The following is a 49,972-nucleotide window of genomic DNA, read 5'->3' as shown; positions in this document are numbered from 1 at the left end:
ATCGCGATACCGGGGCGGACCATATCGAAGGCCAGATCCGGGCGGGTGAGCGTGGCGGCCGAGTTCGCGAGGTGGACCAGTTCCGGCTCGAGGCCGTGTTCCTTGGCGGCGGCTACGGCCTCGACGAAGCGATCGCGCTGGACGTCGAGAAAGGGGTGTTCCGGCTCGTCGGCGTGTGCGAGGTGGGAGAAGATCGCGCGGAACCGCACCACCTGTTCGTCCACCAGCGTGCGCAGGGCCGCGAGCACCGCCGGGTACTCGAGCGGCGCAATGCCGTTGCGGTTGAGGCCGGAGTCGACCTTGAGCGAGACGATCGCAGTCCGGCCGGTGGCGCGCGCCGCGGCATCGATCGACCGCAGGTGCTCCAGTGAGGAGACGCCGATCTCGATTTCGTGCTCGACCGCAGCGCCGAAGTCGGCATCGGAATTATTGAGCCAACACAGGATCGGGGCGGTAATTCCGGCGGTGCGCAACTGCACCGCCTCGGCGACCGTGGTGACCCCGAGTTCCGCCGCACCGGCCGCCAGTGCGGCCCGCCCGACCTCGACGGCGCCGTGGTTGTAGCCGTCGGCCTTGACCACCGCCATCACCGCCGCATCCCCCGCATATTCACGCAGGATCCGCACGTTGTGGGCAATGGCATCCAGATCGATAACCGTCTCCACTTGCGCCTCCACGCTTATTGATCCTGCCATTCGGTGTCTGGCTCGCGCGAGGGCGTCGGTTCATGGCCCAGCGGCGAGGGCCGGGATGGCGGGGCGGCCAGGGCGCTTGGAGGCGAGCGCAGGTACGACTCGGATGCCCCGGACTGCCATCGGTTGCCGAGCCCAGCGCGTCTCGCGGGGTCGTCGATGCGGCAATAAGGGCGGTCCGGGGCAGCGCACGTCACTTCGCCGCAAGCGTGCGCAAAGTGCGGATTGCCGGCCGCACATGGTCGAGGAGAGGTGATGCGGAGGTGGGAGCGGCGGATGGGTGGTTTTCGTGGGCGGCGAGGTTGGCGGCGAGTGCGTGGACGCGGGCGGCAGCGGCGGCGGACCAGCCGGGATCGTAGCCCGCAGCGAGGAGGGCGCCGATGACGCCGGAGAGGACGTCGCCCGCACCGGCGGTGGCGGCCCAGGAACCCCCTGCTTCGTTGACGAGTACCGGGCGCCCCGGCGTGGCGACGAGGGTGGCTCGGCCTTTGAGCAGGACGGTGAGGTGCCAGGATTCGGCGAGGTCGCGGACGGCGGCTACCCGGTCCTGGCCGACCTCGTGCCCGGTCAGGCGGGCGAATTCGCCTGCGTGCGGAGTCAATACGGTCGGGGCGGTGCGGCCGCGGACCAGGTCGGGATCGGCGGCGAGCAAGGTGAGGCCGTCGGCGTCGATGACGACGGGAAGGTCGGTGGCGAGGATTTCGGCGAGCCGTTTGTGGGCGTCGGTGTCGGTGCCCGCGCCGGGGCCGAATACCCAGGACTGCACTCGCCCGGTTGACGAGATGGTCTGGGCGGCAATGACTTCGGGGAAATGATCGAGGACCTCGGCCGCGCCGGTTCCGGCGTAGCGGACCATACCGGAGGTGGCCGCGACGGCGGCGCCGGTGCACAGCACGGCGGCGCCGGGATAGGTCGCGCTGCCCGCGCAGATGCCGGTGACGCCCTGGGTGTATTTGTCGTCGGCGGGTCCCGGAATCGGCCATCGCGCACCGATCTCCGCAGGTTCCAGCGCTGCGAGATTCGGTTGGGGTAGCCGTAAACCGATGGGCACCAATTCGATTCGGCCGCAGTAGGGCGCGGCCAAGGCATGTACCGGCTTGTAAGCGCCGAATGCGACCGTGACCTCGGCTTGGACAGCGGGGCCGGTCACCGCGCCGGTGTCCGGATCGACTCCGCTGGGCAAGTCGGCGGCGATGATCGGAACATTCAGAGCGGCAACAATTTCCGCGGCCATCGGGCGCAGGGGGCTGCGGCCGGAGATGCCGACGATGCCATCGATAACCAGATCGGGTGTACCCAAACTGGTTTCGTCCAGAACTACTGTGCTGCGGCTCGATTCTGTACTGCTCGATCCGGTGGAGCCCGATCCGGCAGTGATCAACCCGGCCGAGCTCGCGTCAGCGGCCCGCGACACGTCCGACACAGTTCGGATCCGACCGCCTGTCTTTCGCAGTGCGGCAAGGCCTTTCGCGTGGGCGCGTTCCGGATTCAGCAGCAGGGCGGTCACGGCGACGCCGCGGCGGCGCAGCATTGATCCGGCCCAGAGCACGTCGCCGCCGTTATCGCCGGAGCCCACGAGCAACAGCACCGACCTGCCCGCGATACCGCCGGTGCGCGCACGCAACTCGCTCGCGACCACCGTCGCCAATCCGTAGGCTGCCCGATGCATGGGCATGCCCTCGGGGACGCGGGTGAACAGCTCGGCCTCGGCCGCGCGCACTTCATCGGCGGTGAAATAGCCTCGCTGGCTGGACATGAACGCTCGCCTCCACTGCGTCGATCGGGCACTGCGGTTCCGCTCGTACGGGATACGCCGAAGCGACAACGCCATGGCGCCGCGCGGGCCCGTACCGTCAGCAGACTACGCTTGGCCGTCATGCCGATGGTGCGCCGCGCGATGTCCACCCGGATCGCAGCCGGGTTCGTCCTGGCCGCGACACTACTGCTGGCAGGCTGCGGCTCCAGCGATACGAACTCGACCGCCGCGTCGACCACTGCGAAGGCCGGCCAGACGACGACCAAGTCCGGCGATTCGAAACCCGCCGCCGTCACCGTCGACGTCACGGATATGAAGTTCTCCCCCGCCGACGTCACCGTCAAGGTCGGCGAGACCGTGACCTGGAAATTCAAGGACTCCGTTCCGCACACGGTCCAGGGCATCGGCGATAAGGCCATGGGCATCAACAGCCCGATCTTCGACAAGGGCGCATGGAGCTACACCTTCTTCGCCCCCGGCACCTACCGCTACCTGTGCTCCCTGCACCCCCAGATGCGCGGCACCGTCACCGTCGAATAGCCGGGCCCGCCCGAGCGCTCTTCGCCACGATCACGGCCCGACCGAATCGGCCTCGCCCCGCCTGTCGACACACTCCGACCTGAGCGCGGCAGGTACATCGCGCTGATCAATCGGTGCGCTGAACCCGCTATGCCTGCGGGATTCGGGTGCCGCGGGCTGCTTTGGTGTTCATCGCTTCGACGGCGGCGACCAATGGGGCCAGCTCGGGGTCGGCGTCGGCTTGGCCCAGGGCGCTGGACAGGGCGGTGTCGTGGGTGGGGCGGGCGCGGGTCAGTAGTTCAAGGCCCGCGGGTGTTACGTCGGTGTAGATGCCGCGGCGGTCGTCGGGGCAGAGGTACCGCTGCAGCAGTCCGCGGTCTTCGAGACGGGTGACCAGGCGGGTTGTCGCACTCTGGCTGAGCACCACGGCTTCGGCGACCTGGTTCATGCGCAGGTGCCCGCCGGGTCCGTCGTGCTGGCGACTGAGCACGACGAGCAGCGAAAATTCGCGCACGCTCAGCTCGTGACCGGATTGCAGGGCGCGTTCGATATGCGCCTCGATCCGATCGTGCAGCAGCGACAGTGCGTACCAACCATCGGCCAGGCCGGTCAGGGCGGCATCCGCGGTCATGGCATTCCTTCTGCGTCGGGGCTCGTACCTCCAGGATAGATGAACGCTGCAATAGCCAGCGTTTGCAATTAAGAGGCGTGTGCAATTATTGTTGACGCCTGTAAAGCTCAGGCGCAACATCACGTGGAGGCTCATGCTCATGCCGCTCGGACTACTCGCCCTGACACTCGGGGCCTTCGGAATCGGCACCACCGAATTCGTCGTCGTCGGGCTGCTGCCCGACATCGCCGACACCTACACCGTGTCGATCCCCACCGCAGGCCTGCTGGTCACCGGTTATGCACTCGGCGTGCTGGTCGGCGCACCGATCATGACCGGATTCGGCACCCGGGTATCCCGCAAGCGCATGCTGCTCATCAGCCTGTTGTTGCTGATCGCGGGCAACGTATTGTCTGCGCTCGCACCGACTTTCGGCCTCATGCTGACCGGACGCATCGTCGCCTCGCTCGCGCACGGCGCCTTCTTCGGCATCGGATCGGTGGTCGCCGGAAGTCTGGTCGACCCGGATCGCAAGGCCGGCGCAATCGCCATGATGTTCACCGGACTGACCGTCGCGACCATCGTCGGCGTGCCGCTGGGCACTCTGCTCGGCCAGCAGTTCGGTTGGCGGCTCACCTTCCTGCTCGTCGCATTGGTAGGCCTGGCCGGTCTCGTCGGCGTCGCCGCGCTGGTGCCCGAACAGCCCGCACCCCACGACGCGCGCCTGCGGCACGAACTCGCCGTCCTCACCAACCCGCAGGTACTGCTCGCAATGGCCATGACGGTGCTCGGCTTCGGCGGTGTCTTCGCGGCGATCACCTACCTCGCACCGATGATGACCGAGGTCACCGGCTATGCGGAGAGTTCGGTCACCTGGCTGCTCGTCCTGTTCGGCATCGGCTTCTTCCTCGGCAATCTGATCGGCGGCAAGTTCGCCGACCGGCATCTGATGCCGATGCTCTACACCACCCTCAGCGGCCTCGCGCTGGTGCTCGCACTGTTCACACTCACCGCGCACAACAAGGTCGCGGCCGCAATCACGGTCGTCCTCATCGGCGCACTCGGCTTCGCGACCGTTCCGCCGCTGCAGAAGCGCGTCCTCGACCAGGCAGGTAGCGCACCGACGCTGGCCTCGGCCCTCAATATCGGCGCATTCAACCTCGGCAACGCGATCTCCGCCTGGCTCGGCGGCGTCGTCATCGCCGCGGGATACGGATACACCTCACCCAACTGGGTCGGGGTCGTCCTGGTCGTGAGTGCGCTCGGTCTGGCGGTCCTGTCGGGCAATCTCGAACGTCACGGTGCCGAAACATCAAGCGAGAAAACCGAATCCCTGGTTCCGGCCGGGCGGCCCTCGTAATCGGCGGCGCTCGCCGGTAACGGCTGTCCCGCCGAACCCAGGTCGCAATCAGCACAGCACCGGCTCTCCGGTGTAAGAAACGGCAGCGGATGCCGTGGTCGCCGAGCGAACCGGCCCTGGCGTTACTCGACGGTGACGGACTTCGCCAGGTTGCGAGGCTTGTCGATGTCGTAGCCGCGCGCCTGAGCTACCTCGGCGGCAAAGATCTGCAGCGGAACAGTTGACAGCAACGGCTGGAAAAGCGTTGGTGCCGAAGGGATCTCGATGAGATCATCGGCGAACGGACGCACCGTGTCGTCGCCCTCCTCGGCGATCACGATGGTGCGGGCGCCGCGGGCCTGGATCTCACGGATATTGCTGAGCAGCTTCGAGTGCAGTACCGCGCGTCCCTTGGGTGAGGGCATGACGACGATCACCGGTAGCCCCTCCTCGATCAGCGCGATCGGGCCGTGCTTGAGCTCACCCGCCGCGAATCCCTCGGCGTGCATGTACGCGAGTTCCTTGAGCTTGAGCGCACCTTCCAGCGCCACCGGATAACCGACGTGGCGGCCGAGGAACAGCACGGTCGGCACATGCGCCAGTTCCCTGGCGATCGCGCGCACCTGCGGCGCGGTCTCCAGCACCTGCTGCACCAGGTGCGGCATCGCCTCGAGTTCGGCGAACTCGCGGGCCACCTCATCGGGATACTTGGTGCCACGCGCCTGCGCCAGGGCCAGCCCCACCAGGTAGTTCGCGGCCACCTGCGCCAGGAACGCCTTGGTGGACGCGACACCGATCTCCGGTCCGGTCCTGGTGTAGAGCACCGCATCGGACTCACGCGGAATCTGTGCGCCATTGGTATTGCAGATGGCGAGTACGCGCGCCTTCTGCTCCTTCGCGTGCCGCACCGCCTCGAGGGTGTCGGCGGTCTCACCCGACTGCGAGATCGCCACCACCAGCGTGGACCGGTCCAAAACCGGGTCGCGATAACGGAATTCGCTGGCCAGCTCGACCTCGACGGGCAGCCGGGTCCAGTGCTCGATCGCGTACTTGGCCAACAGTCCGGCGTGATAGGAACTGCCGCAGGCGACGACGAATACTTTGTCGAAGTCGCGCAGTTCCTGATCGGCGAGGCGCTGCTCGTCCAGCACGATCCGGCCACCGGCCTCGTCGTGGGTGAAGTGGCCGATCAGCGTGTCGGCGACACCGGCGGGCTGTTCCTCGATCTCCTTCAGCATGAAGAAGTCGTGCCCGCCCTTCTCGGCGGCGGCCAGATCCCAGTCGATGGTGAACGGGCGAGTACGCGCCGATCCGTCATTGCCCGCGAAGTCGGTGACCGTGTAGGTGTCGGCGGTGATCACAACGGCCTGATCCTGGCCGAGTTCGACGGCCTCACGGGTGTGCTCGATGAAGGCGGTGACGTCGGAGGCGATGAACATCTCGCCCTTGCCGACACCGACGACCAGCGGCGTCGAGCGACGCGCGGCGACAATGCTGTCCGGGTGGTCGGCATGGGTGAAGACCAGCGTGAACGCACCCTCCAGCCGACGCAGCACGGCCAGCGCGCTCGCCGCGAAATCACCCGCGGTCGGGCCTTCGGCATATGCGCGCGCCACCAGATGCACGGCGACCTCGGTGTCGGTATCACTGCTCAGCTCGATGCCGGCGTCTTCGAGCTCCCGACGCAGCGGGGCGAAGTTCTCGATGATGCCGTTGTGCACGACGGCCACCTTGTTGGTGGTGTCGCGGTGCGGGTGGGCGTTGCGGTCGGTCGGCGCGCCGTGGGTGGCCCAGCGGGTGTGTCCCATGCCGGTGGTGCCCGCGAAGTGCTCGGTCCCGATTTCGGTGAGTTCGGCCTCGAGATTGGCCAGTTTGCCCGCCTTGCGTTCCACCGCCAACACGCCCACGCCATCCAGGATCGCGACGCCCGCCGAGTCGTATCCTCGATATTCCATGCGGCGCAAAGCGTCAACGACAACGCCCAGGGCGTCCCGGTACCCGACGTACCCCACGATTCCGCACATGGCTCACCAGAGTACTTATCGGATAACGTTCACGTCGTGTCGGCGTCTGTGAAATCACTTCTGAGCACCCTGACCAGCCGGGGGCCCCACCGCGTACTGCGCGGCAACCTCGCCATCGCCGGTCAGCCCGGCGTGGTGTTCACCCCGGAGTCCGGACTGAATCTACCCGCGGTCGCCTTCGGCCACGGCTGGCTGACCAGCGCCGCCAACTATCGCGCCACGCTCGAACACCTGGCGTCCTGGGGCTTTGTGGCCGCGGCCCCGGATACCGAGCGCGGGCCGATTCCGTCACATCTCGGATTGGCTACCGATCTGCTCACCACACTCGATATCTGCACCAGCGTCCGGCTCGGCGACGGTGCGATCAGCGTGCATCCGGACCGGCTGGCGCTGGTCGGGCACGGCATGGGCGCGGGCGCCGCGGTGATCGCCGCCGGACAGCGTCGCGTCGCCGCGGTTGCCGCCCTCTATCCAGCGCCGACCGCGCCGTCCGCCGAGACCATCGCACCGGATATCGACACGCCCGCGTTGGTGTTGGCGGGGGCGACCGATATCGAATCGGTCAGTTCGAATGCGATCCCGCTGACCGCCGCGTGGGCCGGGCCGGTGGTACTGCGGGCGATCGACGGGGCGTCGCACAACGGCATTGTCGAAGGGCGTCGCGCGCTGGCGGCGTTGGGGGTAGGCAAGCACGAGGCCAAGACCGCGCGGACGACGCGGGCACTGCTCACCGGGTTTCTGCTGCACAAACTGTTGCGCGATAAGACATATGCGGCGTTTTCCGATCCGGAAGCGGTAATCCCGCACGCCACGGTTGTCGATCCGGAAGCGCCGCGCGACGAGGAGAAGCCGAAGCTCTCGGTCATGCAACTCGCGCAGTTGTTGCGCAAGTGATCATGGCCGGAGGCCGTCGAGCGCGAGTTCGATGAACCGCCGCCAGTCACCGAATCTGTCGCGGCTGATCGTGGCGACCGCGCCGACGATCATATAGAGGTCGGCGACGGTCGCATCCGCGCGAATATTGCCATCGGCTCGGCCCCTGGCCAGCAGTTCCGCGCCGAGTTCGGCCAGGTCGTCGCGTACCGTACCGCGCGGTTCGGTATCGCCGAGCATCGATTCGATGGTCCCGGACAGTGCACGCCCCTGCTCGTGCACTTCGGCGACATGACCGAGGAAACCGGCCAGCGCCTGCCGCGTATCCGGATTCGGCAGGCAGGTGCGGCGCACATGCTCGAGAATCCCGGCGAAACGCTGTTCGGCAGCCGCCTCGTCCCCGCAACTCCCCCCGCGAGCGCTACCAACGCCTCCTGAACCGTCCGGCCGACGGCTGCGGCTCAGCCCTCCTCCACACCGGCCCCGCCAACAAACTCACGAACCCCCTGACCACCGTCCAATGGCACGACCTAACCGACGACGGCCGCTACACCGAACTCCGCGGCTCCCACATATCCGTCCGCCCCACCATCCCCACCGACCTGACCACCCACTTCACCACGTGGATCGACCACGCATCCCAACGCCTCCGCGAAGCCGAAGAAGACCGCTGGTAGGCCGGACAGCCCTCAGACCAGCCAGCTCTTGCGGCGGTAGTACTCGGACTCCGGATCGTCATCCTCGTCGATGGGTGTGACCACATCGTGCGCTTTGCGAGCGGCAATCGACCGCGCGATCGCCTCACGCTGCTCACGAGCCTCCGCCTCCAGACGCTCTCGTTCGGCGCGCGCCTCGACCTCGAGCCGCTCCTTCTCATCCGCCTCGGCCTTTGCCGTCGCTAGCTCTTCAGCGTGGTCTTCCCAGAACTGCCGCATTTCCACGGCGGACTGCTCGGCAAGTTCACGGTCCTTGTCCACGGTGCGCTTGCTGATCTCCTCGAACTCGTCCAGCAGCATCGTCGACCGTCGACGGATCTCCTCGACGATTTGTTCCATCTCGTCCGAATAGTTCACGATCAGACCCCTCCTCGACAGTCACCAATCACGTTGGCGCATTGGGCCGATTTCACAGCGGCCCTGCCTCGGCTAGTCTGGCACCGCTGTCGGCAGGCTCCTCCGGTTGCGGATCCGCGTCCGGTACCAGCTGCGGAGTATGCTCGCCGTCCTCTGCCCGCTTGCCGGTCGACGGGGCTCCCGGAACAGTTCCCGGATTACTGCCATCGTTGTCTTCGGTGGACGGATTTCGTGTACCAGATTCGTCACCGGACGTCGTGGATTTGTCGTCGTCACCCTTCGACTCGTCAGTGGTGATAACCGGATTGCCCTTGTCATCCAGCGTCACGCCGTACTCATGCGATTTGCCGTCACTGTCGGTCATCACGAGCTTGGGCTGACCATCCGCGCCGATCTCGACCTTCACATGCTTTCCACCCAAGTCGAACTCAGCCGCGGTCTTGTTCTTCTCCCCGTCCGGCTTACCGTCGCCGTCCTTGTCCTCGGTTTCCGTTGACTCGGAGGTCTTTGTCAGCTGCTCGATCGCGTTGTCGACGCTGTCCTTGATCGAGGTGCCCAATGAGGTGAGTCCTTGACTCACAGACTCACCGAGCGAAGTCAATTGCGAAGCTGCCGAAGTCAGCGATGACAACCCGGACAGGAGGCTGCTCGCTGTTGTGGTGTTCGTCGAGGCCGGGTTCGTTGCGCCCGGCGTACCGGGGGTCCCTGGAGTTCCAGGGGTGCCTGGTGTACCAGGCGTCCCCGGCGTACCGGGAGTGCCCGGCGTACCGGGAGTGCCCGGCGTACCGGGAGTGCTCGGCGTCTCGGTAGGCACACCGGCCGGGCGGTCGTACCGAGCGTCTGAGACCTTGTCCAGATCCTGGATTATCTTGTCGTATACCTGCTTGACACCGCGGTCGGCTGAGTCACACGCATCAGTGAAGATCTTGACCTTGGCCGCATAATCAGGTTTGAAGACGTTGTCGAGCCAGTGCCTGCAGCGCGATTGGATGTGCTGCTGATATTCAGATCCCGGCAGGATGCCGAGGATATTATCGGCCGTCCAGGCATCGAATCCACCCTGAAGATCAGGAAAGATCCTGCGCAGCTTGCTTAGCAAGCTATTACTCTGCCAACCGTTACTAACGGCAATACTCGTACCGGAGATAATGTCATCAATATCCTCCGGAGTTTTCTCTGCGATACGAATACCGTCGCCGTTCTCGAGGATGTATCGGACGGCCTCGGCCTTGATCTTCGCCGCCGCCCGCAGACCGTCGAAAGAGCCTGCGATGGACTTCCACGCGTCGCCCGCCGCTTTCCAATTCGCGTCCGCTCGAGTTATCTGCTTGTTCAGCATGTCGAGTGCTGCAGTCCCTGCCTCCCCGGACCAGAGTGTCGGCATTGTCTGCGCATATCCACGCTGCGCAGACAACTGGGTGCCACACTCCTGGAGCACCCCCTGCAATTTCGCCGAGGTGTTCAGCAGCTTGTCTTCGTTCAAGCCGTTCTGTTCATAATAACGTTTATGAAGCTGCGAATAGTCGGGAAAATCGGCCGGGAGGTTTCCCCCGAACGCGCGTTTATAGCGCGGCTGAAAGTATTCGAAATACAGCAGACCACGGGAGCCGATCTCCAGGTATTGCTTTACAGATCCGTTCGCGGGTACCTCAAATGCCATATCAACGACCCCCTCGGGCTACTTCTCGACCGCTCGAGCGCCAGCTACGATTTCTTTTCATTGCCGATCTTTGCGATATCGCGAGAATTTTCGTCGTCAGTGTTCGAATACTTGACAACCGACGCCCCGATAGCGTCCGAAGTTGCCAACGTCGCCTCGGACCAATTACCCAACCATGTGTAGATCTTCTCCAGTCCGTCCTGGATCTTCTTTCCGCGGTCGTGGTAATTTTCGCCGGCATCAACGGGTCCGAACAAATTGTCGGCCACATCCTTGGCACGATTTCGCACCACTTGACCCGAAGCCCCGAGGTCGTTTGCGAATCGTCCGAGCTCCCCCGTCTTGACGCCGAGCATGCTCGAATCACCCATTTTCCAATCCCCTCCTTCTCCGGACTGCCGACTCAACCGACCTCAGCTCGGAACACTGATGCCGCCATACTTCCTTCGACGCACGCGGCTCGCGTTCGGTTCCATCGGATCCGTCGCCTGGTTCTGTCCGCAAAAATCTACTGGGTGGGTCTACCAGCTACAACCAGCCGCCAACGCGACAAGGACGGCCCGTGAGGCTCGAACATGGGGCGGCACCTGAGCCGTTCCGCAGGTTCCAATGATCCGCACATGAACCGCGCGGATCATTGCAGCCTGCGGCCGGGTGGACCCACGGAGGGACTGGGTTGCGGGGGCCGTTGTCGGACAGTGTAATTGGGTTTCGGCCGGCGAACGAAGTGTTGCGGCTCGGTCCGATGTCACTGCTGGATGTGACCGGACGGATTCGGGGGCGGCCCGGCCCCGATAACGAGGCCGAGCCGAGAATTCTCAGCGGCTAGTGCCCGATCTTTCCCTGATCGGTCCGCACCCACTCGGACGTCCCGTCCGGATGCCGATGGAACTCCCATGCGGAGTAGTCGCCGTCCTTCTCGACCACGGTGACCTGGTCGGCGATGCCGTCGTGGTCCCAGTCGGTCCACACCTGCATGGCCTCGGGTCCGGTGGTGGTGACGGTGTCGAGGGTGCCGTCGCCGTCGATGTCCTGGGTGGGGTGGTGCAGTTCGACTTCGCCGAGACCGTCGAGGGAGGAGGATGCGTCGATGCCGGGTAGATCCATGCCCGGGAATTCACCTGAGGTGATCATGACTCCTCCTGGTCGGGACTCGCGTGGGTGACACTGCGGTCGATCGGTGGGTACCGGTCCATAGTGTCATCCGCGAGTCCCGGGCGCAGCTGCTGGCCCTAATTCTTGGGGACGGTCACTTTTTCGGAATGATCAGCCACAGCACCAGATACACGACGAACTGCGGTCCCGGGAGTAAGCAGGACAGGACGAAGAGCAATCGGACGACGTTGGCGTTCCAGCCGAAGTATTCGGCGATGCCGCCGCAGACGCCGGCGATCCACTTGTCGTGGGTGGAGCGGGTGAGTCGGCGGGTGGGCGCGGGGGCGGTCATTGTGTTCCCTCTCTGGTGATGTTCGGTACGACATCAACTCTGCCCAGGAAAACAGCGCATTACATCGGTCGCATGACCTATCCCGACCCTGATTTCCGCAGGCCGCGGACTCAGGGTGCAACCCTGAGCACCGACCGGACCCCGCGGTGCCGACGCGTGGCACGGACACGGCAGACTCATGCTGGTGAGCACCACTCTGCACGCACGCGGACTCTCCGCGGGCCACGGCGAACGCACCCTGTTCGACGACCTCGATTTCACCCTCGCACCGGGTGATGTGATCGGTTTGGTCGGCATGAACGGTGCGGGCAAGTCGACGCTGCTGCGCATGCTCGCGAACCGATCGACACCCACCGGCAGCATCACGCTGTCCCCACCCGACGCCACCGTCGGGTACCTGGCACAGGAGCCCGAGCGGATCCCCGGGGAGACGGTGCTCGAATTCCTCGGCCGCCGAACAGGTGTCGCCGAAGCACAGCGAATCATGGATGCCGCGGCTGAGCGTTTGGCCGACGGCGGTGCGGACGAATATTCGCCTGCCCTGGAGCGCTGGCTCGCGCTCGGCGGCGCCGATCTGGACCAGCGGGCCGAGGAGGTCGCGGCGGATCTCGGTCTCGCGAAAAGCCTGCCGAACGGCCTCGATACCGCGATGACCGGATTGTCCGGCGGCCAGGCGGCGCGAGCCGGACTCGCCTCGGTTCTCTTGTCCCGCTTCGACATTCTGCTGCTCGACGAGCCGACCAACGATCTGGATCTAGACGGCCTCGCCCGGCTGGAACAGTTCGTGACCGGCGTGCGGGTGCCGCTGATGGTGATCAGTCACGACCGAGAGTTTTTGGCGCGCACCGTGAATCGCATTGTCGAACTCGATCTGGCGCAACAGCAGGTCGGGATCTTCGACGGCGGCTACGAGGCGTACCTGATGGAGCGCGAGATCGCCCGCCAGCACGCCCGCGAGGCCTACGAGGAGTTCGCCGACACCAAGGCCGGGCTCGAAGCCCGCGCCCAGATGCAGCGCAACTGGCTCGAACACGGCGTCCGCAACGCCCGCCGAAAAGCCCGCGACCCCAAGAAGGTCGACTCCGACAAGGCGGGCCGCAAGATGCGCGCCGAATCCACCGAGAAGCAGGCCGCCAAGGCCCGCCAGACCCAACGGCGCATCGAGCGTCTGGATGTGGTCGAGGAGCCGCGCAAGGAATGGGAGCTGCGCATGTCCATCGCGGCGGCCCCGCGCAGCGGCTCGGTGGTCGCCACCTTGTCGAATGCGACTGTCACCCTAGGGGATTTCGAGCTCGGCCCGATAACCACCCAGCTCGACTGGGCCGACCGCATCGTGCTGACCGGAGCCAATGGTTCGGGTAAATCCACGCTGCTGGCGCTGCTGCTCGGAAAGATCCGGCCGGACAACGGAACCGCCATACTCGGTTCCGGCGTCGAAATCGGCGAGGTGGACCAGGCGCGCGGGCTTTTCCGCGGAAGCACCGCCCTCGCAGACACTTTCAGCGCCGAAATGCCCGACTGGCCCGACGCCGATGTCCGCACTCTCCTGGCCAAATTCGGCCTGCGTGGCTCGCATGTACTGCGCCCCTGCGAAACCCTCTCCCCCGGCGAACGCACTCGCGCCGCTCTCGCGCTGCTGCAAGCCCGCGGCGTCAACCTGCTGGTCCTCGACGAGCCGACCAACCACCTGGATCTACCCGCCATCGAACAGCTCGAGCAGGCCATCGAATCATTCGAGGGCACAATGCTTCTGGTCACCCACGACCGTCGCATGCTCGACTCGGTCACGGCGACTCGGCGCTGGCATATGGATAATGGCCGACTCACCGAAAGCTAGGTGATTTCCGTCAGCTTGCGCTTGCCCGGCCGCAGCCTGCACGGCATCGGTGATGAACCGACCGGGCGTCGATCGTTTGAACCGCCTCTGGCTCCACATGAACCTCCAGCCGCACACCGGCAGCTTTGCTCGTCACGCGGGCCACAAGGAACTCCGAGATCAGCAGGCTGAGCCGGGGTTGGCTTAGAGGCTCGTAGGCGGGTGCCTGCGCGGTGTCCAGCCCAGGCGGGAACGACGCGGAACACGGAGATCGAGCCGGCCTATTGCTCGGGGACGGGGAGAGTTGTGTTCGGGCAGTGGAGGCGTGCGGTGGATTGAGGGCGTGCGCGGGCAAGTTCCAGGAGTTCGGCGGCTTGGCTGTGGCCGCGGCGTCTGTGGTGGCGTTGGAGTTCGAGGGTCAGCGCGGAACGTGGAACGCCCCGGCGCAGAGCAGCGTTCAGGGTTGCCAAGGCGTCCGGTCGGCTGAGGGTTCGTGCTACGTCGATTGCGGTTCGGGCGGCGTTGGTGGTGATGGTGCCCTGGATGAGTTCGAGTTCGGCTTGGTCTACCTGGTCGCGGTGGACGATGAGGCGGCCGGTGCGAGAATCCTGTGGGCCGAGGACGTGGGTGGGGTGGTTGTGTCGTACCGCGAAACCATGGAGTTCGGCGGCGGTGTCATAGGCGGCGGTGAGGGAGGGAACGCCCATGGATAGGCGGGCCGCTTCTACCCGTAATCGGGCCGACGGTGGGGTTGTGACCTCGCGGAAGACGCCTCGGAAGACTCGGACCCATTCGCCTCGGTCGAGCAGGGTTCGCATCTCCGCGCGGGTGTACTCGCATAGCACCTGCCATGAGGTGAATACCCCGAATTGCTTGTCCCGCACTTCTTCCAGGCCTGGTCGCATATGCCGACTATCGGCGAAGCCAAACCACACCCTCGGTGCCCGACCAGCGCAAACAGAAAGTCTGTGGATAACCGATTCCCTGTGGACAACTCGCCGTACCGCAGCAAACCTTCGAGGCTCGTACCGGCCCCGCCACCCAGAGCAGCAGGCTCGCAGGTGGCCATCGAGGCCGATCGAGATGGTACGGCTTACCTTCCGCAGCCCAAGCGGAGCAGACGTGCCGCTGCCCCAACTACACCGCGGCGACGCGCTTGGCCAGATCGTCGGCCAGTTGCTGGGCTTGAACCGGGTCGGTCGCCTCGACCATAACCCGAACCAGTTGCTCGGTTCCGCTAGGGCGCAACAGGATTCGCCCGGAGTCCCCGAGTGCCCGTTCGGCTTCCGCTACCGCCTCGCGGATTTCGGGGGCGGCGGCGACCGTGGCCTTGTCGGTAACCGGGACGTTCACCAGCACCTGCGGCACGGTCTGCAGCACCGAAGCCAAATCGGCCAGCGTGCGGCCGGTCTGCGCCATACGAGCCATCAGTTTCAGTCCGGTGAGGATGCCGTCGCCGGTGGTGCCGTAGTCGGGGAAAACCACATGGCCGGACTGTTCGCCACCGAGGTTGTAGCCGCCGCGACGCAACTCCTCGAGGACGTACCGGTCGCCAACGGCGGTGGTGCGCAAGGTGATTCCGGCTTCGCGCATCGCGATATGCAGGCCCAGATTGCTCATGACCGTGGCAACCAGCGTGTTCTGGACGAGCGAACCGGTCTCGTGCATGGCCAGCGCGAGGATGGCCAGGATCGCGTCACCGTCCACGATCGCACCGTCGGCATCGACGGCCAACGTGCGGTCGGCATCGCCGTCGTGTGCGACGCCGAGGTCGGCACCGTGCTCGCGTACCGCGTGCTGAATTTGTTCGAGATGCGTTGAGCCGCAACCATCATTGATGTTGAGGCCGTCAGGTTCGGCATTGATCGCGATGACCGTCGCACCGGCTGCACGGTAGGCCGCGGGGCCGACCTCGGAGGCCGAGCCGTGTGCGCAGTCGACGACGACAGTCAGCCCGGACAGGTCCTGTCCGGTCGCCTCGACCAGATGCTCGACGTACCGCTCGTGCGTGCCCGCCTCGCTGTATTGATCCGGGATCACCAACCCGTGATCGCGGGCACCGGAAGCGTTCAGCACACGGCCGATCCCAGCACCGATCGGCCGCAGCGCCACGTCTTCGGCGATCAGCGCCTCGATCCGGTCTTCGACCGCGTCGTCGAGCTTGTGCCCACCGGCCGCGAAGATCTTGATTCCGTTGTCCGGCATGGGATTATGCGAGGCCGAGATCATTACGCCGAGGCAGGCGTCGTACAGACCGGTCAGATACGCCACGGCCGGAGTCGGAAGTACACCTACCGAAAGCACATTCACGCCCGCGGCGGTCAGACCCGCGGTGACCGCGGCTTCGAGCATCTCACCGCTGGCGCGTGGATCGCGACCGACCACGGCGAGCGCGCGCTCCTTGCCGCGACTCAGGATCTGCGCGGCGGCACCGGAAACCCGCAGCGCCAGTTCCGGACTCAGCGATTCATTGGCAAGCCCACGGACTCCGTCGGTGCCGAACAAACGTCCCACTACCCTCGCCCCTCATCGTAGATACAGCACGAGAGCAGGCGCCCAGCCGTGCTGGGAGCCTGCTCTCGCACAGGTGCCCCGCCGACCGTACCGTCTCCGACACCTCCAAGGTGCCGGATGACGGGGGCCGACGTAGCCAAAATCAGCGCTTCGAGTACTGCGGCGCCTTGCGGGCCTTCTTGAGGCCGTACTTCTTACGCTCGGTGGCACGCGGGTCACGCGTCAGGAAGCCGGCCCGCTTCAGGGCGGGACGGTCATCCGGGGTGACCTCGATGAGCGCACGGGCGATGGCCAGACGCAGCGCACCGGCCTGGCCCGAGGGGCCACCGCCGACGAGACGCGCGTGAATGTCGAAGGACTCGGTCCGCTCGACGGTCACCAGCGGCGACTTGACCAGCTGCTGGTGCACCTTGTTCGGGAAGTAGTCCTCGATGGTGCGGCCGTTCAGCACGAAGTTGCCGGTACCCGGCAGCAGACGCACACGAACGACGGCCTCCTTGCGACGACCGACGGTCTGCACCGGGCGGTCGATCACGATCGGGGCGTAGGCGGCGGGCTCGGCCTCGTAGCCGTAGTCCTCCTCGACGACCTCGACGTTGGCTTCCTCGGCGTAGTCCTCGTTGAATTCCTCAGGAGCGGTCACTGGGCCACCTGCTTGATCTCGAACGGAATGGGCTGCTGAGCGGCGTGCGGATGCGTCGGGCCCGCGTAGACCTTCAGCTTGCCCGCGATGGCGTTGCCGAGCTTGTTCTTCGGGATCATGCCCTTGACGGCCTTCTCCACGAGACGATCGGGCCGCGACTCCAACACCTGACCGACAGTGCGCGACTTGAGGCCGCCCGGGTGTCCGCTGTGGTGGTGGATCAGCTTGTCCGCCTTCTTGTTGCCGGAGATGGCAACCTTGTCGGCGTTGATGATGATGACGAAGTCGCCACCATCGAAGTTCGGCGCGTAGGTCGGCTTGGTCTTGCCGCGCAGCAGATTCGCTGCCTGGACGGCGAGACGGCCGAGCACTACGTCAGTGGCGTCGATGACGTACCACTTACGGGTCACGTCACCCGCCTTGGGGCTGTACGTAGGCACAGTGGTTCCCTGTCTGTAGTCGGTGTTGCCAGCCACGGCGTGCAGTCGAGCAGTTCCCGGCGGCCGGTGGAGACCCAGGGCTCGACGTACTTCCACACGCCAACGGGCAACGATACCAGCCATGCCCCAGCGGTATGAAACCGGTCAGATCTCGATCGGCGGGCCGTGGTCGATGGCACCGGGCGGGCCCGGGACCACGTAACGAGGGACGTCGATGCTCGGCTGCGCGCACTCCGCACCCGCGACATCGAATCCGGAATCGCCCGGTTCCGACACCAGGCCCGGGTCGTATCCGCGAGCCGCGGCGATGCCTTCACGCTGCTCATTGGTGACGTATGGGGTCAATGGGCAGGAGACCGGCGCCCCGGCGACCGAAGCGGCCAGTTCGACCCGGTCACCACCGGACGGCATGGCCATCGCGGCCAGTGCGGCGGCACCGGCCACCGCCTGCGCGCCGAACAATTTGCCCCAGCGCTTGCCCTTGCGCGGTTTGTCCGCGTCATCGTCCGATTCGTGCGGATGCCACTCCGACTGCGGCGGTTGGTCCTGCTGCGGCTGGTAGGGACCGCGTGGACCCAGCGGTGGTGTGGGAGGCCGACCGATAACGCTGGGCCGCTGCTCGTCCGGATACTGCCCGGGCGGGCGGGTGAATCGGCTCCCCAACTCGGCGAGGTTCGGCGGCAAGGACTCCCGGCCGACCCGGGTGGTCGGCTCCTCTCCCGTCGGCTCGGTCGACGGCTGCACAGTCGGATATCCGGGTCCGTACTGAACCACCGGCGGATGTGACTGCCCGGCCTCGCGCTGGCCCTGCCCGTGCTCAGGCCGGACCTGCCCCGGATCAGACCGGACCGGACCTTGCTCGGAACGCGCCGGCCCCTGCTCCGGCCGCCCGACCTGCTCAGAACGAGACGGCGCATCCGACCGCCCCTGCAACGCCTCGGCCTGCCGCTGCGCCGACAATGCCTGCGCCTGTGCGGCGTCCACCTGCCGCTGTGCCGACAATGCCTGCTGCTGTGCCGATTCGGCCTGATACTGCGCCGACTCCACCTGCCGCACCCGCGGCGGCGCCGGCTCGGCATGCCGTCCCGCCGACTCCGGCTCACCGTTCTCGTTATCGGTCACCAGCAGATGCGAGGCACCGAGCACCAGCGCGTGCATCGGGTGATCGGCCACATGCAACCGGTGCCCGAGATGGTTCTGGAACGCCAAGCGCAGCGCGTCGTTGAAGCAGACATTGCCGGACAGCAGCACCGTCGAGGTGTCCGCGCCGATCGAGCGGGCCGCGGCCATCACCTCGATCACCACATTGTCGGCCGAACGCGCATCGCGCATGGCCTCCGCGGTGACCGGCACGTCGACCGATTCGGTCGGCTGCTCATCGTCGCCGTGCACCGCGACGACCAGCATGGTCCGCCCGTCGGAGTAAACCCCGGTCGCTCCGATGCCGCGCGGATTGCGATCGTCCGGGGATCGCACCAGACCGAGCGCACGCACATAGCCGGACAGCGCAACACTTTCCGGCAGTGGTTCGACCGTGACGTCCAGCCGTTCGACCAGGTCGACGTACACATCGACCTTCGCGTCGGGCCAGCCGTCCGGGAACGGCAGCGCGACCAGATCCGGTTTGCCGCGCAGATATTTGCCGATGGCCGCGAGCGGGTTGTACATACGGGCGCGGAAGACCAACTCGGCGGGCCAGGTCGCACCGGCCACCACGATCTGCGGATGGCCGAGGATGTCGCGCACATCGGCGATCGCCATTCCCAGATCCGGCCGCTGCCGCTCGACTCCGGCGGTATGCAGCCGACCCGACGAATCCGCCAGCAGATATGCCGGTGGCGTGTATGTACCTTCTACCTGCACGGGGCGGATCGGTGTCCCACCGCCGCCCGCGGCAACGGACACCACATCCCACCCGAGATGTACTGCCCCAACTCGCACCGTCACAGGCATAAGTGTGCCTGCTGCGCGAGCGACATGCTCACCACATCCGGTGAGAGCCCGCCTGAGCGGCCCCTCACGCGTTCGACTTCCGCAACCGCAGCCGGCGCCAGGTGATGATCGCCAACACCGCGGTTATCGCGACGAGCAGGCCGATATCGAGATACCAGATATTCGGCTCGTGCTTCCATAGCGCGTCGGGTTGCGCGTTGGCGAACAGTGTCCGAATATCCACCGTCGACGCCCCGGCCGCATAGCCCCACCGTGACGGGAACAGCCACGAGACCTGCTCGAGCACCACCCGGTTGGTCACCGGAATCAGGCCGCCCGCCATGACCAGCTGGACCATGATCATCACCACGAGCATCGGCATGACCTGCTCGTTGGACTTCGCCAGACTGGACAGCAGCAGGCCGAAGACCACACAGCACACCGCGGTCAACGCGATATCGAGATAGAGCTCGGCGGGCCCGTTCGGGATCACCGAACCCTCCAGCGGCGGCTTCTTACCGACCAGGGTGATACCGACCAGCACCGCCGCCTGCAGGAACGCGGTAATGCTGAACACCGCGATCTTGGCGAGCAGATACGCGGAGGGCAACAGCCCGACCGCGCGCTCGCGATAGAAGATGGTGCGCTCGCCGACCAGATCGCGCACGGTCAGCGTGGACCCCATGAAGCAGGCGCCCAGAATCAAGACGACAAGCAGCTGCTGCGTCTCGCTGCCACCGGACGGGACGAAGAGCACCTCGTTGCCGCTCTGCACTTGCTCGAGCGGACCGCTCTGGAAACCGTTGCTGCCCGGCACCACCAGCGACAGCGCACCGAGGATAAAGGGCAGGATCACGAGGAACGCCAGGTAACCGCGGTCGGCGAAGATCAACCGCACCTGCCGTCGCGCCAAGGTGGAGAACTGTTTGGCGCGCCCGGATTGCGGCGGGCTGCCCGCCGACCCCTGCCGCGGCGGCGCGGGCGGTGGCGGTGGCGGCGCGAAGGCCAGCCTGGACCGGTACGCGGCGAATGCCTGATCCGGATTCGCGGCGACCCGCCCGAAGATCTCCGCCCAGTCGCTGGTGCCCATAGCCGCGCCGACGCTGGCCGGATGACCGCAGAAGGCCGTCTTGCCACCGGGTGCGAGCAACAGCACCTGATCACACATGTCCAGGCAGGCCACCGAGTGGGTGACCACGATGACGGTGCGCCCGGCATCGGCCAGCTCGCGCAGCATCGTCATCACCTGACGGTCCAGCGCCGGATCCAGACCCGAAGTCGGTTCGTCCAGGATCAGCAGCGACGGACCGGTGAGCAGTTCCAGCGCCACCGACGCGCGCTTGCGCTGACCGCCGGAGAGCCGGTCCACCCTGGTCTCGGCATGTTCGGTGAGCGAAAGTTCTTTCAGCACACCGTCGATCACCTGCTGGCGGTCGGCCTTCGAGTTGTCCGGCGGCAGTCGAAGTTCGGCGGCGTAGCCGAGGGCTTGGCGCACGGTCAGCTGACGGTGCAGCACATCGTCCTGCGGCACCATGCCGATGCGGGAACGCAGCGCCTCGTATTCGGCGTGCAGATTGCGACCTTCGAAGGTGACCACACCGCCGGAGGGCTGCGTGCTGCCCGCGATCAGTTTCGAGAGCGTCGACTTGCCCGCACCGGAAGGTCCGATGAGTGCGGTGAGCGTGCCCCGCCCCGCCTGCATATTCACATCGACGAGCAGTTGCTTGTTGCCCTCGACGGTGAATCCGACGCCATGCACGTGCAGACCCTGTTCGGCGACCGGCTTCTGCCGATGCACCAGCGTGCCCTGCTGGACGACGAAGTCGATATTGCCGATGGTGATGATGTCGCGTTCGCGCAGCACGGTGCGCTGCTCGCGACGGCCGTTGACGAAGGTGCCGTTGGCCGAGCCGAGGTCCTCGATGGTCAGGCCTTCGGATGCCGCGACAAGGCGGGCGTGCTTGCGCGAGGCCAGCGGATCGTTGACGACGATCTGATTGTCGGAAGTACGACCGATATTGAGTCCGCCGGGCGGCAAACGGTCGGCCCTGGCGATCGCCGCGGTGGACTGGCGGGAGCGGACCGGCGGCAGCATCGAGGTGTCGGCCTTGAAGGTCATATTGACGTTCGGCTGCTGCGGCTGGGATGGCGGTGGCTGCTGGAGCTGGGGTTGCGAGGGCGGCTGCTGTGGGAGGTGCGGTTCCGGGCGCTGCTGGAGCTGCGGCTGCGACGGCGGGTGTTCCGGACGCTGCTGTGGGAGATGCTGTTCCGGACGCTGCTGGGATGGTGGCTGTGCCTGCGGTGTCCGCCGCGGATGCTGATACCCCGGGGGCACCGACGACTGCGGCTGCGACGATGGCGGTTGCGCGACCGGCGGCCGCTGCGGCCGGGCCTGCGTCGTGGGCAGCAGATGCAGCAGCGGACCGCTGATCGCATCACCGAGCCGCACCTGCGTGGGCCGATTGATCGGCACCGGCTGACTCAATCGCCGCGCATCCACGAAAACGCCATTGGTGCTGCCATTGTCGGTGAGTACCCAGCTGTTCCCCTGCCAGGCGAGCGTCGCATGCACCCGCGAGACCAGCGGGCTGTCCACGAACAACGTCACTTCCGGTGCGCGGCCCATCGTGACCTGTTGATTCGAATCGAAGACCCGTTCGGTTCCATCATGGCGCACGGTGATGGTCTGCGCCCCCGGTAAAGACATGCAGCGGATACTATTCCATCACCCGGACTTCGGCGGTGCCCCCGATGCGCCTTTTGCCCCGATCCGGAGACCGTTATGAACGTGCGACCGGCCGACTAGGGGGAGCCTTGCCGAAACTCCGAGCGACCGCAGTCATTGCCGCAGCACTATGCGTAATCGCAATGTTGGCGGGTTGTACTCGCTCGGTGCACGGTCGAGCGGTTTCGGTCTACGACGATCCGTTCAAGGTCGCCGGACTGCCCACCACGAACGGTCCGAGCGGACCGCGCGACGGCGTCCCCGATAGCTCGCTCACCGCGGTGAACGGCGACAGCGGCGAGGTGGATGCCCTGGCGCTCAACGCGATCGATGATATCCAGACATTCTGGCGCGCGGAATACAGCAAGGACTTCGACGGCGAATTCAAGCCGGTCGACAAGCTGATCTCCTGGAGCGCGAAGGCGCCGCGCAGCCAGGCGCTCGAATTCTGCAGGGAATCCACCTATCACCTGGTGAACGCCGCCTACTGCCGACTGGACAACTCGATCGGCTGGGACCGCTCGGTGCTGTTGCCGACGATCGAGGACACCTTCGGCAAGATGGCCGTGATCATGGTGCTCGCCCATGAATACGGACACGCCATCCAGACCCTGGCGAAAATCGTGGGGACGAAGGATCCCGTGATCGTCAAAGAGCAGCAGGCCGACTGCTTCTCGGGTGCGTTCATTCGCCATGTGGCAGAAGGCAAATCCAAGCACTTCACCATCAATACCTCCGACGGCCTGAACTCGGTGCTGGCCGCGACCGTCGCCATTCGGGACTCGAATCCGGATGATCCGGAGAGCGTGCACGGTTCGGCGTTCGAGCGGGTCACGGCCGTGCAGATCGGCTTCACCGATGGCCCGAAGGCGTGCAAGGCCATCGATATGCACGAGATCGAGCGCCGCCGTGGCAATTTGCCGCAGAGCTTCAAGGACGATCCCGGCCACGGCGAGAATCCGATCGACAAGGACAGTCTGATCGAGCTCAGCAAGGCACTCGCCACGATCCTGCCGCTGAAGCAGGCGCCGACCTACGACTATTCCGGCGCGAAGATCGACTGCAAGAACGGCGTTGCCACACCGCCGGTTTCGTATTGTCCGGCCAAGCACACCATCGCGACCGATGTGCCCGCGCTCGCGCAGCGCGGCACCTCCAATGCCGATGACAATGATCCGTTGCCACTCAAGGTGACCGGCGATTACAACGGCTACATCGTCTTCATTTCGCGCTACACCCTCGCCGTGCAGCAGAGCAACGGCCAGCAGCTCGTCGGCGCCAAGACCGGATTGCGCGCGGCCTGCCTGTCGGGTGTGGTCACCGGCAAGCTCGCGCAGCCAGGGCGAACCCAGGCCCAGGGCGATATCGTCTTGGCCGCAGGCGATCTCGACGAAGCGGTCTCCGGTCTATTGGCCGACGGACTAGCGGCCAGCGATATCGAGGGCAAGACCGTACCGAGTGGGTTCTCCCGGGTCGACGCGTTCCGCGCCGGGGTGCTCAATGGCGAGCACACCTGCACGTCGCGCTATTCCTGAGCTCCTCCGCCTCTCCGCACCTTCAGGCGCCAGACTCATGTGTCTGGACAGTAGCGTTGGCGGCCGACAGTACGGGCGGATCGCGTTAGCCCGTACCCGGCGAGTTACCCATGTCCGCACGAAATCAGTTGCTGCGTTGGGCAGATGCGCGGGACAACCGAGTGGGTCAGCCGAACGGCGGGGGTGCGGCGGGCTCGAATCGCAAAACTCGGTTGCCGATCATGATTTCGGTGCCGGGTATCAGGCCCATCGGCTGGTGGGGTGGTAGGCGGATCCAGTCGCGGTAACCGGGCAGGCGGGTTCGGGTGCCGTTGGTGGAACCCCGGTCCACCAGGGACACATCCCAATTCACCAGCAGCACCTCGGCGTGTGCGCGGGACATGCCGCCCGAGGAATCCTCGACCTTCAACGGCACCATGCCGCGGCGGGCCTGTTCGGAATGTTCCGGATCGCGGCCGAGGACCGCGTCCGCGGCCAGCATGTAGGTCATGCCGTCGTCGAGGACCAGCATGCCGAGCGGCGGGCGGACCACCTCGATCAGCTGCTGCGTCTGATCTACCGGCATCCCGCACACGGTGCAGAACGCCGAGCGCGGATCGCTGGGATGCGCACGCGCGCACTTGAATCCCATCACCTTGACGGTGAGGGCAGTGGCCTTCGCGGTGGCCTCCAGCCTGCGCTGCAGATCCGGATCCGGGCGCGGGGCCGGATTGGTGCCGCCCATTTGGGTCGGCGCGTGATGCGGGTCGACCGGTTCCTGCTCCTGAACCGAATCGAGCATCGCGGTCGAGGCGCGGGTCTCGGTCAGATGTGGTTCGGGCTCCGACTGTGGTTCGGGGCGCTGGGTCGGTCCCGAGTCGATGCGCGCGGTCGGCGGTGGATGCGCGCCCTCGGATCGCGCCGGTGAGGGCCGGCCACGCACCGCGTCCGACCAGACGATCGCGCCGCCCCCCTGCGCGATCCCCTCGACCAACCAGCCGATCCCCCGCTCGGCGGGCAGATCCGGAATACGGCCCGCCGGGTCGTCCACGAAGAGCGCGACCGCTCTGGCGGGTACCGTCGCGACCCGGTCCACCGTGAAGGCCGCATCGCTGCCCCGATAGTGCTCGAGCGTTCCGTCACCGGCGAGCACCGCGGTGACGGCACCGTGCAGGAAGATCGCCACCCCGCCGGTCTCGGCCGCGGACAGGATGCCGAAATCGACCGGCGCACCGGGACTGATCCGCTCGGCATGGGTCATCAGCCAGCGGGTTGCCGCCCGCGCGACCAGTGCACCCGGCCCCTCCGGATGCTGTTCGGCGGCGTCCCGCACGAGTTCGGCCAGCGATTCCAGCGCGATAACGCCGGGTGCGTCCGGGGTCGGGCGCGCATGCCCACGATGTGCGACGACCACCACCGCGCCCGCGACCCGGGCGACGGCGTGACCTCCGACAACGACCTCAACCTGCCGATCCTTCAACGGAATCGGCCTTCCAGAGGTGCGCATTGCGGGGTCGTCGCCACATCGACAAGGGTATTGCAATCCAAGCCCTAAGGGGTCCCCGTCCCGGACGTCCATCCGGTAACTTCAGATACACATCGGGAGGAACGAGGGGCCTGTCGTGGTTAAGACTTCGCGCATCGCGCTCGCTGTGGCTTGTATAGCGGTGACCGGGATGCTGGCCGGCTGCAGCGGCGTGCAGGGTACGCCGCTCGCGGCCGAGCAAGACGTGCGCAAACTCGAGGTCGGCACCTATCCGGTCGATCGACACAAATACGACCAGGACGCGGGCTCGAACGGGGCGCTCGTCGAGGGCATGCGGATGTCGGAGGCCGTGGTCGCCAGTTCGAAGATCGACCCGTCGCTCACCTACGGGCGCGAAGGCAAGGTGCTCAGCAGCATCGACGAGGCCGTCGAACACGTCGCATCCGCGTCCAAGCCGGTGCTGGTGAACCGCAAATACCTCACCGGATACGCGACCAGCGGTTCCGATAAGCCCGATCCGCCCGGTCAGACCCGGCCGTCGGCCGACACCACCGCGATCACCAACGTGGTATTCCGGTTCCCGGACGAGGCCACCGCGAAGATCGCCGCCCGGGAACTCGAAGACGCCGATATCAACATCTCACCCGACAACCGCAAACTGACGTCGAGCAAATATCCGGATGCCTATATCCACTGGCGCCCGGGCATTGCCAATGTCGGAACCTTCATGGCGCACAAGGAGTTCGTCATCTCACTGTTCGTCGGGCGACCCCGCGCGGACAGTTCGGACCTGCAGAGTTGGGTCGAGAAGACACTCGACGCCCAGGTCCCCGCATTGGACAAATTCCAGGCCACGCCGCAGGACAAATTCAGCAGCCTGAAGATCGACCCGGAGGGCATGCTCGCGCGCGTGGTGGTCGCGGATCGACGTGGGCACACCCCGAATACCGATAACTTCGCGGTCTACGGGCCGAGTTACTTCGTGCAGTCGGCCGAGGACGAGACCAAGACCCAGAAACTGGTGGACGAGGCCGGGGTCGAACGGTTCGCCATCGTCGACAACGGCTCGGTCACCCGCGTCCGCGACTATCCGGCCGCCCAGAAGTTCATCGACGGGCTGATCGACGAGGTGCGCAACACCTTCGACCCGATCGACGCACCCAAGGATGTGCCGGGCGCGAAGTGCTTGCAGCTCAACAGCAAAGGCGATCCCGAGCGGCAGTACAAGTACCGCTGCTACGTCCCGTACAAGCGGTATGTCGGTGTGGTCACCAGCGATAAGGAGCCGGATGTGCGGCAGAAGGTGACCGCGCAGTACGCACTTTTGGCCAACAGCCTCTGACACACAGCGCGTCTGAGGCTGTCCTGCTCGGACGATCGACTAGCCCGAAACGGTTCGCGCCATTCGCGACTGGATTGCGGGGTCGGAAGCAGTCCTCATGGAAAAGCTGATCTCAGTGCTCGCAGCTCAGGTGAAGTAGGATCCGCCCGGAGGAAAGCGAACGGACGGGTGGGACGTGAGATTCGCCGCGAAGTCGAAACTTCGAACAGCAGCGATCGCCACGACGGTGGCGATACTCGTAATCGGCGTTATCGCGGGCTGTGCCACCGAAGTTCCCGGTCACGCCGGCCCCGGCATGTCCGCGGTGGATCCGAGGAGCCTCAACATCGGGCCCTATCCGTCCGCACCGCAGGATTACACGTTGGACGGCTTCGACAAGGACGATGTCTTCCGCATCGAATCCCGGCGCATGCTGGGTTATTTGGTGCTGCCATACGACGTCGACAGCGATGTCAGCCACCTCATCGATACCCGTCTGGTGGAGGCGACCACCACGAACTTCGACGACGGTTTGCTCGGCGTGCTGCCCGGGCAGTACCTACCGGTCGTCGAGCGCAACAACTTCATCGCCGGGGTGTACACCCAGCGGTCGAACGACAGTCTGCGCAGCATCAAGAATTTGGCCATTGCGATACTTCGCTTCCCGTCGGACACCACGGCACGCACCGCGGCGGCGGAACTCGACCGGGCAACCGATGAGTTCAAGCCGGGGCGGCACCCGGTCGCGATCGACGGCTATCCGGATATTCGAGCCTCATCGGACAACGATAAGAAGGGCTATATCTTCCTCGCGCGTGGTCCTTTCGTACTGCTGAGCATGATCACCATGCCGGAATCGGACCCGAAAGCCCTTGGGACCCAATTCAAGAAGATGCTCGACCTGCAAATCCCCAAGCTGGACAGCCTGGTCCCGACACCGGTCGACGATATCCTCGACCTGCCGCTCAACCCCGACGGGATCATGCGGCGCACACTGCCGCCGGCCAAGGAGACGCGGGAGTACTCGCGGGACAAATACGTAGGCATCTACGACGGTATCGGGCAGTTGCACTTCGAGCGCAACGGCCCCGATCTGAAGCGGGCGCTGCAGGAGGCCGGTACCGATCTCGTCGCACAGAACCAGTCGACCCTCTACCGCACCCGTGACCTCGCGGCATCGTTCCGGCTCCAAAATGCGTTGGCGCAGTTGGGCACCGATGACGAAGCGATCAGCAGCCCACCGGGTCTGCCCGACGCACGCTGCCTGCAACTGGACGCGCCGGAGCGGATCTTCAACAGCAAATACCTGTGCATCCTTGTGTACGACCGCTACGTCGCGGTGCTCAGTTCGCAGGGGCAAGGTCTCGGGAAATTCGACCCGGCGCTATACCAGGCGACCGCCGCACAATATTCGATCCTGGCCAAGACCCAGTGAGCGCACCGATGAACCTTCGATACCGAAACGGCTTGCTCTGCCTCGCAATAGCGGCCGCACTCGCGACGACCGCGGCCTGCGGCGGGTCCGACGACCCCGCCCCCTCGGTAGATGTGTCGAAGTTGGAGGCCGGAAACTATCCGACGACGCCGCGCGATATCGACAAGCAGCGAACCACGGAAACCGGTGCGGTGCAGGAGTCCATCCGGCTGGCCGAGTTCGTGCCGCTGATGATGGATCTGGACAGTCGCCTGGTCTACAACCACCGCCCCTTCTACTTGCATCCGTTCACCCCGCAGAATCCGCCGCGAAACGGCTGGCTCGGCGGATCCGTCGACGACTTCGCCGCGGCCGCCCCCGGCCTTGTCGCCGGATGGACCACCTCGGGGCACCGTAGGAAGGACAACTCGCTCGGGCTGAACATCGATCTCACGCTCCTGCGGTTCTCGAACAACACGCAGGCCAAGACCGCCATGGACGTGTTCTCCGACGAGAAGAACGACAGATACACCCGCAAAGGACCGCTGTCGATCCCCGGCTATCCGAATGCCAAATCCGCACTGAGCCAATACGATGCCGTCGAAACCTGGATCGCGCGCGACGACTACCTGCTATACACCTACGTCGGCAACAGCCTCGCGACCCCACCGGATCCGGCCCCGCTGATCGACTTCACCAAGAAGCTGTTCGACAAACAATTCGAACTGCTGAAGGGCTACACCCCGACACCATCCGACAAGGTCGCACAGGAACCCGCCGATATCGACGGCTTGGTGGCCCGAACGCTCGCGAACCAGCCTGCCGAGGGTTACGCCGACATCACCGGCGCCTACACCCCCCACGCCGCCCTGCACCTAGAAGAACGCCCCGACATCACCGAGCGCGCATTCGACGACGCCGAGGTCGACCTGATCGCCCACAGCGACTCCTCGATCTACCGCACCGCAAACCCCGCCGCCGCAAGCAGACTCACCGCAAGCTTCCTCGACCAACTCACCGGCCTCTTCGAACCCACCGACAGCCCACCCGGCCTACCCACCGCGAAATGCTCGAAGAAGCTCGAAAACGACGCGACCAAATCCCGCAACCTCGTCGAATTCATCTGCTACCTGACGTATGACCGCTACGTAGCCACCATCACCGCCAACCAGCGCCAAGATTTAGACCAAAAGCTCGCGGCGCAGTACAAACTGCTGGCCTTCGGTAGGTAGCCTCCACTGTCCCCGACCGTGACAATTCCAGCCCCCGATGCCGGCGGCTTGCGTCGAGTAGGATCCCGCGGGGAGTATGCGTGCGGGGAGACGGAACGGGGGAAGTGTGAGGTTCAGAGGCGGATTCGTGGCGTTGCTGGCCGTAGTGAGCGCGGGGTGCGCGGCAAGCGTTACGGGGCATCCGGGGCCGGGGTTGGCACCAGTGGACGTGGCGACGTTGAAGACGGGTGCGTACGCCCCGGAGCCGACTACCTATGACCCAAGCATCAGCAGCATTCCCGACATGCGGCTGATCGAAGCGCGCCGGATGCTCAACTACCTAGTACATCCCTATGAGATCGACAGCGATATCAGCGACACGTCGAATCAGAAGTTCATGTCCGACGCCGAGTCGATGATCGGCGAGAAGTACTTTCCAGAAAAGTACCGCCCCGTCGCAACGGACAACAACCTCCTTGCCGGCGTGTACGTCGTGGGCAGCAATGACAATCTCCGCAACCACAAGAAGTTGATCATCTCGGTCCTGCGCTTTCCGACCGATGCGGCAGGTCGTGCCGCCACCGACCAGTTCGATCAGGTCGCGAACAGTGATCCGGGCCGACATCCGGTGCCGATCCCTGGGCATACGGATGCTCGGGCATCGTCCGCGGACGACCGAACGGTCATCTCGTTCACCGCACACGGCCCCTATGTGATCGTGGTGAATACCGCACTGCCCCAAGCGAACCGGGCCGCGATAGCGACCAATATCGGAAAGGTCATCGACCTCCAGGTCACCCGATTGGACCAGCAGAAGCCCATACCGCTGGACGATCTCCTCGACCTGCCCACTGATCCGGACAGCATCATGCGGCGAGCCCTGCCAGAGGCCCCGGATTACAGCGACCCGTTCGTCGGCAAGGCGGACTTCGGCTACTTCGAACCCTCGGGCGAACTGCACTTCGAACGCAACCCGATCGATATTCAGAAGGCGTTCGAGGAAAGCGGGGTCGATCTAGTCGGCCGCCGCGGCGCGATCATCTACCGCGCGCGTGACCTACCCAGCGCCTTCCACCTGCAGTCCGCGCTGGCCAAGACCGGTAGGAATGACGAAGTACTCGCACCGCCACCGGGTCTTCCCGACGTCCGGTGCGTCAAGCTTGATACAGCGACTGATAACAGGAGTTTCGACCAGTTCTGCGCTGTGGTCTACGGGCGATACGTAGCCGTCGTCGTCGCAAGAGGATTCGCAGGGGCGGTAGACCCGGTGCTGTACCAACGTGCCGCCGCTCAGTATGCGATTCTGGCGAAGAGTGAGTGAGTCCGACCATGCGATTGCGACACAGCCTGTACGCCATCATCGTCGTGGCCATCGCGGCGACCACCGCCTGCGGTGACAGCCAGGGCACAACCACGCCGACCATCGACGTTGCCGAACTGGATTCCGGCAACTATCCGACAACACCGCGCGATATGGAAACAACACGCACGCCCGACTCGGGAGCCGATCTGGAGTCGATACGGCTCGGAAACCTGGTACCGCTACCTTTCGATATAGACGGGAAATTCGCTTTCCAACGCCTGGCGACCATCGATGGGCGGACCACCCTGAAATCCCCGGCGACCATCTCGTCGATCGAAAACGAGGAATTCCCCGATCTCGCCCAAGGACTCGTCGCCGGGTGGGAGACGACGGGTGAGCGCCGGAGCCCATTCTGGCTCGGCAGTTCGGTGATCATGGATACGCTCCGGTTCGCCGACCAGGGCAAGGCCGAGACCGCGGCTCGTCGCCTTGCGGACCGTCAGGCCGAGGTGCTACCCGGCGAGACCGTGACAATCACTGGGCATCCGAATGCTCGCGCGAAATGGTCGCCCAGCAAACGGACCCTCGACTCATTCCTCGTGCACGACGCCATGCTGCTCTACGTCTATATCAACGATCCGGTGAGTGAACCTGTAGATACCGCGCCGCTGATCGCTTTCACCCAGGCGGCCTTCACCAAACAGATCGAGATGCTGAAGGACTACTCGCCGACACCGATCGATCGGCTCGCATCCCTCCCGATGGATGTGGACGGATTACTCGGCCGGACGCTACCGCTCGAAGAGCGGCAGAAGAGTGTCTCCGGAATCGATCGCACGGTGCTGATGCCCGGACACGTCGCGCTGCATTCGGAGAACTTCCCAGCACTCGCCAAGGCCGCTTACGACGATGCGGGCGTCGATCTGGTCGCATACGCCGGTGAGAAGGTATATCGCACACGGAATTCGAGCAGCACCGTCCGACTGATCGCCGCCATGATCGATCAGAAGGCCGATGGATATCGTCCGGTCGACGCACCCCCGAATATGCCCGACGCCAAGTGTTTCGATGTCAAGGATAAAAAGGGCTCTTCGCTCAAGTATCCACCCGTGTGCTATCTCGCGTACGACAGATACGTCGCGCGGGTCCAGGGAACCAATATGCAGGAGGCATACCAAAAGGCCGCTGCGCAATACAAGTTACTTGCTTACGGGCGTTAGGGGAGGCATGAAGCTCGCTACCAGGCGGAGGGGCATTCGAACGGCGGCGGCGCTGCTGACAGCCGCCACACTCGCCACCGCATCCGCAGGCTGCGGCTCGCAGGTGACCGGTCAGCCGGTCCGAGTCGAACCCGACGTGTCGAAGCTCGACGTCGGCAACTATCAGACCGAACCGCGTCAGATCGGTAATGCCAAGAGCGACAAACAGGCTCGAGCGCGCGAGGCACAACGACTCGCCGACTACGTGGCACTGCCATACGAAGCCGATCCTTCCTACGTCGAGGATGCTTGGGGCATCGCGACGCACATCGTCCTCAACCGAAAGCCCCTCGGCAGCCTCGTCATCAACGACACCTTCGATGACGTCGCGAAAGACCTTGTGGCGGGCTGGGTCAACGCTTGGAAAACCGGTGGTGCGCAAGAAGACAAGCGACGCACGCTGAACATCGCGGTGCTGATGTTCCCCGATGCGCAAACGGCGTCCGCGGTCGGACCAACCCTCGAACACGACGACTTCACCTATAACGTCGACAACCAGCCGGCTCCGATCTCGAAGCCGAATACGTATATGCACTGGCGGCCGGACATCTCCTCCATTGGCTCGTGGACGGTGCACGATCGGTACGTCGTCTACATCAAAGTGGTGGACGATACCTCGACACCCAACCTGCCCGCATTGACCTCGCAGGTCGAGAAGATGCTCGATGTGCAGCTTCCGCTGCTCGACAAGTTCCAGCCGACTCCGGCAGGTGAGCTCTCGCATATCCCGCTCGACCCACAAGGTTTGCTCGGCCGCACCATACCCAGCAATCCGGAAAGACCCATCCGCGCAGAACCCGATGGCATTTTCAGCGGCCGTGGGACAGCGTCGTTGATGAATGCGAGCCCGGAAACACTGCCGGAGCTGGATAAGCACGGCGTAGATCTGGTGGCGTTCGGTGATGCCGTCGTCTTCCGAACCAAATCGCTGAAGGATGCGGAAGGTCTCTGGACGAAGTGGCAGCCACTGAAGTCCGACCAGAAGCTGGTCGATTCTCCGGCCGGACTCGGAGACCATGTCGAGTGCTTCGCGGACGGAGTAACCGACAAGCTTCCGACCGGGTCTATGAATCTGTGTCTGTTCCAGGTCGATCGGTACGTCGTGCAGGCCTTTGGCAAGCAACTGCAGGACCTGCACCAGAAGATCTCTGCGCAGTACGCCCTGCTCCAGAGCCGCTGAGGACGGTGCGGATGCGACTCGAATACCCAATGACGACTTGCTAGATTTCTCGCGGAGGCTCACGTTTTCGGGCCTTCGACATTATTGAGGAGGACCGAATGGCGTTGCGGCCCGGCGCAATCGTTGGAGGCTACCGGGTACTGCAGGTTCTCGGCAGCGGCGGCATGGGCACGGTGTATCTGGCCCAGAACCCGATCCTGCCCCGCCGCGATGCACTGAAGGTACTCAGTGCCGATCTATCCACCGATGACGAGTTCCGCGCCCGGTTCGAGCGCGAGGCGAATCTGGCCGCCGGACTCGACCATCCGAATATCGTCGCCGTCTACAACCGTGGCGAGGAGAGCGGCCAGCTCTGGATCGCCATGCAGTACATCGATGGAGTCGATGCCGCGGACGAGGCCAGGAAAGGCCCGTCGGTGATGACCCCGCAGCGCGCACTGCGCGTCGTGTCCGAGGTCGGCAAGGGACTCGACTACGCGCACCGGCGCGGTTTGCTGCACCGCGACGTGAAGCCAGCCAATTTCTTGCTCTCCGCTGCCGAGGAAGGCGACGAGGAGCGGGTACTGCTCACCGACTTCGGTGTCGCGAAGTCGTCCGAGGACGGCCAAGACCTTACGGCGACAGGCAATTTCATGGCCACCGTCGCGTATGCCCCACCTGAGCAGCTGGTCGGAACCAGCCTGGATCACCGTGCTGACATCTACAGCCTCGGTTGCTCGTTCTTCAAGCTGCTGACCGGTCAGAATCCGTATCCGTCGACCATGCCCGCCGTGGTCATGATGGGGCATCTGCACGAGCCTCCGCCGAAACTGAGCGCGGTCCGGCCCGGTCTGCCACCCGCACTGGATGCGGTGATCGAAAAGGTTATGGCCAAGGACCCGGAGCAGCGCTACGCGACCTGCCGCGAGTTCACCCAGGCGGCCGAGGCGGCGCTCTACGGCAATCAGTTCCGCGCGCCGGAGGCCGGGTACGCGACCGATGCCCGCATGCCCGTCGCGGGCTATTCGAATCCGTCTATCCCGATACCGGTCGTCGGGGATCCGTATCATTCCGGCCCCGGATACAGCACCCAAACCCACACTCCCACTACCGGATTCATGCCGCGCGAGAATACGGACCAGAGCCTGATCGCGACCAAGCGGAATCACACCGGACGATCGCCCGCCCGTCGCTTCCTGGTACCCGGTGTACTCGCCGTGGTGGTGGTTGCCGCCATCGCGGCGGGGACCTTCTTATTGACCAAGGGCGGATCGGATCCCGGCGGTGGCGGCGACAAGGTGGCCCAAGCCCGCAATGCCAATCCGCAATTCGCGGGAAAGACGGTCACCGCCTTCAATTTCGGGAACTCCACCCTCTCGGTGGTGCTGAACCCCAGCGAGCAATCCAAGTTCCTGCAGAATCTCGGGTTTGTCTACAGCCCCAAATACAAAGCCGTTGGCGACGAGAAGTCACCGCGTGCACTGTCGGCCGCGAGCTATACGACGGACGTCGATTCCGAGGTCGTGATCGTGCTGCGGACCGACAGTCAAGCCGGTAACGGAGGTATGCGCGGATTGCCGGGCGGCATCCTGTCCAGCAACGCGAAAATCGTCGTGGTCGACGATCCGTCGTCCGTGCAGGCGTTCCAGGTGTGGACCGGGCAATCCCAGGACACATTGGCCGACAAGATGGTTCCCACGATTGCCAAGATCGTCAAGTAACGCGTCGGACGTGCCCCACGGCTCTCATCGAACTGGGATCAGTGTTGTAGACGCGACACAGCGCTGTTCGGTAGGGTGTTCGCAGCCAGCCCACTCGCCAGTTCAGGTGGCCGCGAAGGGGGAAGGAGGGGATCGGTGTGCTGGTGGCGACCGAAACGACGATATTGCGGTCCGAGATATCCGGGGGGATCTCTGAAGCCCTCCGACCGTGATGTAGCCGGTCGACAACGCTACAGCGCCCGTGTGACGCGATGGAACTGCCAGATTCTCTAGAACTGGATGGAACCGAACGGGCCGAGGACGCGTCCAACCATATGAACGCGGTCAACTCGCAGTCGGGATGTTGACCAGAACCAGAACCAGGAGCAGAAGCGATGACTTCACCAGGGAATTTCGTTGCGGATACCGAGGGTATCAATGCGAAGGCGAAGGAGTTCATGGAGCAGCACAACAGCCTGAACGCCGCGATCAGTCAGCTGAAGACCGACGAGGACAACGTCACGAACGGCGCCAACTGGCAGGGCGCGGCCCGCGACGCCTTCAATGCCTTCATGGAGCGGTACTACTTCCAGGCCTCCAAGATGAACGACCAGCTGATGCAGACCGCCGACAACCTGCTCAAGATGAGCAACCAGTTCTCGGATCAGACGCACGATTTCGCCTCGAAGATCCAGACGCAGGTTTCCAGCCTCGACCTGCCCGCGGTCTAATTTCCAGAATCACGCCACATAGGAGTCTGAATAATGAGCATGGACAAGCCGATCTCCGCCAATTTCGACGGCGTTGCGGACGGTGCCCGCCAGATCCTCAACCGCGCCGAGAACATTCGGAACGAGCTCGAGGCGTTCGAGAAGAAGGTCAAGGCATTCTTTGACACGCAGGGCGGTCAGGCCAAGGAGGCCTTCGAGCAGTACCAGACGACGTGGAACCAGCACGTCGTCCAGCTCAACACAACGCTGAGCGGTGCCGCGACGCTGATCGACAAGGGAAACTCCGAATTGCAGGGCACGGACACCGCCCTCGCTGGCCTCTTCTGAGTTCCGATACGAACTATTCGTGGCCCCCGGTGGTTTGCCGGGGGCTCGAATTGTTTCTGCGCCGAAGGCGGTGCACCCTGTACTGGGACAACACCGTTCAGGGACTCACCTGTACCGAGGCCGCGAACTGCTCGCAAGGTTGTTTGATCGACTCGAAGCCACCGATGTACTGGCATCCGGTGCTGACCTGAAGTCCGTGCTCGACCAGCACATGCCAGCTCACCGTCGAGCCGTCGCCGGGTTGTTCGGTGTAGGCGAGCCCGGACTTACCGCCGAAGACCACGTCACGCTTCAGATCGCTCAGCTTGCCGTTGGGCTGCTGCTTCATCTGGGTTTCGAGATTGGCGGCGACCTGCTCGTATCCGGTGCCGGGGGCGACCGGGGTCTGGATCAGGGTGATGCGGGCACGGGTGCCGTCCGACGGGACGAGGTCGACTCGCGATTTGGTGGGGTCGATGGCCTGCGTCAGGCGCCACCCTGATGGGATCTGAAAGCGTACGCGTCCAACGGTTTCCGATGATGACTTCGAGGTCGTCGGTGGTTGGGTGACCGGCGACTGCGCAGTCGTGCCTGCGGCCGCTGATGTGCTCGCTGCCGAGACGGCAGGGGTATCGTCCGAGCCGCCGAATGCGAATACGGCACCGGCAGCCACTGCGGCGACCACCAGCACTCCGGCAATACCAGCGATCGCATAGGCCTTGGTATTTCGACCGGGCGGCTGCATGGCCGCGGCCCGCTGACGCAGCGGCTGCATCCACTCGGTGGTCGGCAATGGCGTGACTTCGGGCTGATATTCGGGTTCCTGCTGTGGTCCACGCACCAGATCCGCACCCGCGGTCGGACGCACTTCGATCGCCTGTGTGCAGACCTGTTGCACCGCCGAACGAATCATGTCCAGCTTCGCCGGATCCGAAACTCCGACGGCCTGAACAAAATCGGCTGGCTGACCCGCGAGCACGCGATCGATGAGCTCGCACAGATCGTAGAAGCCATTCGACTCCGGCTCGACATCGGCAACGGCGAGATTCGGTTCGTGCTCACATGATTCGATTCCGATGCCCTGATGGCTGCGCACCACGGCGGTCGCGGTGGTCGCGAGCGGGCCGCATTCCAAGACGACCGTGCGGCGGCTGCGGGTAGTGCCGACATCGGCGACCACCGCGCGGATCGCCATGTCCTCGAACACCACATCCGCGGCGAAGCGGCGGGCAGCCTCGGCGAATACCGCTCGCCGACGACCACCCCATTCGGTCGGAACTACAACGGTGAGCTGCGCACACGGAACCGGGACACCGAGGTTGCGCATCACGGTGCCGACCACCGAGCCCATCACCTCGGCGAGACTCGGCACGCGCGGCAGCAAGGCGATCCGATCCGCCGCGACGTACTGGACGGCGGAGCTGACCTGTGTCGGCGGCGTAAGTGGTTCGCCGACAACGAGATCGCCGTTGCTGCCGAGCACCACCGAGGGCGGCACATCCCAATGTGTGGCAGGACCGCGCGCCCAGATACGGGTGTCGGTCACCACCAGATCGACGTTCGACATCACTCGGCCGGTGGCATCCAGGCCAGCTGAATCAAGCCCTCACTATTGCGCGTGACGTAGGTGCCACGCCCCGGCGGTTTGATACCGGGCCGGGTGCTGCCGAAGAGTACGCCCTCGTCCTTATTGCAGCTCATGACCAGAGCGGCCGAACCGAGATCCTTCATCCGCGCCACCGTCGCCTCGTACATGGCCCGGCTGGCGCCACCGGAGCGCCGCGCGATGATCACGTGGAAACCGAGGTCACGCGCATGCGGCAGGTGATCGACCAATGCCGACACCGGGTTGCCGCTGGAGGAGGCGACCAGGTCGTAGTCGTCGACGATGACGTACAGCTCCGGGCCACGCCACCACGAGCGGTCGCGCAACTGCTGTGGCGTGACGTCGGGTCCCGGCGTCCGCTGCGCGACATAGGCGGCGAGATCGGCCATGTTCTGGGTGAATTGCGGTGCGGTGGAACCGTATCCGGCGAGGTATCCGTCGGGCACGAGTCCCAGCATTGTCCGTCGGTAATCGCCGAGGATGAAGCGCGCCTGGTCCGGGGTATTCGACGCCGCGATGCTCTCGATGATCGACCGCAGCAATGTCGTCTTACCGCTCTCGGTATCACCGAGGACGATGAAGTGCGGGCTCTCGTTGAAGTCGAGATAGACCGGCGCCAGCTCGGATTCATTGATACCGAGCGGAATTCGCATGCACTTGACTTCCGGGTCGACCTGCGACGGCCAATTGCCCGCGAGCTGCAGCAGTTGCTCGCGCGGCAGCATTTCCGGCAGCATCCTGGCCGCGGGCGCGGGGCGGCCCGGGGTCAGTCGGGCGATGGTCGCCACCGCATCGGCGACGGCCTGGCCGAGGTTGTCCTGATCCGCGCTGCTGTCGATGCGTGGCAGACCGGTGAGCATGTGCAGGCACTCGGGCGTCATACCGCGCCCCGGACGGCCCTGTGGCACAAGCGAAGCGAACTTGCGGCCGAGATCGGAGTCCATGGGGTCACCGAGGCGGAGCTCGATGCGGGTGCCGATCTGGTCTTTGAGAGCGGGGCGGGCCTCCGCCCAGCGGGCAAGGGCGATGACCACGTGGACGCCGTAGGACAGGCCCTGGACCGCGAGGTTCATGATGGGCTGTTCGAGGGGGTCGAAGTCCTGGCGAATCGAGCCGAAGCCGTCAATGACGAGGAAGACATCGCCGAACGGATCCTCATGTGCCCCAGCGGCTCCGGGGCTGCTGGCCGGGTCCATGGCGCGGAGGCGGCGGAATTCGGTCATCGACTCGATGCCGAGTTGACGGAACCGCGCCTCGCGCTGGCGGACGATGGTGGTCATTTCGGCGATGGTGCGGCGGACCTTGTCCTCGTCGAGACGGCTTGCCACCGAACCCACGTGCGGCAGGCCTTCGAGGCTGGCCAGGGTGCCGCCACCGAAGTCGAGGCAGTAGAACTGCACCTGCTCGGCCGTGTGGGTGAGGGACAGGGCCATGATCATGGTGCGCAGCGCCGTCGACTTACCCGACTGCGGACCGCCGACGACCGCGACATTGCCTCGTGAACCCGACAGGTCCACGACGAAGGGGTCGCGACGCTGGTCGTAGGGGCGGTCGACGATGCCCATGGGCGCACGCAGGGTGGCGACGGCGGAGTACTCGCCGGTGAGCACACTGCGCGGGATGAGTTGGTCGAGGGTGGGGGCCTCTTCCAGGGGCGGGAGCCAGATCTCGTGAGCCGCGCGACCGTGGCCGCGGATGCGGGAGGCCAGCATATTGAGGTTGGAGATCTGTTCGCCGTCCTCGGACTGCGGTTCGGGATCGTGCGTCGGCTCGGACGGCAGCGGGACCCGGTCGATGGCGCGGAAGTCGACGTGGGTGGCGGTGAAAGGGCGTGCCTTGATGTCGATTTCGCCGCCCGCGACACCGGCTTGGGTGACCTCGCGCTGGGAGCCGCCGCCGACGTAGGGGCCGGAGACGTAGGAGGCCTGGAAGCGCTGGATCTCACCGGAGTCGGACTTGAGGTAACCGCCGCCGGGGATGCCGGGCAGGTTGTAGGCGTCGGGGACGCCGAGGACCTGGCGGGATTCGTTGGCGGAGAAGGTCTTCAAACCGATGCGGTAGGAGAGGTGGCTCTCCAGACCCTTCAGCTTGCCTTCTTCGAGGCGCTGCGAGGCCAGCAGCAGGTGCACGTGCAGCGAGCGGCCGAGGCGACCGATCATCACGAACAGTTCGGCGAAATCCGGGTGCTGAGTGAGCAATTCGGAGAACTCGTCGAGGACGACGAACAGCGCGGGCAGCGGATCGAGGTCGGCACCGGCGGCGCGCGCCTTCTCGTATTCGGAGACGTTGGCGAAGTTGCCCGCCTGGCGCAACACTTCCTGGCGGCGGTTCATCTCACCGGCCAGGGCGTCGCGCATACGGTCGACGAGGTCGGCTTCCTCTTCGAGGTTGGTGATGACGGCCGCGACGTGCGGTACGCCGTCCAAGCCGAGGAAGGTCGCGCCACCCTTGAAGTCGACGAGCACCAGGTTCAGCTGGTCCGGCGAATGCGTGGCCAGCAGGCTGAGCACCAGGGTGCGCAGGAATTCCGACTTACCGGAACCGGTCGCGCCGATGCACAATCCGTGCGGGCCCATACCGCTTTCGGCGGCTTCCTTGATATCGAGTTCGATGGGCGCGCCGTCCGCGCCGACACCGAAGGGCACGCGCAGCCGCTCGCGGCCGTAGCGGGGACGCCAGGCGTGCTCGGGATTGAATGTGCCGATATCGCCGAGCTTCATCAGCTGGGTCCAGGTCGAGATCACTTCGGCGTCATCGTGTTCGACATCGCTGCTGCGCTGGGTCGCCGCGCGGTACGGCGCGAGCCGACGAGCGACCTGCTGGGCCTGCTGCGGGCTGATCCGGTCGATCAGCGCGAAACGCTCCTGGTTGCCGGTGGCGCCGCGACCGACGCATTCACCGTTCTCGACCACCATCTTGATGCCGCGCGAAACCGCCAAACGCGGTGCGTAGCCGCACAAGTCGATGATGGTCACGCCCTCGTAACCGGATTCGCGAAGTTGGTCTTCTTCGGCTTCGAGCAGACCGCCGTCGACGACAATGACGATGTGCACCAGGTTGGCGTTGGCGGGCTGGTTACGGGAGTAGCGAACGCGGTTGGCCAGCAACGGATGCAGGCCCGCGGTGGCCTCCCGGATCGAGCCGTAGAACATGCGCTGGGTGCCGATGCCGTCCTGCGCGTCCGGATGCTGGGTGTGCGGCAGCCACTTGGTCCACTCCCATTCGCGGGCGGTGTCCGGACCGCAGACGACGGCGATGAGCACCTGGTCCGGTGCCTGGAACATGCACAGCTGCAAGAGCATTGCGCGGGTCATATCGCGGGCCTCGGCGCGGTCGCCGTCGAGTGCGATGGTCGCGAAACCCTTGACCGCGATCGCGGTCGGCAGATCCGGAACCGTGGAATGCGCGCGCACGAAGCGACGCAGCGAAACCGCCGCGATCGGCTCCAATTCCTCGACCGGACCGGTCTCCGGCGCGACCAGACGGGTGGCCAGGCGCTGTCCGCCGATGCCGATGCGGGCGTGGCAGAAGTCCTTGTCCCCGGCGCGGCGTTCCCACATGCGGGAAGTTCCGGCCAGCATCCAGATCAGGGCCGGCTCCGGATGGCTCCATTCGACGGAAGCGCGCTGCTGCGTGGCGGTCTGGTCGACGTCCTTACGGACCTGGTCGAGGTAGCGCAGATAGTCCTTGCGGTCCTCGTTCGCCTCGGCCGCCTTCTGTCCCTTGCCGCCGCCCTGACCGGCGAACATGCCGACCATGGAGACGACCATCATCATCGGGAACATCATGCTCATCGGATTCGACGCGATGCTGCCGCCCTGCGTGAACAGCAGCGCCATCATGCCGACCATGCCGACGACCATCACGACCGGCATCAGCTTCGATACCAGGCTGCCCGGTGTCACCCTTGGGATTTCGGGCGGCGGCTGCAGCGTGACCTCACCACCTGGCGAGCGCGGCATCTCGCGACGCGCACGCCGCTGGAACCGGACAGTACTCATCGGACGAGATCCCCCTCTTCGCAAGCTGCACTTTTTCGGCCTCAGTGTAGAGGGCACAGCTGACATGTCGTACAGTTCGACCAGCATTCTGCTGCCCGAACGGTGGGTTCGCAAGCTTGGCCCCCTCGCGCACGGGACGCGGAAATACGAGGTAGAGACCGAGTTGGGGGAAGCTTGACGCACGCGCGACTTGACCACATCGACGAAGAATCCTCGCGCGGCATCGTCCGTGCGCCCGACCTTGCCCGGGTCACGATTCTCGCGAAGCACACCCAGGTGGATATGGCGATTCCGGTCGATGTGCCGGTCGCGCTGGTGATTCCGAGTGTCGTCGATATGGTCGCTCAACACAGCCGCACCAACGATTTCGACAATGAGGGTGAACGCTTCGAGCCCGCCGAATGGGTGCTGGCCCGAATCGGCCATCCGCCGTTCTCCAATTCGCTGAGCCTCGGCGAGCACGGCGTGCGCGACGGCGAGCTGCTCATGTTGGAGAGCGCCTCGCATACCGCGCCGACGCCGCTGTTCGACGACATCATGTACAACGTCGCGATCGCCGACGCCGATCACTACCGCAGCTGGACCCCGAAGGTCGCACGGATCACCGGTTCGGTGCTCGCCGCACTCACCATGATCGTCGGCTGCCTCGGTCTTTTGCTGTCCAAAGACGCACTGCCGGGCTGGATCAGCGGTTCGCTCGCGTTGACCGTGGCGATTCTGCTGGTGGTCGCGGGCATGGTGCTCAGCAGGATGTACGGCGATACCTCGACCGCGCTGGTGCTCGGCGGCTGTGCGCTGCCCGCCGCGTTCACCGCCGGAATGCTTTATGTGCCAGACGATTACGGGTGGGCACATCTGCTGCTCGGTTCGGTATTGGCCGGCGCGACAGCGGTTCTCGCATGGCGCGTCACCGGCGTCGGACTCGCGCTGTTCATCGGCACGGCCACGCTCGCGGTGTACGCGGTACCGGCCGCGCTGGTCGGCGTGCTCACCGACCAGCCGGAAAAGGCCATCGGCGCCGTCGTCGCCGCGCTCGGGCTCGCGGGTCTCTCACTCGCGCCGCGGGTTTCGATGCTGCTGGCCAAGCTGCCGCTGCCGCCGGTGCCCTCCCCCGGCACCCCGATCGACCCGACCGAGGACGATCCGGACGATCACCGCGCGCTGCCGACCATGGATGCGCTGCGGGTGAAGTCGGAACGGGCCCGGATGTACCTGGCCGGACTCGTCTCGGCGACCACACTCCTCTCGGTGGCCGGCGCGTTGGCGGGCGCCGGCCCCGGCGCGGAGGATCCGTATTGGCCGGGTATCGCCCTGGCGCTGGTGACCGCCGTGGTGCTGATGTTCCGCAGCCGGACCTACGCGGGCGCCGAACAGGCCGTGGTGCTGATCGCGGGCGGCGCGTCGATCGTGCTGATCATGATGGTCGGCGTGGCCGTCGGCATGGAGCAGCCGCTGGCCGTCTTCGGTGCGGCGATGGTGGTGCTGGTCGCAGCGCTGATTCTCGGCATCATCATTCCGAACCAGTCCGCGACACCGCCGATGCGCCGTGGCGTCGAATTGCTCGAGTACGCGTTCGTGGCCGCTGTGCTGCCGCTGGTGTTCTGGGTGGCCTCGCTCTATTCGCTCGTTCGCGGGCTGTGAACAGGCAGATGCGCGTCGCGGCGGCGGCCGTGGCGTTGGGCCTGAGCGCGTCGTTGGGGCTGGGGGCCGGTACAGCTTCCGCGGATCACCCGCCCGCGGTGAATCCGGGTCTGCTGCCTGCGGGCGATCCGGCCGCACCGCCCGAAAAGACCGAGCGGCCAGCGAATTCCGACTGCTCGAATACGTTGTCCGGTGGCGAGGGCGCGACGATTCCCACCGCGCAGCGCTCTCTCGATCTGGAAAGTGCGTGGCGGTTCTCCAAGGGTGAGGGCCAGACCGTCGCGGTCATTGATACCGGTGTCGCGCGGCATCCCCGGTTGCCGGGACTGATCGCCGGTGGCGACTTCGTGGCGAATTCGGGCGACGGCACCGAGGACTGCGACGGGCATGGCACCTTTGTCGCAGGCCTGATCGCCGCTTCGAAGATCGACAATCAGGGATTCTCCGGTGTCGCGCCGGAAGCGCGCATCATGACCATCCGTCAGACGAGCAAGATGTATCAGAAGGAAGGCCGGTCCAGGGAGCGCAATCCCGACGACCTGCCCGAGGGCTACGGCAATCTGGCCACCATGGCCTCGGCGATCCGGCGCGCGGCCGATGCGAACGTGAGCGTCATCAATATCTCCGAGGTGTGGTGCGGCTCGTCCAACGATGTCGACGGATCCATCGGCGCGGCAGTGCGATACGCGACGCTGGAGAAGAACGTGGTCGTTGTCGTGGCGGCCGGAAACCAGGACGGCTCCTGCAAGACCGAACAGCAGATCATCGATCCGGTGAATCCGGCCGCCGATCCGTGGAGCAATGTCAAGGTCAATGTGAGCCCGGCGCGCTGGGACGACTATGTGCTCTCGGTGGGCTCGATCGATTCGAACGGCGCACCGTCGAAGTTCACGGTGCCCGGGCCATGGGTGAGTGTGGCTGCGCCGGGCGAGAATATGGTTTCGCTCGACCCGCGCGGGACCGGTACCGCGACCGGCACCGTGAATCAGCAAGGGCAGCAGCAGGCGATGAGCGGTACGAGCTTCGCGACGCCGCTGGTATCCGGTGTGGTCGCACTGGTACGGGCCCGCTTTCCAGATATGAGTGCGTTGGATGTGGTCAAGCGGATGCAGGCCACCGCGCACGCGCCCGCCGAGGGTTGGAGTCCGTATATCGGGTACGGCGCGGTCGATCCGGTCGCTGCGCTGACCGATGAGGTGGGCAGCACGCCGCTGCCGCCCAAGCGGCCGAGCCCGGCCAAGAGCGCCCAGCTCGCGGTGCCGAAACCGGCGCCGCCGCCGGATAATCGGGCCCGCAATGTCGCGCTGATCGGCACCGGGATCATCGGGACCGCTTTGGTGCTCGGCTACCTCGCCTCGTTTCCGATCCGCCGCAGGTTCGGCGTCAAGTCGGACGATATGTAGCGTCTTCGTGGCAAACGGCGGTACATAGGGTGTCGCACCCGATCGATACAGGTAGTTCCCATGCACGCAGTACAACACGACGGCGGACAACCGAGCCGTAGACAAGCCTGGGAACGCACGACCGGCATCCCGATGCTGGTGCTCGCTGTGCTCTTCATCGGTGTCTACGCCTGGCATGTGCTGGATACCGGAGCGTCACCGCGACTCGATGCCTGGCTCGAGCGGGTCGACATCATTATCTGGGCGGCATTCGTCACGGACTTCGGCATCCGGACCTGGCTGTCCACCGATCGCTGGCGATTCGTGCGTACGCATCCGCTGGAGCTGTTGATCGTGCTGTTGCCGCCGTTCCGTCCGGTGCGACTGCTGCGGGCGGCGCTGCTGGTGATCGACCAGCTCAACCGCAATCGGGTGACCCGGGCCCGGCTCGCGATATTCGTCGGCACCAGTTCGGCACTCACGCTGGTGCTGTGCAGTCTGGCGTTCTTCGATGCCGAATACGGCGCACCCGATAGCAAGATCCACAACTTCGGCGATGCCCTGTGGTGGTCCATGGTGTCGGTGACCACGGTCGGCTACGGCGATGTGTATCCGGTGACCGTGCAGGGCCGCATGATCGCGCTGATCCTGATGACGCTCGGCATCGGCCTGATCAGCTTCGCCATCGGCACCACGACCAGCTGGGTGATGGACCAGCTGAAGGCCGTCGAGGTGACCGCCGACCGCACCGAAGTGGAGATCACGATGCTGGTCGAGGAAATCCGCGCGCTACGAAGCGAAGTCGCCGAGTTGCGCGCGGCCTCGATGTCCGAGGACTAGCTCAATTCGCGGAGGCGACAGGTGATTTCGAGGGTGACGGGTCTGCGGCGACGCCGTCGTGGGCGACCATGGCATCCGCGCGGGCCAGGCTCGGACCGGCTGCGAGCAGGCCGACGATCGGCCACGGTGCCGGTTCGGCCTTGGTGCCCGAATCCGAATCCATACCGAGCGCCTTTTCGGCATCGGAGTCCTTGATGCCGTAGCGGACACCGGTGTCGGCGATGTAGAACTTGCTGTCCTTGCGGCGGCTGTCGGGTTCGATGCCGGTGGTCTGGACGAAGGCGCCGGTGGCAGGCGGGATGTAGACCGAATCGGCGTTGGCGCCGGAGCCGTCCGCCTGGGCCAGCGGTACAAGTTTGGCGTTGTCCGGAATCGGCAGGGCCACACCGATGAGCACCGTCAGTTCGGCACGCTTGCCTCCATCCTTGTTCTCCGCCGCCGCTGGGATCGGTTTCCAGGACAAGCAGCTGACCGGCTCATCCTTGGCCTGAACGAGCGTCAGAGCAGACTGTGGATAGTCGCCGACTGCCAGCGCTCCAGAGACGTCCGCGCGGGTCCGCTCAGTCTGTTCGATCCAGCTACTGGTGGACGTGGTCGGATTGCTGTTGCGGATGATTTCGGCGGTCAGTCGCGAAACCGGCTGCAGGCCGTCCCGCAGCACCACATAGTTCAGGTCGGGCTCGCTCGGCACCTGTACCACATCGCCGATCCGATGGCCACTGACCGAGTAGCTCACCGAGCCGCCCGGGTCATTGATCGTGGGCCGAATGATCGGCAGCACTTCGGGAATCGTATTGAGCAGGCCCTCGCCGATCGGCCGAGCGGTGGCGCCGGTGATCTTCAATGCGTCGGTGACGGCGCGGTCCTTGAGGTTGACGCGGGCGCGCTTACCGTCGTAGACCAGATACGCCGAGTCCTTGCCCTGGACCAGCAGCGCCCGGTCTTTACCCATGACGGAGGCCTTCTCGCCGAGCGACAGACTTCCGGCGAGCACCGAGGTGGTGAGGTCGTTGCTGCCATCCACCTTCATCTGATCGCAGACAGTCCAGATCCGGCCCTTGCCGTCCTTGTCGAAGCGCAGCGAAGAGGGCGCGCCCGGAATGCCGATCAGCTGGCCACGCGCCTTCTTGCCGATCTCGGATTCCTTTACGATGACGGCCTTTTCCGGCGATCCCGCGGCCAACCGGGCCGAGGCGAGATTCAGCGTCGGATGCACCACATCGTTGATCACCACGTAGACAGCGCCGGATTCCTTGCCGATCAGGATCTTGTTACTGCCTACCTTGTCCTGCGGACGCAGCAGTGCGAGCACACCACAACCGGCCAGCACCACGATCGCCATGATCAATCCGGCCGCGTAGGCGCGGGACTGCGAGCGCATCGGATCGTGCAGCATGCGCACGTCCCGGCGCACCAGCGCGTGTTCCATCCGGCGGACCAGGAAGCGGTAACCGCTCACCTGCCACCGAGTAGTGGGTTTTGAAGGCATGTTTCCCTCCCCGAACAATGCTCACGTTCGCGGAACACAGTACAGTTCTCGAGGACTATTGTTCAGCTCGGCCGCTGCGATACGGCCGATACCGGGTACTTGGGGGACGACGATGGCCGAACAAGCCGGCGCGGGACCACGCCCGCTGCTCGGGCGCATCTCACTGCGAAATCTGTTGATCGCGCAGGTGATCGGACTCGTTGCCGGACTGCTCGCCCTGTTGATCGGGCTCGGCGCCTGGCCCGCGTTGGGCGTCGCGGTGGTCGCCGGACTGCTGCCGCTGATCCCGATTGCCAAGCGCACCATCCTGGATTGGATCGCCACCTGGTGGCGCTACCTCACCCACGGCGATTACGAGCTCGGCGATACCGTCGACTTCCGCGGCTCGGACGGTCGCTCGCTCGGGCTGTACTGGGACGGCAGCCGGGTTGTCACCGTCGTCGAGGTGCTGGCCCCCAAGGGCGGGCTGACCCGGATCGCTCGCACCACGGTGCACGCCTCACATCTGCTGCCGCTGCCGGAATTGGCGAAATGCCTGAACCAGCACGACATTCTGCTCAGCGGTATCGACATCATCAGCCACGGTCACCGCAGCCGCTCCGGTACGCCCGCGGGCAAGATCTATGAATCGCTGCTGGGTCCGCTGCCCGCGACCGCGCACCGGAATGTGTGGCTCGCCATCAGTTTCGACGCGATCGCGTGCCCGGAGGCCGCAGCCCGGCGCGGTGGCGGCAGTGAGGGTGCGTCGCGCGCGGTAACCATTGCGACGCAACGCATTATGCGCACCCTCGAGGACGCCGACTGCAGCGCCCGCATCCTTACCGCACCCGAGATTCGCAAGGCGGTTCTGCAAGTCACGCAGGGCTTCGATCCCCGCACGTTGACCCACCGCTGGCGGTATGCCGAGATCGGCAACAGTGTGAATATCGGTAGCGCGGTCGACCCGAAGCGGCTCGGCTCTGATCTGCTCTCGCAGCTGTGGGTCGCGCCGTCGCGCGGTACGACCGTCGCGGTGCGGCTGCGTCCCGGTAGTTCGGCCGAATCGGTGACCATCGGCGCGGCTTGGCGGCTGACCACTCGGGAACTGCCGGAGCGCACGAAGCTCAAGGGTCTGATCTCGATGAACGGGCGGCAGCGCGATGGTCTGCTCGCGCATCTGCCGCTGGGCATTCCGGATCTCGACGACGCCGTCCCGGTGACCGAGTACCCGATCGATGTGATCGGCGCACTGCATTTGCCATCGTCGGGGTGCGGTCAGCTGATCGGCTCGGATGACGAGGGGCAGGGTGTCGCGGTCCGCATTGTCGGTACCGGTATTTCGACGGTGTATGTGGCCGGTGAGTTGTATCTGGCTCAGCAGTTGGTGTTCCGCGCGTTGGCAGTCGGTGAACGCATCCTGATCCGTACCGATCGGACGCATGCCTGGGAGAACCTGGTGACGACCATCGGGAATCCGGAGCGGCTGCAGATCGCGGTGGAGACGCATCAATCCGATGCCGGGTTCACCGCGACGGTGGTCGATGGTGTGCTGGCACCCGCACCGCACGCAGGTGTCACGACGATCTATGTGACCGGAGATCCGATGGGGTGGCCCGCGACTCGGCCGGACCTCTCGATCCACCAGCCGGGGGCCATCGGGAATCACGTGGTGCTGCGGACCGGGACTGCTCAGGTTGATCTGACGTTGGTGTCGATTCCACGTGAGGCGACGTATATCGGGCATCCGCGGGGACGGCGGGCTATGGCAGGGAGTCCGCAGTAGCACCCCTGGCACTCCTTCTGGCGGAGGCACACCCGCTGCAACGGATGTCGTCACGCAGGGGTGCGCGGCCGCGGGGGTGGTCAGCCTGGATAAGGGTCTGTGGTGCGGGCAGCACGGAGAGTTCTTGCCCACCAAGCCAATTGGCGGATAAGGCGGTCGGCGGCGTCTATGGCGGCGCCGTCCTGGGTGTTGCCTGATTTGTCGAATTGCTTTTTGGCCTGATGGAAGCTGACGGTCTCGCGGATGGAGACCATGTGGATTTCCGCGACTACCTGGCGGAGTTGTTCGACGGCGCGCAGGCCGCCGGAGAGGCCACCGTAGGAGACGAAGCCGATGGGTTTGGCGCGCCACTCGTGTTTCGCGTTGTCGAAGGCGGTTTTCAGGGACGCCGGGTAGCCGTGGTTGTACTCGGATGTGATGGCGACGAACGCGTCGGCGGCGGCCAGGCGCTGGCGATAGGCCTCGACCTCGGGGGTGACGGTGAGGTCCGTGGGCAGTGGGGTCGTGAGGAGATCGATGACGCCGGTGTCGAATTCGGGGGTCGCCCGGACCGTGCGCAGAAACCAGTCGGCGACTACCGGAGCGAATCGCTCCGGGCGCGTGCTGGCCACGATGACCTCTAGCCGTAGCGGAGTATCCACTGCGCGAGCCTAACTCCGTGTGCCGACGGTACGGTCGAGGCGGCTGCGGCGATCTCGATTCATTCGCGGGATCGGTCGACGCGTGGCTCGGTGATTCCGCATGATTGACGGGGCAACTCGGTACGACTCTGGAGGAGACGGCATGATCCTGGTGACCGGTGCGACCGGCAATATCGGCACGGAACTGGTTGCGGCACTGAGCAATTCCGGCGCCGCCGTGCGCGCATTGGTCCGCGATCCGGCGCGGGCGCAGCTGCCCGCCGGTGCCGAGGCGGTGACAGGCGATCTGAACCAGCCTGAAAGCCTGACCGAAGCCCTGGACGGGGTCACCGGAATGTTCCTGCTGCCGGGCTACGCCGACACTCCCGACCTGCTCGCCCGTGCGAAGAAGGCGGGCGTCCAGCACATCGTGCTGCTTTCGGGTGGTTCGGCCGCGCTCGAGGATATGAACAACGCGGTTTCCGCATATATGACGCAGGCCGAGCGGGACGTGCGCGAATCGGGCTTGGCGTGGACCTTTCTGCGCCCGCGCTCGTTCATGTCGAATGCGCTGCGCTGGTTGCCGCAACTCGAACAGGGTGATGTGATCCGCGCCCAGTTTCCCGATGTACCGGTCGCCGCAATCGATCCCGCCGATATCGCGGCCGTCGCGGCGGTCGCCCTGACCGGCGGCGGGCTGGCCGGGCGCATCCTCGAGCTGACCGGCTCGCGAGCGCTCGTGCCCGCCGATCAGGTCGCGGTGCTCGCCGAAGTGCTCAACCGGCCACTTGTCTGCCAAGGCTTGACGAATGCGGAGACACGGGCCGAACTCGAGGCCTCCATGCCGCAGCACTACGTCGACGCATTCTGGAGCTTCTTCGTCGACGGCACCCTTGACGAATCCCAGGTCTACCCGACCGTGCGAGAAGTGACCGGCCGAGGACCGCGCACCTTCGACCAATGGGCCCACGCCCACGCCGACGCCTTCGCTCCCTCGAAGGCGTGACCGATCGCAGTATCTATTCGACGGCAGGCCCATTGAACCCGGACGACGGATACCGAATGGGCCGCGCGAACCGATGCCCTCGCGGCGGCAGGGCCGAGCGACGCGCGCTCGACAAAGCACATTCCCGTACAGACGCAGCGTGCTCGATCGAACACAGC

At 65.3% G+C, this 49,972-nt stretch carries 40 protein-coding genes; 19 read left to right on the top strand and 21 right to left on the bottom strand.

Annotated features, from left to right (window positions below):
• Together alr and ON44_RS05485 are read right to left on the bottom strand one after the other, a co-directional pair.
• The coding region (alr, locus tag ON44_RS05490; protein ID WP_040686715.1) for an alanine racemase at positions 1-695 on the bottom strand (695 nt) is incomplete at its 3' end.
• Positions 696-885: 190 nt separating this feature from the next.
• Positions 886-2,448 (bottom strand): NAD(P)H-hydrate dehydratase, encoded by a 1,563-nt coding sequence (locus tag ON44_RS05485; RefSeq protein ID WP_051181579.1) that lies wholly within the window; start codon positions 2,446-2,448, stop codon positions 886-888.
• 120 nt (positions 2,449-2,568) lie between these two features.
• On the opposite strand from ON44_RS05485, the gene ON44_RS05480 reads away from it, so the two are divergent.
• Positions 2,569-2,988: a cupredoxin domain-containing protein gene (locus ON44_RS05480; protein WP_083897670.1), complete on the top strand. Its 420-nt coding sequence runs from the start codon at positions 2,569-2,571 to the stop codon at positions 2,986-2,988.
• 127 nt (positions 2,989-3,115) lie between these two features.
• Here ON44_RS05480 and ON44_RS05475 read toward each other — a convergent pair whose 3' ends face one another.
• Positions 3,116-3,598, bottom strand: a complete 483-nt coding sequence (locus ON44_RS05475) for a MarR family winged helix-turn-helix transcriptional regulator (RefSeq protein ID WP_040686703.1) — start codon at positions 3,596-3,598, stop codon at positions 3,116-3,118.
• A 139-nt stretch (positions 3,599-3,737) separates the two neighbouring features.
• On the opposite strand from ON44_RS05475, the gene ON44_RS05470 reads away from it, so the two are divergent.
• Positions 3,738-4,937, top strand: a complete 1,200-nt coding sequence (locus ON44_RS05470) for an MFS transporter (protein ID WP_040686712.1) — start codon at positions 3,738-3,740, stop codon at positions 4,935-4,937.
• Positions 4,938-5,059: 122 nt separating this feature from the next.
• Here ON44_RS05470 and glmS read toward each other — a convergent pair whose 3' ends face one another.
• Complete coding sequence (gene glmS / locus ON44_RS05465; RefSeq protein ID WP_040686702.1) at positions 5,060-6,940, bottom strand: glutamine--fructose-6-phosphate transaminase (isomerizing); 1,881 nt, start codon at positions 6,938-6,940, stop codon at positions 5,060-5,062.
• 36 nt (positions 6,941-6,976) lie between these two features.
• Here glmS and ON44_RS05460 point away from each other — a divergent pair, with 36 nt between their 5' ends.
• Positions 6,977-7,834, top strand: coding sequence for a dienelactone hydrolase family protein (locus tag ON44_RS05460; protein WP_040686701.1), 858 nt, complete (start codon positions 6,977-6,979; stop codon positions 7,832-7,834).
• On the opposite strand, the gene ON44_RS05455 is transcribed toward ON44_RS05460, so the two are convergent.
• The 6 genes from ON44_RS05455 to ON44_RS05430 form a co-directional block, all read right to left on the bottom strand.
• Positions 7,835-8,167 carry an SbtR family transcriptional regulator gene (locus tag ON44_RS05455; protein WP_051181577.1) on the bottom strand — a complete coding sequence of 111 codons (333 nt, stop codon included), beginning with the start codon at positions 8,165-8,167 and terminating at the stop codon, positions 7,835-7,837.
• Positions 8,168-8,502: 335 nt separating this feature from the next.
• A complete protein-coding gene (locus tag ON44_RS05450) occupies positions 8,503-8,886 on the bottom strand; it encodes a hypothetical protein (protein WP_040686700.1) in 384 nt (127 codons plus the stop codon).
• Between the two features lie 52 nt (positions 8,887-8,938).
• On the bottom strand, positions 8,939-10,546 hold the full coding sequence (locus ON44_RS51790; protein WP_040686699.1) for an ICP22 family protein: 1,608 nt from the start codon (positions 10,544-10,546) through the stop codon (positions 8,939-8,941).
• A gap of 44 nt (positions 10,547-10,590) precedes the next feature.
• The gene (locus ON44_RS05440) at positions 10,591-10,917 is read right to left on the bottom strand and encodes a hypothetical protein (RefSeq protein WP_040686698.1); all 327 of its coding nucleotides are present in this window, start codon (positions 10,915-10,917) and stop codon (positions 10,591-10,593) included.
• A 454-nt stretch (positions 10,918-11,371) separates the two neighbouring features.
• On the bottom strand, positions 11,372-11,680 hold the full coding sequence (locus ON44_RS05435) for a DUF6802 family protein (RefSeq protein WP_040686697.1): 309 nt from the start codon (positions 11,678-11,680) through the stop codon (positions 11,372-11,374).
• Between the two features lie 115 nt (positions 11,681-11,795).
• The gene (locus tag ON44_RS05430; protein WP_040686696.1) at positions 11,796-11,993 is read right to left on the bottom strand and encodes a PspC domain-containing protein; all 198 of its coding nucleotides are present in this window, start codon (positions 11,991-11,993) and stop codon (positions 11,796-11,798) included.
• A gap of 178 nt (positions 11,994-12,171) precedes the next feature.
• Between ON44_RS05430 and ON44_RS05425 the strand changes: the two genes are divergently transcribed.
• Positions 12,172-13,830: an ABC-F family ATP-binding cassette domain-containing protein gene (locus ON44_RS05425; RefSeq protein ID WP_040686695.1), complete on the top strand. Its 1,659-nt coding sequence runs from the start codon at positions 12,172-12,174 to the stop codon at positions 13,828-13,830.
• A 260-nt stretch (positions 13,831-14,090) separates the two neighbouring features.
• Here the strand turns inward: ON44_RS05425 and ON44_RS49965 are convergent, their stop codons facing one another.
• The 6 genes from ON44_RS49965 to ON44_RS05395 all read right to left on the bottom strand — a co-directional run bounded on the left by ON44_RS49965 (position 14,091) and on the right by ON44_RS05395 (position 22,045).
• Positions 14,091-14,714 (bottom strand): type IV toxin-antitoxin system AbiEi family antitoxin, encoded by a 624-nt coding sequence (locus ON44_RS49965; protein ID WP_157187061.1) that lies wholly within the window; start codon positions 14,712-14,714, stop codon positions 14,091-14,093.
• 232 nt (positions 14,715-14,946) lie between these two features.
• Positions 14,947-16,323 (bottom strand): phosphoglucosamine mutase, encoded by a 1,377-nt coding sequence (gene glmM, locus ON44_RS05415; RefSeq protein ID WP_040686693.1) that lies wholly within the window; start codon positions 16,321-16,323, stop codon positions 14,947-14,949.
• A gap of 142 nt (positions 16,324-16,465) precedes the next feature.
• Entirely contained in the window at positions 16,466-16,966 is a 501-nt protein-coding gene (rpsI, locus tag ON44_RS05410) for a 30S ribosomal protein S9 (RefSeq protein ID WP_040686692.1), read from the bottom strand.
• Positions 16,963-17,406, bottom strand: a complete 444-nt coding sequence (gene rplM / locus ON44_RS05405) for a 50S ribosomal protein L13 (RefSeq protein ID WP_040686710.1) — start codon at positions 17,404-17,406, stop codon at positions 16,963-16,965. Before rplM ends, rpsI begins: the two co-directional genes overlap by 4 nt.
• A 144-nt stretch (positions 17,407-17,550) precedes the next feature.
• Positions 17,551-19,353, bottom strand: coding sequence for a hypothetical protein (locus tag ON44_RS52325; RefSeq protein WP_245567020.1), 1,803 nt, complete (start codon positions 19,351-19,353; stop codon positions 17,551-17,553).
• A gap of 70 nt (positions 19,354-19,423) precedes the next feature.
• Positions 19,424-22,045: an FHA domain-containing protein gene (locus ON44_RS05395; protein ID WP_040686691.1), complete on the bottom strand. Its 2,622-nt coding sequence runs from the start codon at positions 22,043-22,045 to the stop codon at positions 19,424-19,426.
• A gap of 161 nt (positions 22,046-22,206) precedes the next feature.
• On the opposite strand from ON44_RS05395, the gene ON44_RS05390 reads away from it, so the two are divergent.
• The gene (locus tag ON44_RS05390; RefSeq protein WP_051181573.1) at positions 22,207-23,598 is read left to right on the top strand and encodes a neutral zinc metallopeptidase; all 1,392 of its coding nucleotides are present in this window, start codon (positions 22,207-22,209) and stop codon (positions 23,596-23,598) included.
• Positions 23,599-23,764: 166 nt separating this feature from the next.
• Here ON44_RS05390 and ON44_RS05385 read toward each other — a convergent pair whose 3' ends face one another.
• A complete protein-coding gene (locus ON44_RS05385; RefSeq protein WP_051181572.1) occupies positions 23,765-25,084 on the bottom strand; it encodes an FHA domain-containing protein in 1,320 nt (439 codons plus the stop codon).
• Between the two features lie 115 nt (positions 25,085-25,199).
• On the opposite strand from ON44_RS05385, the gene ON44_RS05380 reads away from it, so the two are divergent.
• The 9 genes from ON44_RS05380 to ON44_RS05340 all read left to right on the top strand — a co-directional run bounded on the left by ON44_RS05380 (position 25,200) and on the right by ON44_RS05340 (position 35,488).
• A complete protein-coding gene (locus tag ON44_RS05380) occupies positions 25,200-26,405 on the top strand; it encodes a DUF7373 family lipoprotein (RefSeq protein ID WP_040686689.1) in 1,206 nt (401 codons plus the stop codon).
• Between the two features lie 226 nt (positions 26,406-26,631).
• Positions 26,632-27,819, top strand: coding sequence for a DUF7373 family lipoprotein (locus ON44_RS05375; protein WP_051181570.1), 1,188 nt, complete (start codon positions 26,632-26,634; stop codon positions 27,817-27,819).
• An 8-nt stretch (positions 27,820-27,827) separates the two neighbouring features.
• Complete coding sequence (locus ON44_RS05370) at positions 27,828-29,030, top strand: DUF7373 family lipoprotein (protein ID WP_157187060.1); 1,203 nt, start codon at positions 27,828-27,830, stop codon at positions 29,028-29,030.
• A gap of 283 nt (positions 29,031-29,313) precedes the next feature.
• Positions 29,314-30,330, top strand: coding sequence for a DUF7373 family lipoprotein (locus ON44_RS05365; protein WP_245567019.1), 1,017 nt, complete (start codon positions 29,314-29,316; stop codon positions 30,328-30,330).
• An 8-nt stretch (positions 30,331-30,338) separates the two neighbouring features.
• The gene (locus tag ON44_RS05360; RefSeq protein ID WP_040686686.1) at positions 30,339-31,532 is read left to right on the top strand and encodes a DUF7373 family lipoprotein; all 1,194 of its coding nucleotides are present in this window, start codon (positions 30,339-30,341) and stop codon (positions 31,530-31,532) included.
• 7 nt (positions 31,533-31,539) lie between these two features.
• Positions 31,540-32,751, top strand: a complete 1,212-nt coding sequence (locus tag ON44_RS05355; protein WP_040686685.1) for a DUF7373 family lipoprotein — start codon at positions 31,540-31,542, stop codon at positions 32,749-32,751.
• A 98-nt stretch (positions 32,752-32,849) separates the two neighbouring features.
• On the top strand, positions 32,850-34,451 hold the full coding sequence (locus ON44_RS05350) for a serine/threonine-protein kinase (RefSeq protein ID WP_040686684.1): 1,602 nt from the start codon (positions 32,850-32,852) through the stop codon (positions 34,449-34,451).
• A 374-nt stretch (positions 34,452-34,825) separates the two neighbouring features.
• On the top strand, positions 34,826-35,161 hold the full coding sequence (locus ON44_RS05345; RefSeq protein ID WP_040686683.1) for a WXG100 family type VII secretion target: 336 nt from the start codon (positions 34,826-34,828) through the stop codon (positions 35,159-35,161).
• Between the two features lie 33 nt (positions 35,162-35,194).
• Positions 35,195-35,488, top strand: coding sequence for a WXG100 family type VII secretion target (locus tag ON44_RS05340; protein ID WP_245567018.1), 294 nt, complete (start codon positions 35,195-35,197; stop codon positions 35,486-35,488).
• Positions 35,489-35,585: 97 nt separating this feature from the next.
• On the opposite strand, the gene ON44_RS05335 is transcribed toward ON44_RS05340, so the two are convergent.
• Together ON44_RS05335 and ON44_RS05330 are read right to left on the bottom strand one after the other, a co-directional pair.
• Complete coding sequence (locus tag ON44_RS05335; RefSeq protein WP_040686682.1) at positions 35,586-37,034, bottom strand: type VII secretion-associated protein; 1,449 nt, start codon at positions 37,032-37,034, stop codon at positions 35,586-35,588.
• Positions 37,034-41,074, bottom strand: a complete 4,041-nt coding sequence (locus ON44_RS05330; RefSeq protein ID WP_040686681.1) for a type VII secretion protein EccC — start codon at positions 41,072-41,074, stop codon at positions 37,034-37,036. The genes ON44_RS05335 and ON44_RS05330 overlap by 1 nt, the downstream gene beginning before the upstream one ends.
• 174 nt (positions 41,075-41,248) lie before the next feature.
• Here ON44_RS05330 and eccD point away from each other — a divergent pair, with 174 nt between their 5' ends.
• From eccD to ON44_RS05315, 3 genes are read left to right on the top strand one after another with little or no spacing between them, the layout of a single operon-like run.
• Positions 41,249-42,715: a type VII secretion integral membrane protein EccD gene (eccD, locus tag ON44_RS05325; protein WP_040686680.1), complete on the top strand. Its 1,467-nt coding sequence runs from the start codon at positions 41,249-41,251 to the stop codon at positions 42,713-42,715.
• Positions 42,712-44,118, top strand: a complete 1,407-nt coding sequence (gene mycP, locus ON44_RS05320) for a type VII secretion-associated serine protease mycosin (RefSeq protein ID WP_306306464.1) — start codon at positions 42,712-42,714, stop codon at positions 44,116-44,118. The genes eccD and mycP overlap by 4 nt, the downstream gene beginning before the upstream one ends.
• A gap of 60 nt (positions 44,119-44,178) precedes the next feature.
• A complete protein-coding gene (locus tag ON44_RS05315; protein WP_040686679.1) occupies positions 44,179-44,937 on the top strand; it encodes a potassium channel family protein in 759 nt (252 codons plus the stop codon).
• 1 nt (position 44,938) lies between these two features.
• On the opposite strand, the gene eccB is transcribed toward ON44_RS05315, so the two are convergent.
• A complete protein-coding gene (gene eccB / locus ON44_RS05310) occupies positions 44,939-46,426 on the bottom strand; it encodes a type VII secretion protein EccB (protein WP_040686678.1) in 1,488 nt (495 codons plus the stop codon).
• Positions 46,427-46,538: 112 nt separating this feature from the next.
• On the opposite strand from eccB, the gene eccE reads away from it, so the two are divergent.
• On the top strand, positions 46,539-48,188 hold the full coding sequence (eccE, locus tag ON44_RS05305; RefSeq protein ID WP_051181567.1) for a type VII secretion protein EccE: 1,650 nt from the start codon (positions 46,539-46,541) through the stop codon (positions 48,186-48,188).
• Positions 48,189-48,268: 80 nt separating this feature from the next.
• Here eccE and ON44_RS05300 read toward each other — a convergent pair whose 3' ends face one another.
• On the bottom strand, positions 48,269-48,829 hold the full coding sequence (locus ON44_RS05300) for an NADPH-dependent FMN reductase (RefSeq protein ID WP_040686677.1): 561 nt from the start codon (positions 48,827-48,829) through the stop codon (positions 48,269-48,271).
• A gap of 142 nt (positions 48,830-48,971) precedes the next feature.
• Between ON44_RS05300 and ON44_RS05295 the strand changes: the two genes are divergently transcribed.
• The gene (locus tag ON44_RS05295) at positions 48,972-49,814 is read left to right on the top strand and encodes an NAD(P)H-binding protein (RefSeq protein ID WP_040686676.1); all 843 of its coding nucleotides are present in this window, start codon (positions 48,972-48,974) and stop codon (positions 49,812-49,814) included.
• The last annotated feature ends 158 nt before the right edge of the window (positions 49,815-49,972 follow it).

Source organism: Nocardia vinacea NBRC 16497, assembly GCF_000308835.1.
Classification (GTDB): Bacteria; Actinomycetota; Actinomycetes; order Mycobacteriales; family Mycobacteriaceae; genus Nocardia; species Nocardia vinacea.
This window is presented reverse-complemented; position numbering and strand designations above follow the sequence as displayed.

Bases quoted from the DNA above. Each gene is read 5' to 3' on its own strand.
- ON44_RS05360 (WP_040686686.1), top strand. From the start codon at position 30,339: ATGCGATTGCGACACAGCCTGTACGCCATCATCGTCGTGGCCATCGCG.
- ON44_RS05440 (WP_040686698.1), bottom strand. From the start codon at position 10,917: ATGGGTGATTCGAGCATGCTCGGCGTCAAGACGGGGGAGCTCGGACGA.
- eccE (WP_051181567.1), top strand. From the start codon at position 46,539: ATGGCCGAACAAGCCGGCGCGGGACCACGCCCGCTGCTCGGGCGCATC.
- ON44_RS05355 (WP_040686685.1), top strand. From the start codon at position 31,540: ATGAAGCTCGCTACCAGGCGGAGGGGCATTCGAACGGCGGCGGCGCTG.
- ON44_RS05425 (WP_040686695.1), top strand. From the start codon at position 12,172: ATGCTGGTGAGCACCACTCTGCACGCACGCGGACTCTCCGCGGGCCAC.
- ON44_RS05385 (WP_051181572.1), bottom strand. From the start codon at position 25,084: ATGCGCACCTCTGGAAGGCCGATTCCGTTGAAGGATCGGCAGGTTGAG.
- ON44_RS05315 (WP_040686679.1), top strand. From the start codon at position 44,179: ATGCACGCAGTACAACACGACGGCGGACAACCGAGCCGTAGACAAGCC.
- ON44_RS05430 (WP_040686696.1), bottom strand. From the start codon at position 11,993: ATGACCGCCCCCGCGCCCACCCGCCGACTCACCCGCTCCACCCACGAC.
- ON44_RS05345 (WP_040686683.1), top strand. From the start codon at position 34,826: ATGACTTCACCAGGGAATTTCGTTGCGGATACCGAGGGTATCAATGCG.
- ON44_RS05295 (WP_040686676.1), top strand. From the start codon at position 48,972: ATGATCCTGGTGACCGGTGCGACCGGCAATATCGGCACGGAACTGGTT.
- ON44_RS49965 (WP_157187061.1), bottom strand. From the start codon at position 14,714: ATGCGACCAGGCCTGGAAGAAGTGCGGGACAAGCAATTCGGGGTATTC.
- glmS (WP_040686702.1), bottom strand. From the start codon at position 6,940: ATGTGCGGAATCGTGGGGTACGTCGGGTACCGGGACGCCCTGGGCGTT.
- ON44_RS05470 (WP_040686712.1), top strand. From the start codon at position 3,738: ATGCCGCTCGGACTACTCGCCCTGACACTCGGGGCCTTCGGAATCGGC.
- ON44_RS05330 (WP_040686681.1), bottom strand. From the start codon at position 41,074: ATGAGTACTGTCCGGTTCCAGCGGCGTGCGCGTCGCGAGATGCCGCGC.
- ON44_RS05340 (WP_245567018.1), top strand. From the start codon at position 35,195: ATGAGCATGGACAAGCCGATCTCCGCCAATTTCGACGGCGTTGCGGAC.
- ON44_RS05350 (WP_040686684.1), top strand. From the start codon at position 32,850: ATGGCGTTGCGGCCCGGCGCAATCGTTGGAGGCTACCGGGTACTGCAG.
- ON44_RS05370 (WP_157187060.1), top strand. From the start codon at position 27,828: ATGAACCTTCGATACCGAAACGGCTTGCTCTGCCTCGCAATAGCGGCC.
- ON44_RS51790 (WP_040686699.1), bottom strand. From the start codon at position 10,546: ATGGCATTTGAGGTACCCGCGAACGGATCTGTAAAGCAATACCTGGAG.
- ON44_RS05485 (WP_051181579.1), bottom strand. From the start codon at position 2,448: ATGTCCAGCCAGCGAGGCTATTTCACCGCCGATGAAGTGCGCGCGGCC.
- ON44_RS05335 (WP_040686682.1), bottom strand. From the start codon at position 37,034: ATGTCGAACGTCGATCTGGTGGTGACCGACACCCGTATCTGGGCGCGC.
- eccB (WP_040686678.1), bottom strand. From the start codon at position 46,426: ATGCCTTCAAAACCCACTACTCGGTGGCAGGTGAGCGGTTACCGCTTC.
- ON44_RS05395 (WP_040686691.1), bottom strand. From the start codon at position 22,045: ATGTCTTTACCGGGGGCGCAGACCATCACCGTGCGCCATGATGGAACC.
- ON44_RS05435 (WP_040686697.1), bottom strand. From the start codon at position 11,680: ATGATCACCTCAGGTGAATTCCCGGGCATGGATCTACCCGGCATCGAC.
- ON44_RS05365 (WP_245567019.1), top strand. From the start codon at position 29,314: ATGCGGCTGATCGAAGCGCGCCGGATGCTCAACTACCTAGTACATCCC.
- ON44_RS05475 (WP_040686703.1), bottom strand. From the start codon at position 3,598: ATGACCGCGGATGCCGCCCTGACCGGCCTGGCCGATGGTTGGTACGCA.
- ON44_RS05390 (WP_051181573.1), top strand. From the start codon at position 22,207: ATGTTGGCGGGTTGTACTCGCTCGGTGCACGGTCGAGCGGTTTCGGTC.
- ON44_RS05480 (WP_083897670.1), top strand. From the start codon at position 2,569: ATGCCGATGGTGCGCCGCGCGATGTCCACCCGGATCGCAGCCGGGTTC.